Annotated in this window: 34 protein-coding genes (1 of these 34 cut by a window edge); 11 read left to right on the plus strand and 23 right to left on the minus strand. The window is 41.3% G+C overall.

Annotated features, from left to right (window positions below):
- Positions 1-1,777, plus strand: partial view of a maltose alpha-D-glucosyltransferase gene (treS, locus tag BP74_RS15875; protein ID WP_496375418.1) — the 3' portion only. The gene continues 1,562 nt to the left of window position 1, outside the view; the window shows 1,777 of its 3,339 coding nt (coding positions 1,563-3,339); the start codon falls outside the window, past its left edge; the stop codon is at positions 1,775-1,777.
- 425 nt (positions 1,778-2,202) lie between these two features.
- Here the strand turns inward: treS and BP74_RS15880 are convergent, their stop codons facing one another.
- The 3 genes from BP74_RS15880 to BP74_RS15890 form a co-directional block, all read right to left on the minus strand.
- On the minus strand, positions 2,203-3,009 hold the full coding sequence (locus tag BP74_RS15880) for a hypothetical protein (protein ID WP_496375420.1): 807 nt from the start codon (positions 3,007-3,009) through the stop codon (positions 2,203-2,205).
- A 153-nt stretch (positions 3,010-3,162) separates the two neighbouring features.
- Positions 3,163-4,545 carry an ammonium transporter gene (locus tag BP74_RS15885; RefSeq protein ID WP_496375422.1) on the minus strand — a complete coding sequence of 461 codons (1,383 nt, stop codon included), beginning with the start codon at positions 4,543-4,545 and terminating at the stop codon, positions 3,163-3,165.
- A 30-nt stretch (positions 4,546-4,575) separates the two neighbouring features.
- On the minus strand, positions 4,576-5,640 hold the full coding sequence (locus BP74_RS15890) for an outer membrane beta-barrel protein (protein ID WP_496375424.1): 1,065 nt from the start codon (positions 5,638-5,640) through the stop codon (positions 4,576-4,578).
- Positions 5,641-6,203: 563 nt separating this feature from the next.
- Between BP74_RS15890 and gltB the strand changes: the two genes are divergently transcribed.
- Positions 6,204-10,727, plus strand: a complete 4,524-nt coding sequence (gene gltB, locus BP74_RS15895; RefSeq protein WP_496375426.1) for a glutamate synthase large subunit — start codon at positions 6,204-6,206, stop codon at positions 10,725-10,727.
- 92 nt (positions 10,728-10,819) lie between these two features.
- Positions 10,820-12,301 carry a glutamate synthase subunit beta gene (locus tag BP74_RS15900; protein ID WP_496375428.1) on the plus strand — a complete coding sequence of 494 codons (1,482 nt, stop codon included), beginning with the start codon at positions 10,820-10,822 and terminating at the stop codon, positions 12,299-12,301.
- Between the two features lie 40 nt (positions 12,302-12,341).
- On the opposite strand, the gene BP74_RS15905 is transcribed toward BP74_RS15900, so the two are convergent.
- The 5 genes from BP74_RS15905 to BP74_RS15925 form a co-directional block, all read right to left on the minus strand.
- Positions 12,342-14,912 (minus strand): phosphoenolpyruvate carboxylase, encoded by a 2,571-nt coding sequence (locus BP74_RS15905; protein ID WP_496375430.1) that lies wholly within the window; start codon positions 14,910-14,912, stop codon positions 12,342-12,344.
- A 98-nt stretch (positions 14,913-15,010) separates the two neighbouring features.
- Complete coding sequence (gene leuB / locus BP74_RS15910; protein ID WP_496375432.1) at positions 15,011-16,126, minus strand: 3-isopropylmalate dehydrogenase; 1,116 nt, start codon at positions 16,124-16,126, stop codon at positions 15,011-15,013.
- Positions 16,127-16,136: 10 nt separating this feature from the next.
- Positions 16,137-16,721, minus strand: coding sequence for a 3-isopropylmalate dehydratase small subunit (gene leuD, locus BP74_RS15915; protein WP_496375434.1), 585 nt, complete (start codon positions 16,719-16,721; stop codon positions 16,137-16,139).
- A 24-nt stretch (positions 16,722-16,745) separates the two neighbouring features.
- A complete protein-coding gene (leuC, locus tag BP74_RS15920) occupies positions 16,746-18,155 on the minus strand; it encodes a 3-isopropylmalate dehydratase large subunit (RefSeq protein WP_496375436.1) in 1,410 nt (469 codons plus the stop codon).
- A 5-nt stretch (positions 18,156-18,160) separates the two neighbouring features.
- Positions 18,161-19,333: a 2-isopropylmalate synthase gene (locus tag BP74_RS15925; protein WP_496375438.1), complete on the minus strand. Its 1,173-nt coding sequence runs from the start codon at positions 19,331-19,333 to the stop codon at positions 18,161-18,163.
- Between the two features lie 175 nt (positions 19,334-19,508).
- Between BP74_RS15925 and BP74_RS15930 the strand changes: the two genes are divergently transcribed.
- Together BP74_RS15930 and BP74_RS15935 are read left to right on the plus strand one after the other, a co-directional pair.
- Positions 19,509-21,050 carry a tetratricopeptide repeat protein gene (locus BP74_RS15930; protein WP_496375440.1) on the plus strand — a complete coding sequence of 514 codons (1,542 nt, stop codon included), beginning with the start codon at positions 19,509-19,511 and terminating at the stop codon, positions 21,048-21,050.
- A 111-nt stretch (positions 21,051-21,161) separates the two neighbouring features.
- Entirely contained in the window at positions 21,162-21,629 is a 468-nt protein-coding gene (locus BP74_RS15935) for an SET domain-containing protein (protein WP_496375442.1), read from the plus strand.
- Positions 21,630-21,682: 53 nt separating this feature from the next.
- Here BP74_RS15935 and BP74_RS15940 read toward each other — a convergent pair whose 3' ends face one another.
- The 4 genes from BP74_RS15940 to mgtA all read right to left on the minus strand — a co-directional run bounded on the left by BP74_RS15940 (position 21,683) and on the right by mgtA (position 28,018).
- Positions 21,683-22,786: a glucose 1-dehydrogenase gene (locus tag BP74_RS15940; protein WP_496375444.1), complete on the minus strand. Its 1,104-nt coding sequence runs from the start codon at positions 22,784-22,786 to the stop codon at positions 21,683-21,685.
- Positions 22,783-24,624, minus strand: coding sequence for a glycoside hydrolase family 15 protein (locus BP74_RS15945; RefSeq protein ID WP_496375446.1), 1,842 nt, complete (start codon positions 24,622-24,624; stop codon positions 22,783-22,785). Before BP74_RS15945 ends, BP74_RS15940 begins: the two co-directional genes overlap by 4 nt.
- A 169-nt stretch (positions 24,625-24,793) precedes the next feature.
- On the minus strand, positions 24,794-25,288 hold the full coding sequence (locus tag BP74_RS15950; protein WP_496375448.1) for a hypothetical protein: 495 nt from the start codon (positions 25,286-25,288) through the stop codon (positions 24,794-24,796).
- 198 nt (positions 25,289-25,486) lie between these two features.
- Positions 25,487-28,018: a magnesium-translocating P-type ATPase gene (gene mgtA, locus BP74_RS15955; RefSeq protein WP_496375450.1), complete on the minus strand. Its 2,532-nt coding sequence runs from the start codon at positions 28,016-28,018 to the stop codon at positions 25,487-25,489.
- Between the two features lie 111 nt (positions 28,019-28,129).
- Here mgtA and BP74_RS15960 point away from each other — a divergent pair, with 111 nt between their 5' ends.
- Positions 28,130-28,543: a hypothetical protein gene (locus BP74_RS15960; RefSeq protein WP_496375452.1), complete on the plus strand. Its 414-nt coding sequence runs from the start codon at positions 28,130-28,132 to the stop codon at positions 28,541-28,543.
- Between the two features lie 75 nt (positions 28,544-28,618).
- On the opposite strand, the gene BP74_RS15965 is transcribed toward BP74_RS15960, so the two are convergent.
- Complete coding sequence (locus BP74_RS15965) at positions 28,619-29,614, minus strand: zinc metalloprotease (protein WP_496375454.1); 996 nt, start codon at positions 29,612-29,614, stop codon at positions 28,619-28,621.
- Positions 29,615-29,940: 326 nt separating this feature from the next.
- Between BP74_RS15965 and BP74_RS15970 the strand changes: the two genes are divergently transcribed.
- On the plus strand, positions 29,941-30,195 hold the full coding sequence (locus BP74_RS15970; protein ID WP_496375456.1) for a hypothetical protein: 255 nt from the start codon (positions 29,941-29,943) through the stop codon (positions 30,193-30,195).
- Positions 30,196-30,244: 49 nt separating this feature from the next.
- Here BP74_RS15970 and BP74_RS15975 read toward each other — a convergent pair whose 3' ends face one another.
- The 6 genes from BP74_RS15975 to BP74_RS16000 all read right to left on the minus strand — a co-directional run bounded on the left by BP74_RS15975 (position 30,245) and on the right by BP74_RS16000 (position 37,018).
- Complete coding sequence (locus BP74_RS15975) at positions 30,245-30,715, minus strand: response regulator (protein ID WP_496375458.1); 471 nt, start codon at positions 30,713-30,715, stop codon at positions 30,245-30,247.
- 95 nt (positions 30,716-30,810) lie between these two features.
- A complete protein-coding gene (locus BP74_RS15980; protein ID WP_496375460.1) occupies positions 30,811-31,020 on the minus strand; it encodes a hypothetical protein in 210 nt (69 codons plus the stop codon).
- A gap of 187 nt (positions 31,021-31,207) precedes the next feature.
- Entirely contained in the window at positions 31,208-31,471 is a 264-nt protein-coding gene (locus BP74_RS15985) for a hypothetical protein (RefSeq protein ID WP_496375462.1), read from the minus strand.
- A 194-nt stretch (positions 31,472-31,665) separates the two neighbouring features.
- Positions 31,666-32,910, minus strand: a complete 1,245-nt coding sequence (locus BP74_RS15990; protein ID WP_496375464.1) for a glutamate-5-semialdehyde dehydrogenase — start codon at positions 32,908-32,910, stop codon at positions 31,666-31,668.
- A gap of 10 nt (positions 32,911-32,920) precedes the next feature.
- Positions 32,921-33,955: a glutamate 5-kinase gene (gene proB / locus BP74_RS15995; protein WP_496375466.1), complete on the minus strand. Its 1,035-nt coding sequence runs from the start codon at positions 33,953-33,955 to the stop codon at positions 32,921-32,923.
- A 138-nt stretch (positions 33,956-34,093) separates the two neighbouring features.
- The gene (locus tag BP74_RS16000; protein ID WP_496375468.1) at positions 34,094-37,018 is read right to left on the minus strand and encodes an FAD-binding and (Fe-S)-binding domain-containing protein; all 2,925 of its coding nucleotides are present in this window, start codon (positions 37,016-37,018) and stop codon (positions 34,094-34,096) included.
- Positions 37,019-37,284: 266 nt separating this feature from the next.
- Between BP74_RS16000 and BP74_RS16005 the strand changes: the two genes are divergently transcribed.
- Entirely contained in the window at positions 37,285-37,725 is a 441-nt protein-coding gene (locus BP74_RS16005; protein ID WP_496375470.1) for an SRPBCC family protein, read from the plus strand.
- Positions 37,726-37,976: 251 nt separating this feature from the next.
- Here the strand turns inward: BP74_RS16005 and BP74_RS16010 are convergent, their stop codons facing one another.
- Positions 37,977-38,174, minus strand: coding sequence for a hypothetical protein (locus BP74_RS16010; protein ID WP_496375472.1), 198 nt, complete (start codon positions 38,172-38,174; stop codon positions 37,977-37,979).
- Between the two features lie 368 nt (positions 38,175-38,542).
- On the opposite strand from BP74_RS16010, the gene BP74_RS16015 reads away from it, so the two are divergent.
- Positions 38,543-38,755 carry a hypothetical protein gene (locus tag BP74_RS16015; protein WP_496375474.1) on the plus strand — a complete coding sequence of 71 codons (213 nt, stop codon included), beginning with the start codon at positions 38,543-38,545 and terminating at the stop codon, positions 38,753-38,755.
- Between the two features lie 167 nt (positions 38,756-38,922).
- On the plus strand, positions 38,923-39,549 hold the full coding sequence (locus BP74_RS16020; protein ID WP_496375476.1) for an HAD family hydrolase: 627 nt from the start codon (positions 38,923-38,925) through the stop codon (positions 39,547-39,549).
- 27 nt (positions 39,550-39,576) lie between these two features.
- Here the strand turns inward: BP74_RS16020 and BP74_RS16025 are convergent, their stop codons facing one another.
- The 3 genes from BP74_RS16025 to BP74_RS16035 form a co-directional block, all read right to left on the minus strand.
- Entirely contained in the window at positions 39,577-40,380 is an 804-nt protein-coding gene (locus BP74_RS16025; protein ID WP_496375478.1) for a hypothetical protein, read from the minus strand.
- Complete coding sequence (locus BP74_RS16030; RefSeq protein ID WP_496375480.1) at positions 40,377-41,369, minus strand: polymorphic toxin type 23 domain-containing protein; 993 nt, start codon at positions 41,367-41,369, stop codon at positions 40,377-40,379. The genes BP74_RS16025 and BP74_RS16030 overlap by 4 nt, the downstream gene beginning before the upstream one ends.
- A gap of 70 nt (positions 41,370-41,439) precedes the next feature.
- Complete coding sequence (locus tag BP74_RS16035; protein ID WP_496375482.1) at positions 41,440-42,870, minus strand: serine hydrolase domain-containing protein; 1,431 nt, start codon at positions 42,868-42,870, stop codon at positions 41,440-41,442.
- Between the two features lie 1,019 nt (positions 42,871-43,889).
- Between BP74_RS16035 and BP74_RS16040 the strand changes: the two genes are divergently transcribed.
- Positions 43,890-44,112: hypothetical protein (locus BP74_RS16040; RefSeq protein WP_496375484.1), on the plus strand; the 223-nt coding region annotated here is incomplete at its 3' end.

The raw sequence follows: 44,112 nt of genomic DNA on the forward strand, positions 1-44,112 counted from the left end.
TTTCAGTAAAAATCGTTTCCCCTCAGTCAAGGAAGATGCACCTTACTTTTTTACATTAGGCCCCCACTCTTTTCTTTGGTTTGAATTACAACCTGCTTTTGAAACTTCAAATAAAGGAGAACATTTGTACGAATATTCTTTGGGATCCTTCAGCGAGGTCGTGAGCAAATCCTTCTTAACAGAATTGGAAAAAAATGTATTGCCTGGTTATTTACAAAAAGCAAACTGGTTTGTAGGTAAAGAAAGGAGCATTCACGATATTTCAATTACCGAGCATAGCAGGATACAATTGGAAATTAGTGATACGTATTTGTTACTGATGGAAGTAAACTATGAAAATGGTTTGCCTGAAAATTATATCCTTCCCCTAACTTTTGTAAAAGAACCATTGGTCAAAACGATAAGGGAAAATTGTATGGAATCTGTCATTGCGTATATAAAAGCAGGTAATGAAAGCGGATTACTATGCGATGCTTTTTATACCCCCGAATTGCAACACTGGATATTTAAAAATTTAAAGGATAATAGTACTGCCAGGCTTGATAATTACATGATCCGGTTTAATGCGGAAGAAGATCTAAAAAACTTTGCCGGAGAAACCGAAATCAAATCAAGGGTTCATGCAGGTCATCAAAAGAACACATCTATTGCATTTGATAACAGGTTCTTTTTAAAATTGTACAGGAAGGTGGATAATGATATCAACCCTGATATAGAGCTATCCCAATTCCTTACTAAAAGAACAGGCTTCACCTATACGCCTTCTTACCTGGGCAAATTGGAATGGCTGACAGGAAAAAGATCATTTGTTGTAGGACAAATGCAGGAAATGGTAGAGAACCATGGTGACGGCCGAAGTTATATGACAGAACGATTGAATAATTATATTGAAAGGATACTGGCTAAAAATCATTTTAACAGGGAATTACCGGATCGATTGTCCACATTAACAGATCCGCTGGCCTATGATCAGTTGCCGCAGGATTTGCAAACTTTATTAGGTGGGCCGGCTTCAGAGCAAAGCCAGTTATTGGGAAAACGCATAGCTATGATGCATATAGCTTTGGCATCGGGGAATGACAAGGATTTTATCCCGGAAGAATTTTCACTTCATTACCAGCGATCATTGTTTTCTTCCATGCAATCCATTGTTAGAGAAACCTTTCAGAATATCAGGAAAGCATTGCCAGCAACATCAGGAAAAACCAGGAACCAACTCCTTGACATTGAAAAGAAAAAAGATGCATTGCTTGATATTTTAAAACTGATCTATAGTAAGAAAATAGATGCTACCAAAATTCGCATACATGGCAACTTGCACCTGCAGCAGATACTGTTTACAGGAAAAGATATTGCTATTCATGATTTTGGTGGGAATCCCCATCGAAACTATAGTGAAAGAAGATTAAAGCGATCTGCTTTCAGGGATATTGCCTCTATGATCAGGTCATTTTACTATGTTGCGCATAAGGCATTCCTCAATAGTAACCAGCTTCATAAAGATGAAATAGAATCTTTATTGCCTTACGCCACCATATGGTCACATTATATGAGCGGTTTCTTTTTAAAAGCTTACCTGGAGAAAAGTAATGGCTATGGATTTGTTCCTGGTACTTCATCCGATCTTGAAATTTTACTCAGGACCTATCTTTTAGAAGGTGCGATCAATGACCTCAATTTTGAGGTTAGTCACAGGCCTGAATATATAATGATACCCTTACAAATGATCGAAGCAATAATGTACCCTGAAGTAATAAAAAAAATCCCCGTGGCTTAACACGGGGACTAATATTTTCAGGCGGACAGTCTTGATAATATGTACGGTTGATCATTCATTGGACGCCTGGGTTTTCAAAGGTTTGGATCAGGATTAGGATTGGACTTAAACGGGCTTCAAAGGATATTCAGATCAATGGTTGTTCAAAAAGGATAAGGAAAGAAGTTGACTGATATTGGATTTTAGTTTTGGTTTTTCAGGACTTGGATAGTTCAGTTTTCTGGACATTGGATGGATTGATATGTATCAATCAACTTCTGACACAAAACTAGCTCAGTCCGCTTTATCAAACAATGGAACTTTTGCCTGAATTTTTCATTATGGTTTTTACTTAAAACATGCAGGAATGATAGTGTGATTACTTAAGCAAGAAACGTAGATCTACGAAAACCAGCGAAACCGATAAGTCAATATTCCATAATTAGTCAAAGTGTTCCATTCAGTTTTCCCCTCTTGGAACTATCGTAAACAAAACGAACCTTAGCACTTTTTACTTCCGTGGATGATAAAAATAATTGGTAACGGTGCTCTCCTGCAGTTACAATCAGCAATGCAGTGTTGGGGGGAATTGAACCCTGGTTTTCAGCGATCATTTCTACTTCCTGGAATTTATGTTGCATGTCGATCATTACGGTAGCAGTTATGGGACGAGCTGTTAATTTTTGATGGGAAAGTATCATATGTCCATTGACCAGTACAGTGATCGAATCTCCATCTATTTCATTATTATCATAAAAATCCAACTTTAGCATACCCGTATCCACTGCAACCTCGGGAATCTCTTTAAATGCAGATTCCTTGATCCTTGTCAGTACGATGGAACCATCCTCGCAACTGATATTTGTACCCAGGATTACGCCTGTCCAACCACCTGTAAGTGTTTCCATTTTCCCTTCCCTTCTGTATACCAGTTCGTATTTTTTAATGCAAACCCGGCACTCTGGCCTTATTTTAAAAGTGGTCACCTCTCCTTCCTGGATAACTATCTTTTTTTCTTCGGAGGAATAGGAACCTTTGAAATTCTTTTTTACATAATTATCGATATCCATGTAGTGGTAAGAATCGCCTGTTACTTCTGTTCCGGAATTGGTGATTTGCAGTTCAATATTATTTATTGGGAAACATCCGCCAGCCATCGTAAGGGTTCCTTTCCAAAAGCCATTGATATTTTGTGCTTTGATGCCCGCGAAAGAATAAACTAAAAGGAATATTATGAACAGGCTTCGTTTCACAAAAGGAATTTACTACTATTTCCTGCGGTGGATTCATAAAGTTATGTGAACGGGTTAATGAATGAAACCATAATACGTTGATAGAAAAAAATAGAAAAGCCAGGATCAACCTGGCTTTTCTTATCAATGAAAATGAATATGGGAAACTTAGATCTAGTTACCAATTTCTTCTTCCACCAAACCTTCTCTTGTAGCAACCAACAGGGTACCCTGTACATATTTTTCATTATGCTGGGTAGAATCAAGCCCTTCTTCTTCTTCTTTTCCACTTACCCTGATGGGCACGAAGAAGTTAATTAATTTAAATATTAGGAATGACACGGTAAAACTATAGGTCACTGCTATGGCCATGGCTTTTGCCTGTGTAAGGAAAAAGGAGAAATTACCATTTGCCCATCCATTGGCACCAGCTGCATTCACTGCAGTAGTGGCAAAAATACCTGTCATCAACATTCCCACCATTCCACCAATACCGTGGCAGGGGAATACATCAAGCGTATCATCAACGGCTGATTTGGATTTAAAATGTACGGCCAGGTTAGAGATAACGGCAGCCACAACACCTATAAAAATACTTTGCGGAATCGCTACGAAACCGGCAGCAGGCGTAATGGCAACCAGTCCTACAACAGCACCTACACAAAAGCCAACAACGGAAGGTTTTTTACCTCTCATAATGTCGAAGAACATCCATGACAAGCCTGCAGCAGCTGCGGCTGTATTGGTAGTGGAGAAGGCAGAAACCGCCAGTGCATTGGCGCCTAATGCGGATCCGGCATTAAAACCAAACCATCCAAACCACAGGAGGCCTGTTCCGATCAATACATAAGGTATATTGGCAGGCACATTTTCTTTTTGCTCAATATGAGATTGTCTCCTTTTTAATACAAGGGCTCCTGCAAGTGCAGCACATCCTGCTGAAATATGCACCACAGTTCCACCGGCAAAATCCAGTGCTCCCATCTTGAATAAAAATCCATCAGGATGCCAGCTCCAATGCGCCAAAGGTGCATACACCAATAAACTAAAAAGTACAGTAAATAAAACATAGGCCGTAAAACGCATTCTTTCTGCTATAGCTCCAACCACTAGCCCCGGGGTGATGATAGCAAACATCAACTGGAACATGGAAAATAAGGGCTTAGGTATTGTGGTGGCCAGGCTCCATGGAGCGCCGGAAGCTACATCTTTATAAAAAAGATGTGTCATAGGACTTCCGATAAAACCACCAATGGATTTTCCAAAACACAAACTGTAACCTACCACGATCCATAAAACGCCAACAACGCCTGCAGCAACAATACTCTTCATCATGGTAGAGAGTACATTTTTACGGTTTACCATGCCGCCATAGAAAAAGGCAAGCCCGGGCGTCATAAGAAAAACAAGCGCGGTGGCAACCAGTATCCACGCTGTATCTGCACTGTTATATTGCCCCTTATCAAAATTGGGCAGGGATGGCACGAACAAGGCCGCTAATGCTATACAGGCCAAAACAAGAAAAGGAGCAGAAGATTTTAAATTCAGTTTTTTCATTGATTTAATATTTATTGGTGAATGATTCATTTAGAATTGATATACAGCGCCAAATAAAATATTGGAAGCTGTTTTGGTAGGCTTGCTGTTTTTATCAGTGAACAGGAATTCACTTGCCTTATCAATGCGGAACTCAGGAATGAATATGAAGTTGTCTACCTTGAAGTTGGCTGATAAAGTACTGGCTATGACCGTTCCGCCTACCGGTGAAGAACTATATACTTTCAAACCATCTTTATCACTGAAATATTCCTCTCTTAGCGTAAGACCAAAATGAGAAGAAGCATCAAAATTCAGGTACAATGCAGAGCCCCACCAGTTCTTGTTATTATCATATTCCTTGTTTCCAAGGTAAACACTGGTGTTGTTGTAAGTTCCATTAAAAGCAAGGCTAAATTGATCAGAGAGCTTGCTGGTAAGTACTACATCATATTGTTTTGATTTGGTGGTATCTATATTCTCACTGCTTACATAGTTAAAGTAAGCTTTGAAAAGATCGGTTGGTGCAAAACTATATTGGGCTATAAAAGCTTTTTTATTGATGAAGCCATCCGGCACATATTTGTAATCCGTAGGATTGGCCAGGCCTATCATTAATCCATGTGGACCATAATTCGCTTCAGCTTTTACCCCTGTATGTGAAAATGGACCATTGGTAAACATATAGGACATACTATAGTTACGATTCAGGTAGGCATCCAGAACTTCATATCCAACATGTGTTGACCAGCTACCAGCAGTAAGTTTTAACCAGCTTGCAGGCGTATAACTTATATATAGCTGCTTAACAGCTGCAGATATACCATCATCCGTATACGAAAATTCCTTTGCTCTCTTTCCAAACCCCAGGTCAGTTACCAATTCAACCTTGGTTGTTTTGTAATCTAACTTTACGCTGGCCATACCTGGTTCAAAACTGTTGTGGGAATTGGTGAAAGAAGTAAGATTATTGGATTTGGATTTTCCAAAATCATACTTGTAATAAACATCGGCAGAACCTGAAATAGCAAGAGTAGGTTTGGTTAAAGAATCCTGTGCGAACGCCATATTTAGGGCTGAAACCGCAAGGCCTGAAGAGATAATTTTTCGTAACATTGTGATGGTATTTAAGTTAAAAAAGAAGGTATTGCCTGCCCTAAGCTTGTTCCAGAAGCTTAAATAGTTGCAAGCAATACCTTTTGTTTATTTCTTTCCTTTCTGCATTCTCCGTGGAAATCACAGAATCAGATTTTTCTGTAAACTTTTACAAACCGTAATTTTTTCTATAATCAGCCCGAATTATCCCTGCTTTCGTATCCTTTACTTTTCTAAAAATAGGAAACACCACCATTTATTTCAAATATTATTTATCATCATGTGTATTTTATGTTTACAATCCTGAGTATTGCTCAGTAATATTTGAGTGAAATCATTATTATTAAGGTAAATGAAAGGATTTTTTATTATTCCATAGGATAAATAATTACATATTTATAAAAATAATGTAATTCCAATGCAAGTATCCTAGCAATTCCCTTAATATATCTATATGGCTTAGAAACCGTAAATCCTGAAAATAATGGGAAGGAACGGAGACTTTACTCTGATCTGAATTAGTATATTCGTAAGGTTCGCTTGCTATCAATTATTCAACAGTTAACGCCTTAAAGTAATTAGATATGGTAAGCAACACAGGTCTTTATTCTCCCTCTTTTGAACATGATTCCTGCGGAATTGGTTTTGTTGCCAATATAAAAAGCTCCAAATCTCACCAGATCGTTTCAGATGCCCTGACAATCCTGGAAAATATGGAACACAGGGGTGCCTGTGGTTGCGAACATAACACAGGTGATGGCGCCGGCATAATGATACAGGTGCCTCATGAATTCTTTTTTGATGAGTGCAGCAAATTGGGCGTTCATTTACCAGCCTTCGGAAAATATGGTGTAGGTGTGCTGTTTTTTCCTAAGGACATCCGGCTGAAGGAGGAATGCAGGGATATCTTTAATCGCTGTGCAGAAAAATTATCGCTGGAAGTGCTTGCCTACAGGAAAGTTCCTGTTGATCCGGATACAATAGGTTTTACTGCCTTAAGTGTAGAACCAGAAATGGAACATGTGATCGTTACCTGTCCTGACCACATTACCAATCCAGAAGATTTCGAACGCAAGCTTTTTTTATTACGCAACTATGCCTCCCATACAATTAATAATACTGTAAAGCGAGATGCGGTTGGTTTTTATATTGCTTCTCTTTCGTATAAAACAATTGTATATAAAGGACAGCTTACCAGTAAACAGGTAAGGGAATATTTCCCTGATCTGAAAAACAAAAGAATGGTTTCAGCCTTCGGACTGGTTCACTCCCGCTTTGCTACCAACACCTTCCCTTCCTGGAAGCTGGCCCAACCTTTTCGTTTTATAGCCCACAACGGGGAGATCAACACCTTGCAGGGCAACCTGAACTGGCTCAAGACAAGCGAGAGAAACTTTACTTCTCCCTATTTTACCAAAGAGGAGATGGATATGCTGTTACCGATCATTACTGAAGGTCAGTCAGATTCAGCCTGCCTCGACAATATGATCGAACTGTTGACCCTATGCGGCCGTTCGCTGCCACATGTGATGATGATGCTGATTCCGGAGGCCTGGGATGATAATGAGCTCATGGACCCGGCCAAAAAAGCCTTCTATGAATTTCATGCTTCCTTTATGGAACCCTGGGATGGCCCTGCATCCATTTCCTTTACCAACGGAAAGATCATTGGCGCCACACTTGACAGAAACGGTCTCAGGCCTTCAAGGTATTGTGTTACCTCAGACGATAGGGTAATCATGGCATCAGAAACAGGTGTACTTCCTGTTGATCCTTCAATGATCATTGAAAAAGGAAGACTACAGCCAGGAAAAATGTTTGTGGTCGACCTTGAACAGGGAAGAATCATAAGTGATGACGAATTAAAACAAACCATTTGCTCCCAGAAACCATATGGAGACTGGTTGAATAAATATAAGATCAGGCTGGAAGAATTACCTGAACCCCGCGTACAGTTTACCGATCTGCACCATGAACAGGTTTTTAAATACCAGAAAGCTTTCGGTTATTCAGCAGAAGATCTTGACACGATCATCGGCCCTATGGCGCTTGATGGTAAAGAACCACTGGGATCGATGGGATCTGATGTACCATTGGCTATTTTAAGTGATCAGCCACAACACCTGAGCAGCTATTTCAAACAGTTGTTTGCACAGGTCACCAACCCTCCTATTGATCCCATACGGGAAAGAATGGTGATGTCCCTGGCAACCTTTGTTGGTAACAACGGTAATTTATTAAACGAAGATCCCCTGTCCTGCCATAGTGTAGCCTTAAAACAACCCGTACTTTCCAACCATGAAATGGAGACGCTACGGAGTATAGATACAGGTATCTTCCAGGCAAAGACATTGCAATCCTATTTCCGTGCCGATGGCCGGAACGGTTCACTGAAAAGAGGTTTGGATCGCCTGTGCCGTTACGCCACTGATGCCGTAGAAGACGGGTTTGAAGTACTGATCATTTCTGACCGGGCTATTGATTCTGAGCATGCACCCATTCCCTCACTCCTGGCTACAGCTGCCGTACACCACCACCTTATACGCAAAGGTCTTCGTGGACAGGTTGGTTTGGTAATAGAAGCAGGTGATGTATGGGAAGTGCACCATTTTGCCTGCCTGATCGGCTTTGGTGCCACTGCCATTAACCCATACCTGGCATTATCTACTATCAATGATCTTAATGAATCTAAAAAGCTGGGGCATGGTCACGATGTAAAGCAGCTGACAAAAAATTACATCAAGGCTGTCAATGATGGTTTATTGAAAGTGTTTTCCAAGATGGGCATCTCGACGCTTCAATCTTACCAGGGCGCCCAGATCTTTGAGATCATAGGATTGAACAGATCAGTAGTGGATCAATATTTCACAGGCGCCACTTCAAGAATTGAAGGGATGGGTATTGACGAAATAGCTAAAGAAGCTTTGGCCAAACACCATTTTGCATTCACTAAAAAAACACAACCCATAGAGCGCTTACCCATAGGTGGTATCTATGAATGGAAACGTAAAGGTGAGTTTCACCTGTTCAATCCACAAACCATTCATTTGTTGCAGTATGCCACCAAAATGAATGATTATACAACATTTAAAAAATATTCAAAGCTTGTAAATGACCAGTCCCAACGGGCCTGCACGTTAAGAAGCCTGTTCCAGTTTAAAAGAAACCGTCAGGCTATTTCCATTGATGAAGTTGAACCCGCAGAAAACATTTTCAAAAGGTTTGCTACAGGCGCCATGAGCTTTGGATCTATCTCTCATGAAGCCCATTCCACCCTTGCCATTGCCATGAATCGCATTGGAGCAAAAAGCAATACGGGTGAAGGTGGGGAAGATGAGATCCGGTATGAGCCATTGGCAAACGGAGATTCCATGAGATCAGCCATCAAACAGGTAGCATCTGCAAGGTTTGGCGTGACCAGCTACTACTTATCAATGGCAGATGAGTTGCAGATCAAAATGGCACAGGGTGCTAAACCCGGAGAGGGCGGACAATTACCTGGACATAAAGTGGATGAATGGATTGGGAAGGTCAGGCACTCAACGCCTGGTGTGGGTTTAATTTCTCCACCTCCCCACCATGATATATATTCCATCGAAGACCTTGCACAGTTGATTTTTGACCTGAAGAATGCTAACCGGGAGGCCAGGATCAGCGTGAAACTGGTTTCCAAAGCAGGTGTGGGAACTATTGCTGCAGGTGTAGCTAAAGCAAAGGCTGATGTAATATTGATAGCGGGTCATGATGGAGGAACCGGGGCATCTCCTATCAGTTCCATTAAACATGCAGGCCTGCCCTGGGAACTGGGATTAGCAGAAACACACCAGACACTGGTTAAAAATAAATTAAGAAGCCGTGTGGTCGTTCAATCTGATGGACAGTTAAGAACAGGAAAAGATATAGCCATTGCCACTTTGCTGGGAGCTGAAGAATGGGGAATAGCCACTGCTGCACTGATTGTTGAAGGTTGCATCATGATGCGAAAATGCCACCTGAATACTTGTCCTGTAGGCATTGCCACACAGGATGGAGAATTAAGGAAACGTTTTAGTGGTGATGCTGATCATGTAGTAAATTTTTTCAGGTTCATAACAGAAGAACTGCGCGAAATAATGGCTGAATTAGGATTCAGGACCATTAATGAAATGGTAGGCCAGGTGGATAGCCTCGAAGCCCGTCCTGATATCAAACACTGGAAGTACAGCAAGCTTGACCTTTCACCTGTCCTTTTTAAAGAACCACTTTCCTTATATACCGGTTTGTACAAGCAGGAAGAACAGGACCATGGTTTGGAAACCATCCTGGATTGGAAATTACTGGAAGCTGCAAAACCGGCATTGGAGAATAATCAAATTATATCGGCAGCGTTCAGGATACTCAATACTGACCGCACGGTGGGCACTTTATTATCCAACGAAATATCCAAAAAGTTCAGGTCAGCAGGATTACCCGATGATACTGTTCATTTTAAATTTACAGGTACTGCAGGACAAAGCTTTGGAGCTTTTGGCACAAACGGTCTTACACTTGAACTGGAAGGTGATGCCAATGATTATTTTGGCAAGGGGTTATCCGGAGCGAGACTGGTTGTGTATCCTCATCTCCAATCCACCTTTTCTCCCGAGGAGAACATCATCATCGGCAATGTGGCTTTTTACGGTGCTACTTCAGGGAATGCCTTTATCCGGGGCAAAGCAGGTGAACGTTTTTGCGTACGCAATTCTGGAGTCAATGCAGTGGTTGAAAGCATTGGTGATCATGGCTGTGAATACATGACCGGGGGAAGAGTGGTGATCCTGGGAGAAACAGGACGAAATTTTGCCGCTGGAATGAGTGGTGGTATTGCCTATGTATATAATGCTAAAGGCAATTTTGACCTGATGTGCAATAAAGAAATGGTTGACCTTGACCCGGTAGAAGATGCTGACATAGATGAAATAAAACAAATGATTACTGACCACTACAGGTATACGGGAAGTACGGTTGCCAAATTTATCCTGGATGATTTTGACAACCAGCTTAGGAACTTCATTAAAGTTTTTCCTAAGGATTACAAAAAAGTTCTGCAGGCTGACCTACGAAGAGAGCTTCAGAAAAACATCGCTTAAGGACGCTTGCTTTTGCTGCTATTTGAGAGCTAACGATTGCTGCTATATGAATATTGAATAGTGTAACATCTGTCAAACAAAAACATTATTTCATGGGCAAAACAACAGGGTTTTTAGAATTTACACGTGAACTTCCGGAGAAAAGACCAGTCCAGGAAAGGATTCATGATTACAATGAATTTGTTCAACGCTATAGTGAACAAAAGCTTCATGAGCAATCAGCACGGTGCATGAATTGCGGTGTTCCTTTTTGCCATAACGGTTGCCCTTTAGGGAATTTCATTCCCGAATTCAATGATGCGGTATATCGTGGAAACTGGGAAGAAGCTTATGAATTACTCACTTTTACCAATAATTTCCCTGAATTCACCGGGCGTATTTGCCCCGCCCCTTGTGAAAGTTCCTGCGTACTAGGCATTAACCAGCCAGCCATAACTATTGAAGAAATAGAAAAGCATATCATTGAAATAGCTTTTGATAAAGGCCTGGTTAAACCCAACAAACCAGCATTCCAGACTGGCAAAAAAGTGGCAGTCATTGGTTCCGGGCCCGCAGGCCTGGCAGCTGCAGCCCAACTGAATTATGCTGGCCATACTGTTACTGTTTTTGAAAGAGATGATGAACCAGGTGGCCTATTAAGATATGGGATCCCTGATTTCAAATTAGAGAAATGGGTAGTTGAAAGACGCATATCTATTTTGGAGCAGGAAGGAATTCTGTTTAAATGCAATGCCAATGTGGGAGTCAACATTCGCATCAATGATATTTTAAGAGAATACCAGGCCGTCGTTCTCGCCGGGGGATCAACTATCCCGAGAAATCTTGACATCCCAGGAAGAGATCTCAAAGGAGTGCACTTTGCCATGGATTTTCTCAAACAACAAAATAAGCGGGTAAGCCAGCATGCAGTTGAAGGAGAAGACATTCTGGCAAACGGCAAGAACGTAATTGTAATTGGAGGTGGCGACACGGGAAGTGATTGTATTGGAACGTCTAACAGGCAGGGCGCTGAAACGGTGACTCAATTTGAATTACTGCCTAAACCTGCATCGGAAAGAACGCCATTCATGCCCTGGCCCACTTATCCTATGATCTTAAAGGTGACATCTTCGCATGAAGAAGGTGCCGACAGGCATTGGGCTATTGCTACCAAAGAATTCATTGGTGATGACAAGGGTAACCTGAAAGGGTTGAAAGTGGTAAACCTGGAATGGAAATTAACTGCTGACGGTAAAACAGCAGGCTTTAGTGAGGTAGCAGGAACGGAAAGAGAGCTGCCCTGTGAATTGGCTTTATTAGCCATGGGATTTGTTCATCCGCAACACCAGGGCTTGATCCAGGAACTGAGTGTAGACCTGGATGAAAGAGGCAATGTGAAAGCTTCAGAAACATCCTACCAAACCAATATTTCCAAAATATTTTCTGCAGGAGATATGAGACGGGGTCAATCACTAGTAGTATGGGCCATCAGTGAAGGAAGGGAATGTGCCCGCAAAGTAGATGAGTTTCTTATGGGTTCTTCATCCCTTGAAACAAAAGACCAGAGTTTTCTCTCCCGGCAGGTTCAATACTGAAACATATTAAATGCCCTGTGATCCTCACAGGGCATTTTTCCTATACAGAATTTCTCCCTGCATTGATGATTCCAAATGAACTTCTGACCACCAGGCGTTCCAATATTTCTTTTTCCTCTGCACTTAACTGTTGCGCTTCCCGCATCCTTGTCAGCGCATATTGCTGTATGGTGGTCAGTGGCAATACGATCTTTTCCCGCATCTGAATAGATAGCTGCTCTACAGGATAATTACTCATTAACTCACTTTGACCGGATAGCTTTAAAAGATACCTGTTAGTACGTTCAAATTCCTCGTAAATAATATTCCAGATCTCTCCATACTGTGGGTGTTCAGAAAGATAGGCAGTAAGAGGAAAGAAATTCTTTTTCATGGCCATCTCACAGTTATCAATAAGTGTTTTAACATACGGAGATTGCTGGTAAATTTTCCTGACCTCGTCAAACTTTCCCTCTTTATCCATTTTTTCCAGGGCAGTACCAAGTCCATAGAAACCCGGGACATTTTGTTTCATTTGGCTCCATGCACCTACAAATGGAATAGCCCTAAGATCCTTAAGAGAAAGCCTGTAAGATTTTCCTCTTTTTGATGGGCGGCTGCTGATGTTTGTTTCACTGTAAAAATTCAATGGACTGACCTGTGACAGGTAATCCAGGAAATAGGGATGCTCTTTCAATTGCTTATAGCTTTCAAAACTATAATTGGCTACTTCTTCAATGACTTGCTCCTGCTGGGGCGTTAGATTTTTTTGAGATTCTGCAAAAACATCATTGGATATGCCGGCGTTCAGCAACTGCTCAATATTAAATTGTGCAGAATCAACAGTCCCGAAGTTGGAACTTACAGTCTGTCCCTGAATGGTCAGCTGAATTTCCCTGGAGGATATGCTGCTTCCCATAGACGCATAAAATTTGTGGGTCTTTCCACCACCCCGGGCCGGAGGTCCACCCCTGCCATCAAAGAATATGACATTGATCCCATATTCTTTAGATACCGCTGTAAGTTCCTCCTTGGCCTTATAAATGCTCCAGTTGGCCATCAGGTAACCCCCATCTTTAGTGCCATCAGAAAAACCAACCATGATGGTTTGCGTTTTGTTACGTTGTGACAAATGATCACAATAAGTTGGATTTTCGTACAACGACCGCATAACCTTTGGTGCATTCTTAAGGTCTTCTATGGTTTCAAACAAAGGGACAATATCTATAGGAATATCATTCTTTTTCCAGCCTGAAAGCAAAAACAAACCATACACCTCCAATACATTTAAAGCACTGTTACATTGGCTGATAATATAACGATCACAACCCTCAGGCCCATTGAATTGCTGAATTGTTTTAATGGCCTCTATGGAGAGTAATGTGTCTTTAACTATATCCTCAAATACATTTACATCTATTGCAGATTGAATAGTAGTAAGAACAGACATCTTACCATCAATATCCAGTTGAGGATAACCGGAAGGTAGCTGATCAGTTTTTTCTGCTATGGCCTCCAGCACCTGGTTATGAACAGAACTATCCTGTCTTATATCCAGGGAGGCAAAATGCAACCCGAACACCTGGACTTTATTGATAAAATTATCCAGGAGGTGCAAAAACAATCCATTGTGCTGGTGGACAATGATTTCCCTGATCTCATATAATGATTGCAATATTTCTGCACGGGTAAGGTCTGTCCTTTCCCCGGGAATGAAGATGTTGCGGTATAATTTAGATTCAAGATCTGCCAGAATTGTATCTACTCCCTTAAAGGTCAACCGGCGCTTTAGTCTCCTGACGTCGAGGTAATAACATTTTATAATACTCGAACGAAGCGCTTCGGCAACACGTAAAGTAATGTCGGTGGTAACGTTTGGATTACCATCCCTGTCTCCGCCCGGCCAGAAGCCCATTTTAATAACAGGATTTTCATTAAGATCCACATCTGCAAAATGATCTTTCAGGTAATAGATGATCCTTCCCACGGCATTATAGAAAACATTTTCCAGGTACCAAACCAGGCTTATGGCTTCATCGTAAGGAGTAGGCTTATGTTTCTTAAATAAAGGAGTTTTTCCCAACTGCTGCAGGTACATATTGATAAGACCTGCATTATTATCTTTTAAAGCTTTGGCCAGATCATTAATAATGGCCAGTACAGGACCGGGATAAAATTGAGTAGGATGCGCAGTGAGCACCACTGAAACAGCAAAGTCTTTCAGGGTCCTGAGCAATTCCTCCTGTTTACCCTGCTGAATTACTTCAGTCTCCAGGTGCTTAAGCGTACCAATTCCTACAACATCGTGGGTTTCTTTAAATGCAGCATCTTCAAGCGCATCAAATAAAACTACCTGCCTTTCGGCATATTGCACAAAGCGAAAAAGAAGGTCTGTTTTTTCCTGTTGCGTTTTTATTGTAGTAAAACGTTCAAAGAAATCTTCAACAATGAAGCTGGGACTTTGCTTTTTCTTAAACTGTTCTTCTGCATGGTTTAAGAAAAGAGATAATAGAATGCCTGTTTTTTCAATCCTGTGAAAGGGAAGTGATGTAAAAAGGCTATTGTATAACTGAAATTTAATACCAACATGATTCCTGAAATTCTCTAATGCCCTTACTGAAAGATGGTCCATACCAATAAATTTAAACAAAAAACAATAGCAAGCTTCCCGTTTAAATAGAATGGGTCCGTTACTGGCCTGGTTGATAAGCAGGCCTTGCAATTAAAACCCTATATAAGAGTGGATTTTCTCAGTTCAATATTTGACAGGTTGATATCAGAGGGAATTTTCTCTGTAACATAGTCGCAGACAAGATCACCAATGGTTGAGGTAAAATAATAATTTACCGGGTCAATGTCCTTAGTTACGAATTTGGAATTCAATGTCCAGTCCACGGCCGAGCGAACCAGGTTGGCTTCCTCGTACAGTTTAAAATGATCAAGCATCATTGCCGCTGATAATATGGAACCTACAGGATTGGCAATATCCTTTCCTGCTGCCTGGGGATAAGATCCGTGTATGGGTTCAAATAGTGCCGATGAAGTACCTATGGATGCTGATGGAAGTAATCCCAGCGAACCACTGATCACACTTGCTTCATCACTGATGATATCACCAAACATGTTTTCTGTCAGTATCACATCGAACTGACCTGGATTTACAATGATCTGCATCGCTGCATTGTCAACAAAAAGATAGTCAACAACCACATCGGGGTATTCTTTGGCAATCTCCTGGACAACCTTTCTCCATAACCTTGATGTTTCCAACACATTCGCTTTATCAACCAGGGTTAGTTTATTTCTTCTTTGTTCGGCAGACTGGAATGCCAGGTGCGCAATCCTTTCGATTTCATGACGGGAATAGCTACATAGGTCAGAAGCTTCTGTGTAATCGGCATTCACTTCTTTTTTACCAAAATAGATTCCCCCGGTAAGTTCCCTGTAAATAATAAAATCAACGCCTTCCAGTCGCTGGCTTTTTAAGGGCGACAAATGTTCCAGTGATGCGTAAGTGCTTATGGGGCGGATATTGGCAAATAACTGCAGGGTTTTTCTTAATTGCAGCAAACCTTGTTCAGGACGCACTTTTGCTGTAGGATCATTATCATACTTCGGATGACCAATTGCCCCGAATAATACTGCGTCACTTTCAAGGCAGGTCTTTATAGTGTCTTCCGGCAGGGCACTCCCCGTTTTATCTATGGCATCAGCGCCCATCAGTCCATAGTTATATATAAAATGATGACCAAATTGCTTTGCAATGCAATTCAAAACCTTAATGGATTGCTGTGTAACTTCTGGTCCTATTCCATCTCCAAGAATAACTGCGATCTTCTTTTCCATAACCTACCGTTTAAGAATGTTGTTGTTCGTATTTTTCTATGTCGTCTTTGATACTTAAAAGGAAATCAATATCATCGTATCCATTAAGCAGGCATGTTTTCTTATAATGGTTGATCTGGAAGATCTCCATTTGTCCTGTAGTATCGATCGTGATGGATTGCTCTTCCAGGTTGATGGTCAATAACGCATCGGGACCCTGTTTAAAAATCTCCTGCAGGAACGATTCACTAACCTGTATAGGTAATACCCCGTTATTTAATGCATTATTCTTAAAAATGTCAGCAAAAAAACTGCTTACTACAACCCTGAATCCATGATCCCTGATAGCCCAGGCTGCGTGCTCCCTGGAAGACCCACATCCGAAATTTTTACCAGCAACCAAAATTTCCCCTTTAAACTGCGGTTGATTAAGCGCAAATTCTTTTACCGGTTTTGTTTCATCACCGTTTTCATACCTCCAGTCGCGAAATAAGTTCTTTCCAAATCCTTCCCTGGTAGTTGCTTTTAAAAATCGTGCAGGAATGATCTGGTCTGTATCGATGTTTTCCATCGCCAGCGGCACAAAACTGCTATGTATGATCTTGATTGGTTCCATTATAATCTGTTTTTGCCAGGGAGATTATTGTATCTCCATCAATTCACGAATATCCGTTACTACACCTGTTATGGCTGCTGCAGCTGCTGTTAAAGGACTTGCCAATAAGGTGCGGGCACCTGCCCCCTGGCGACCTTCAAAATTGCGGTTGCTTGTAGATATGCAATATTCACCTGCAGGGATCTTATCCTCGTTCATACCAAGGCATGCGCTACAGCCTGCCTGGCGCACTTCAAAACCTGCTTCCTCGAAAATGCGGTTCAGTCCTTCTTCCTTTGCCTGAGCAGCTACTTGCTGCGATCCAGGAACAATCATCACCTTAACATTTGCGTTTTTCTTTCTTCCTTTAACCACGCTGGCCACAAGCCGCAGGTCCTCGATACGCGAGTTGGTACAACTGCCAATAAATACATTTTGAACAGGCATGCCTTTCAGGGTCTTGCCTGCTTCAAGTCCCATATATTCCAGGGCCTTTATAATATTTTTTCTTTCACCTTCTTCCGGAATAGATTCAATGGCCGGTATCAACGCATTGATGGCTATGCCAAGTCCCGGGTTGGTTCCATAGGTGATCATCGGTTCGATGTCTTCAGCATTGATACATATCTCATTGTCAAAACGGGCATCTTCATCAGTGAACAACTCTTTCCATTGAAGCAGTTGCTGTTCCCACTCATCTCCTTTAGGTGCAAAATGCCTTCCTTTAATATAAGAAAAAGTTGTTTCATCAGGAGCAATCATTCCTCCCCTGGCCCCCATTTCTATGCTCATATTACAAATGGTCATTCGTGATTCCATAGACAGGGACCGGATAGCCGATCCAGCAAATTCAACAAAATAACCCGTGGCCCCGCTGGCTGATATTTTAGAGATAATATACAGGATGATATCCTTTGAAACCACACCCTTATTCAGGGTACCTTCAATATTGATCCGCATAACCTTAGGCCGGTTTTGCAAAAGGCATTGAGAGGCAAAGACCATTTCCACTTCACTGGTTCCTATGCCAAATGCAATGGAACCAAAAGCACCATGTGTAGATGTATGGCTGTCTCCACAAACAATGGTCATACCTGGCTGCGTAATGCCTAATTCAGGACCTATAACATGGACAATGCCCTGGAAAGGATGTCCAAGGCCATATAACTCTACGCCAAAGTTTTTACAATTCTCAATTAGCTGGTCGACCTGCAAACGGGATAAACGATCCTTAATGGGAAGATGTTGATCTTTAGTCGGTACATTATGATCAGCAGTAGCCACAACCTTTGCAGGACGAAACAATTCCAATCCTCTTTTGGCAAGCCCTGTAAAAGCCTGCGGACTGGTTACTTCATGAATAAAATGCTTGTCAATATATAATACATCCGGGCCATCTTTCACAGTGCGAACTACATGACTATCCCAGATTTTTTCAAACAGTGTTTTTCCCATATTTATTATGCTACTCTTTGTACTTCAGGTTGATATTCCCTGGCCAAATGGGCAAGGTCTTCTTCTCTGACCTCTTTTTTAGAATCTGCCAGTTTCAAAAAGGCCGGATACAATATATCTATATCATCGCGGGTATATTGAAACCCAAGTTTCTGAAACCTATGTGCCAGGGCACTACGCCCACTCCTGGCCGTTAAAATGATCTTACTTTCTTCAGCACCTACTTCTTCAGGGTTAATGATCTCATATGTCTGTGCATCTTTCAGAAATCCATCCTGGTGAATGCCAGAGGAATGAGAAAATGCATTGGCACCTACAATAGCCTTATTAGGCTGAACCGGCATGCGCATCGTATCGGAGACCTTCCTGCTTAAAGGATTCAATTGCTTTGTATTGATATCAGTATACAGATCCAGGTCTTTATGCTGCTTCAGGATCATCACAACTTCTTCCAGCGACGTATTCCCTGCTCGTTCGCCCAAACCGTTGATCGTACATTCTATCTGCCTGGCACCGCTTATGACACCCGAAATAGAATTGGCTGTTGCCAGTCCAAGATCATTATGGCAATGACAGGATATGACAGCCCTGTCAATATTGCTCACATGATTGACCAGGTAGGCAATCTTATCACCATATTGCTGTGGAAGGCAATAGCCTGTGGTATCCGGGATATTTACTGTGGTAGCACCTGCGGCTATAACCGCCTCTATTACCCTGGCCAGGTATTCATTATCAGTTCTTCCTGCATCTTCAGCATAAAATTCTACATCATCAGTGAAATTGCGGGCCCATTTTACACATTGTACCGCCCTCTCCAGTATGGCTTCCCTTGTAGAATTGAACTTGCTTTTTATATGGTAATCAGAGGTCCCAATTCCTGTATGTATCCTTCCCCTGCGGGCATACCGGAGTGCCTGCGCGGCTACTTCAATATCTTTTTGAACCGCCCGGCTAAGACCACAGATCACAGCCTCCTTAATAGTTTTGGAAATCTGCGATACAGATTCAAAATCCCCCGGACTTGATATGGGAAATCCTGCCTCTATGATATCAACACCAAGGCTTTCCAGTTCCAGGGCAAGTTCTACTTTTTCACCAGTATTTAACTTACAGCCAGGCACCTGTTCTCCGTCACGAAGGGTGGTATCGAATATGTAAATTTTTTCTGAAGGCATACAAAAATGATGTATGTATTTTTGAATAAAAGAAACCTATTGTATTATAACCCCGAAAATAGACGGTCTACACCCTTTACAGGCTACCATCTTTTAAGGGTTTTCCGGCTTCAATACAGTCCGATTTTAAGCTGAAACACTTTACAGCATTGACTTTGATAAAATTCCTGATACGATGCCCAATCAACAAAACGACGCACTCTTTACGCTGATCCAATCCCTTACCAAAACGGAAAAACGCTATTTTTCATTATATATAGCTCAACAGCATTCCGAGAACATTAGTAAATACATGAAGCTTTTTACCGTCATGGAAAAAATGAATGCCTATGACGAAAAGCAGATACTGAAAAAAGAACCTTCCATCAAGCCATCGCAGCTTTCCAACCTGAAGGCGCATTTATACAAGGAATTATTAACGGCGTTGAGGCTTTGCCACAGCGGTAAATTTGGCGAGATACAGATCAGGGAGCAAATAGACTTTGCCCGCATCCTGTATAACCGGGGGCTGGTCACTCAAAGCTTAAAGATCCTTGAAAAGGCCAAACAGGTGGCTAAGGCAAACAGCCATTTTATATTGACCCTGGAAATACTGCAGTTTGAAAAGAATATTGAAGCCAGGCATATCACCCGGAGTATTAAGGGGCGTGCCGAAGACCTGGAAAAGGAAACGGAATATATTATTAAGCAGGTGGACGAAGTAGCCCAGCTTTCATCACTGGCTCTTCGTATGTATGGACTGTACCTTGAAAAAGGCCATATTAAAAATGAAAAGGAAAGCAAGGCTCTTGAAAAGTTTTTTAAATCCAGGCTCCAGGACATCCAATACGACCAGGTAAGTTTTTTTGGAAAAGCATACCTGCACCAGTCCTATTGCTGGTATTATTATATACAGCTTGATTTTCCCTCCTATTTTGCACATGCACAAAAATGGGTCAACCTGTTCATACATCACCCCAAGGTGAAGGAAGAAGATCCTTTGCTCTATGTCAAAGCCCTGCACAATTTATTGAATGCATTGTTTATTATAGGAAAGGAAGACAGGTTGAAACAGGAGATCGAAAGATTGGAGGAAGTGTACCAGGAAGCCGGGCAACATCAGAACCTGGAAATTCAGACATTTATATATCTCTATACAGCCAGGATCAATTATCATTTTCTTACTGGTACGTTCACAAAAGGTCTTAAGGTCATTCCGGAAATAGAGAAGGGACTCAAGGAATACCAGCGATATATAGATACCCATCGCATCATGATCTTTCATTTCAAAATTGCATGCCTCTATTTTGGGGCCGGCGACAATGAAAACTGTGTCTTATATCTCAATAAGATCATTAACCTGAAGGTGGGACATTTACGCACAGACATACAATGTTTTGCCAGGCTGTTGCATTTAATAGCTCATTACGAATTGGGCAATACCGATATACTTGAACACCTGATCAAATCGGTGTATCGTTTTCTTTCTAAAATGGACAGCCTGGATGAAGTGCAGCTGCAGATACTGCGTTTCCTGCGCCGGTCACTCACTTCACGGCCAAAAGACCTGATACAGAGCTTCACAGAATTAAAAGACAAACTCGAAAACATTTCTGAAAGCAAATATGCAAGGCGTTCTTATCAATACCTTGATATTGTTTCATGGCTTGAAAGCAAGATACGGCGTAAGCCCGTGGAGTATATTGTACAAAGCAGGCATCATACCCATTCAGCCTGATAATTTTGGAACATTACACTAATACTACTCCCGGCCAAACAAAAAATTTGTCTGGCTGGTCATCCTATTGCTCCTTATCTTCACGCCCTTTAAAAAAATACAATTTGTTCCATGGCATTACTTGAAAAACAGCTGGAAGTAAAAGAATCTACCATACCCAATTCAGGAAAAGGATTATTTACCACTGAATTCATTCCCAAAGGAACAAGGATCGTTGAATACAAGGGCCGGATCACTACATGGAAGGAGGTAAAAAATGATAGTGGCAACGGTTACATCTATACCATCAATAACAACCATGTGATCGATGCACAAAAAACATTGAAAGCATTGGCCCGCTATGCCAATGATGCCCGGGGCATTGTAAGAGTTAAAGGCATCACCAATAATTGCACGTATGTCAATGATGGCCTTAAAGCCTATATTGAATCTGTAAAAGATATTCCGGCCGGTGCAGAAATCTTTGTTGATTATGGTAAGGAATATTGGGATGTTGTAAGGGAAAACCTGAAGCGGGATAAACAAAAGCAGGATAAACAAAAGAATACCAAAACCCTGGTCAAAGCAAAAAGAGCCTGAACCATTATTGTAATGGCTTAATGAAAAGCTTTATCCTGAAAAATAAAAAGCGTTTACTTCCAGTCAACCACCACTTTTATTTCTTCTTCGGACGGATGCTTTAATGCCTTCAAAAAATCTGTGTATGGTATCCTGTCGGTTATGACAGCCTTTATGGCTGATGGCCATTTTTGAAGACTGGCCTGCAGATCTTCAATTGCCATCTGATAGTGTTGGATGCTGGCATTAACGCTTCCCAATACTACCTGGTTCTTCAACACCAATTGCTTCATAAGGTTACCCACCGGCAGGTTCAATGGCCTGTTGCCCCCCGGGATGCCGGTAGCTACATAGATACCATTTACTGCCAGGGCATCTATCAATTGCAATTGCAGGTTGGCTATACCCGTGGCTTCAAAAATAAAATCAGCCTCTCCATATGTAGCATCAATATCCACTACCTGCACCTTTCTTCCATCAATATATTGTCCACCGATTTGCCTGAGTAATACAGAACGCAGGGAGTCTTCATCCACTATATCCAATCCTATGACTTCGGCTCCCCTAAGGCGCAGCGCAAAAGCAGCCATTAACCCAATGGGGCCCAGGCCTGCCACCAATGCTTTCTTTCCCTGCAGCCAGTTTTTATTTTTACTGAATGATCCCAACCTGGCCTGCTGAATCTGTAAAGATTCATCTATTGCTTTGGAAGCTACAGACATGGGCTCTGTTAAAACACCTATCTCTTTCATGTCTGCAGGCACTTTCACCAGGTATTGTTCCTCGTCCACAACATATTCTGACTGGAAGCCATTGGCAGCCTTGATACCTCTTTCCGTATAGTTGCCTGTATAGCACATATCACTTCTTCCATTTCTGCAGGCTTCGCATGCACCGCAACCTCTTCTTACCATCAATACCCCATAATCCCCCTTTTTTACCTTTGTTACAGCGCTACCGGTTTCAGATACCTGGCCAAACATTTCATGACCAATCACCAATGATCTTTCCCCTTTTGGAGTTTCAGCTCTTCCGCCGGAAACTTCTTCCCTGTCTGTACTACAAATGCCGACTTCCCATACCTTTAATTTGACATCGTGAGGTGAATTTATTGTAGGCTCATTGATGTCTACCAATGAAACCTCGGTCGTTCCCGGTACTAGTGCTATGGCTTTCATAAATTGGAGTTTACATTTTTATTCCTGCTGTCATTTAATTGGCTATTCAGATTATAAGCCGCACTGATCAAACCAAGATGGGTGAATGCCTGCGGAAAATTTCCAAGGTGCTCTCCTTCAAAGCCCAGTTGTTCTGAATACAAACCAAGGTGATTGGCATATCCCAGCATCTTTTCAAAGTAAAACCTTGCTTTTTCTAATTGCCCGGACCTTGAAAGGCATTCCACATACCAGAAGGTACACATGGAAAAAGTACCTTCATGACTGATAAGGCCATCAGGGGCAGCCAATTCAGGCCTGTACCTGTAAACAAGCGAATCTGAAACCAGTTCCTCTTCTATTCTTTTTAATGTAGAAAGCCAGCGTGGGTCTTTAGGACTAATGAACCTTGCCAGTGGCATTAATAATGAAGAAGCGTCAACCGTGTTGGCACCCGGGTATTGCATAAAAGCGTTGAATTCATCACTCCAGAAATCACTGTAAATACTATTATAAATTTTGTCCCTTTCCTTCTTCCAATTTCCATTGATGGGAAACGAACGTTGTCTTGCAATTTTTATGGCCCTGTCAAGAGCTACCCAGCAATACAGGCGTGAATACAAAAAATTCTTTTTACCACCCCTCACTTCCCAAATACCTTCATCGGGTTGGTTCCAGTTTTCACTCAACCAGTCCATTTGTTCACTCAGATCTTTCCAGAAATCATAGGATATGGGTTCGCCATATTTATTATAGAGGTAAACGGAGTCCATCAATTCACCATAGATATCCAGTTGCAATTGGCCATAGGCATTATTACCAATGCGAACCGGGGAGGATTTCCTGTAACCTTCCATGTTGTCCAGAATCTTTTCTTCCAACTGGCGGTTTCCATCAATGCTGTACATGATGCCCAGGCGGTTTTTGCCTTTTATATCACGACACAATTTTTCAACCCAGTTCATAAATGCACCCGCTTCCTTTGTATAACCCAAACGCAACAGGGAATACACAGTAAACGATGCATCTCTTATCCATGTAAACCTGTAATCCCAATTACGCTTGAATCCTATACTTTCTGGCAAACTGAAGGTGGGCGCAGCCACGATAGATCCATACCGGAATGATGTCAGTAATTTTAATACAAGTGCAGAACGGTTCACTATTTCCATCCACCTTCCCCTGTAATTGGATTGGGCTATCCAATTCTTCCAGTAATTCATGGTGCGGAAAAGGCTCTCTGTAACAAAATCTTTAAAATCTCTTTTAACCTCATGCTGTTTGTCTATATGTTCCAGCAAGAAGTCAGCGGTTTCGTTGGGCCCCAATGTGAATTCAGCTATAACCAGGTCACCTTCTATTTGTAAGGGGACCGTACTTAACATTCGCAATTCAGTTTTATCTTCTCCTTTGCTGGTAAAAATCACCTCATTATCATTTCTAACCAGGATTGTATGGGGGCTTCTGGCATAATTAAACCTGGGCTCGCAATGAAGCTTGTACTTTACATGCCCGCGAACCGTTGTTACCCGCCTTATCAATTCCTTCCCGCTGTACAATTCTTCCACCGGCATAAAATCAGTGATTTCTCCTACGCCATCCTTTGATAAAAAGCGCGTGAGCAAAACATTTGTATCCGGTACATACAATTGTTTTGTCTTCATTTCATGGAAAGCAGGCGTGATCATGAAACGACCCCCTTTTTCTGCATCCAGTAGCGCAGCGAATATCGAGGGAGAATCAAAATCGGGAAAACACATAAAATCAATGGAACCGTTAAGACTTACCAGTGCAATAGTGTTCAGGTCCCCAACGATTCCATAATTTTCAATAGGTTGATATCCCATATATGTACACATACAATAGGCATTCCAGCCTGGGTCAACCACAAAGGTTCTTCGGGTAACTCTAATCAAATTATAATAGGAATCCAATAATTAAGGACAACGCACCCCAAACAAAGAACTTTTAAATGAACCGGTCATTTAAAAGCTCTTTGAATACTTGTTACACAATACTGCGCCTGTATTATCCGGCCTTATTATAATTTTCAACCTCATCCATTTGCCCTTCTTCCACCCGAACAATGATCCATTTTTTTAACCCTTCCAGGTTCACCACCCATAGATCCCTGTTATCCATTTTCACATTGACTGCTCTTGTAATATTGTAGTCAGGGTACCCGGTCATAACCTGGTTTTTGATCTCCTCCGGAAGATTAGTTTCATTGCCAAAACGGATATGATACACCATTCTTCCATTCTTTTTGAACAAGGCATTGTTTTTCATATCGCCGGTAATAAATGTAACCAGGTAATTTTTATTCATGCGGTACCATTGGGGGTCCATGGCATCTTTGAATTTCTTTTCAAATGCATCCGTTACGGCTTTATTGACATTTGATTTAGCATAAATAACTATGGGTTCCATCATTTTCATGGAATCTTGCTGGGCATAGCTTGTATGGTAAAAGCCCGATATAAATAACGCAAGGCTAATTGGCAGAAATAGTCTTTTTTTCATATGATTATATTTTGATTTCCAGGTAAAAGCTGGTATGAAGTTTCAGATAAAAAACAGGTTCTATCAATGACCACTGTCAAAAACAACAGTGATGCCTGTCAGGGCGTATTGTGCACACTATATTTTGCAAAAACCGGCTGTGATGAAGAGATCCCGAACTACATTGCTTGATATATACTGCAGCCTTTCCTCTTGTTGCTATGTGTCCCGGATCAGGTATTTTTTTGACAATTCCGCTACTGCTGTGTAAAGACCAACCACCATTAAAATAGCAAACAAAACAGGCAGGGGCAAAGGAGATAATTCAAACAGGGAGGCAAAGGGCAAATAAGGTAAGATAAGCGCCACAACAAAAGTGAATAGGGAAGCCCATAACAGGTAGCTCGATGGTTTGCTTTTAAAAAACGGCCGCCGGGTGCGGATGATCAAGAGGATGAGTATTTCTGTCATCAGGCTTTCCAGGAACCAGGCCGTTCGGAATTCACTTGTTGTTGCATGAAAATAATAGTACAACAATCCAAAGGTTGCAAAATCAAATACAGAACTCTGCAGGCCAAAAACAATCATGAACCTCCAGATATTGGACATGCTCCATTTTTTGGGACCCAACACCATCTCGTCATCTACCCTGTCTGAAGCTATAGCAATGGCCGGCAGATCAGAAAGAAAATTGTTCAACAGGATTTGCACCGGCAACAGAGGTAAAAAAGGCAGAAGCAGCGATGCTATAGCCATACTGAACATGTTTCCAAAATTGGCGCTGGTGGTAACAAAAATGTACTTCAATGTATTGGTAAATGTCTTTCGGCCTTCCTCTACGCCTTCCTTGATCACATCAATGTCCTGGTCAAGCAATACCAGGTCAGCAGCTTCTTTTGCCACGTCCACGGCATTTTGAATGGAGATGCCAACATCCGCAGCCTTTAATGCATTGGCATCATTAATACCATCTCCTAAATAGCCTACTGAACTGCCCAAACTTTGATATGCTTTTACGATCCTTTCTTTCTGCGCAGGCAATATTTCGGCAAAAACATCCACTTCCCTGGTCTTTCTTTGCAGGGCATCCGAGGTCAGGTTATTCAGATCTGAACCTGTTAAAACCTCAGCATATCTTAAATTGATCTGCATGGCAAGATAACGTGCTACATTAGAGTTATCCCCTGTTATGATCTTTAATGCAATACCTTTTTGTTTCAGTTTTTGAATAGATTCCACTATCCCTTTTTTGGGAGGATCAGAAAATACCAGGAAGCCTAAAAAGACCATCTCCCTTTCATCATCCTTATTGATAACAGGATCACCAGTGACATCTTTATAGCATAAAGCAATTACCCTGAAACCCTCATTACTGAACTGCTCATATTGTTTCCGTAAGCCCGAAAGTTCATTTTCTATGGGAAAGATATGGCCACCCTGGCTTTCAACCCGAGAACAAACATCCAGGATGTTATTTACCGAACCCTTAGTGATCATTGTATGTGCAGTACCGGAAGCCACCACAATACTTAAGCGTTTACGAATAAAATCATAAGGCACTTCATCACATTTAATAAACCCTGATGTATCTATAGCAGCCATTTGGCGGATGGCGTTATCAATGGGATTGGCAAAACCAGTTTCAAAATAGGCATTCAGGTATGCATAGGATAAAAGCTTTGCATTTTCCTTGCCCGAACTATCACAGTTACGGGTGAGTTTTACAATACCTTGTGTGATGGTGCCAGTTTTATCACAACATAAAATATCTATCGCTCCCAGGTTTTGAATGGCACTTAGCTTTTTAACGATCACTTTCCGGGAAGCCATTCTCCTGGCCCCTGCAGCCAGTGTAATGGTCATGATAGCAGGCAATAATTCCGGAGTGAGACCTACAGTTAAAGCAAGGGCAAATAATATGGACTCAATGAAAGGGCGATGAAAGACAATATTCAGAATAAGAATAATACCCGTGAACAGGATAGTCAGGCGCATTAATAAATAACCAAACTGTATAACGCCTTTTTCAAATGCCGTCACAGCACCGGCATGCTCTAAAGAACTGGAAATTATTCCAAGTTCTGCATCACCCGCTGTATTAACTGAAACAATGGTAGCTGTTCCATTTATAACACTGGTTCCCTTGAATACAGCATTGGATACTTTAGAAAGCATTTGCGCATCACAATTACCGGCAAATTTTTCTGATGGAAAAGATTCACCAGTAAGCGCCGATTCATTAACATGCAGATCATTCGCTTCTAAAATATAGGAATCAGCTGGAATTATGTCACCAGCATTCAATAGTACAATATCACCCCGTACCACTTCGTCAATAGGTATCTCCTTTTCTTTCGCCTCCCGGGTCACGCTGGCCTTACTATGTACCAGCTCCACCAGCTTTTGAACAGCACGGCCTGCATTCCGTTCCTGAACAAATCCAAGGATACCCGTGGTTATCAAAACTGCAAGAATGATGATACTATCGGAATATTCTTTCAAATAGATGGATAACAATACTGCAAAAACCAGTAATAAAACCAGTGGACTTTTAAATTGCGAAAGCAGCAGTCGGAGATCTGCAAGCCATGGCTTTGTCAGTTTTTGCCTGGTCTTTTGTGCTTCCAGTCTTTTATGGGCTTCTTTTTCGGAAAGTCCGCCTGCCGAAGTTTGGAGTTGTAACAAGAGTTCACCCGCGGTCAATTTCCAAAATTGTTGAATAGCTTCCAATTCCACGATTGTATAGTGCAATGTAAATAGCTGCCTGTTGGTTAACCACTAACCACTATCACTATTTTCACTGACCACCCTCATACTGTTTTTTCGCTTCCGAAACTAGCTTTGGCTACTTAACCATGTTTTATGATCAGTTCTATTGCAGGCTATTATATGGACGAACTGGATGAATGGAAGGAAGCCATAGATCTTCACCTGGAAGAAATTAATGAGCTGGAAGAATGGCTGAACCAGGTCATTCGTTCCAACACCATTACCCACCTGGCAGCAAAGGTGGAACACTATATGAATCAATTACTTTTATCTGAACAAAATCTGAAAGCACTTCGGGAGCGAATGGATGAAGCGGAAATACCTTTATTTATCGACCAGGCTCCAATCAACAATTCATTGCTTACAGAAACATCAAAACAGCATCAAAAAGATTTACGCAAGACCTTGTATTCGCTCGAAAAAGAATTATTAGATATCAGGTACAATTGTGACGAATTTCTTGCTGAAACCGTAACGGCACAAAATAAAAAAAACAACGACACCTGATAATTGCAAACTGTTCTTTAAACATGAGATAATGAAGAACTCCTTCCATTCATAAGGGGTTCTTCATTGAATGATCTATTTGCCGATCAATGCTCTTGGACCACCACTGGCAAAAACTGCTTCTGCCCTTTGTTTCTGGCCGGTACTGAATAAATACATACAGGCATCATCCGTATAATCCATGTAATTCATGAACATGTCCCCGGTTGGGGTATTGCTGCAGGAAACATGCGGGAAACCAGGACATCCATAATTTTCTGAAGCCTGGTTAGGCGTATCATCCACCAGGTCAGAACCACTGCAGGATCCACCATCATCTCCCCAGATATGTCTCAGGTTCATCCAGTGACCTACTTCGTGGGTGGATGTTCTTCCAAGGTCATAATTTCTTACATAAGTGCCTCCGGGATATTTAGCGCGGCTACCGAAGGCAGCATATAATATCACAACGCCATCAGTAGAAACCGGTCCCCCGGGAAATTGGGCATACCCTAAAAGCCGCTGACCGAGGTTACACACCCAGATATTCAAATAATGGGTGGGATCAATGGCATCGCTGCCGCCTCTCTGCGTACTTTTTACATTATCATTTGTATTGAAGCTTTTTACATTGGTTTGAACACGCAAGGTTTGCTGCAAGGTGAACTGTACGGCCATACCATTTGAAACAACTCCCTGGAAACTATTTCCCGGAAGTTTGTTTCTGTCAGCGTTCTGATCCTTATAATCTTCATTCAACACTTCAATTTGCGATGCTATTTGCGCATCGCTGATATTTTGACTGGATGTATTATACACAACATGCACTACCACCGGAATCACCACCTGGCTCCCAGGCTTTTTAAACAAGCCCGTAGACGCAATAGCTTTCCTGGTAAAAGCTTCTATAGCGTCCATCCGGCTGCGCATAGCAGGATCTGCAGCCAGCTGGGCCTGCAATACCTCGACAGCTCCGCAGTTTCTTTTGTTAATGGATAGCGTATCATCCGGTTTTCCTCCAGGTGTATCGGCCTTTTTACAACCCGCAAAAAACAGCAGCAGTATTACCGCTGCAGGTAGCATTTTTCTCATGTGATCAAGTTTTAATAATAAGGAAATGGGGATCGATACATAAGTTACAAATAGTTTTAAATAAAGACGCATATAAGTACAATTATCAAAAAACACAGGGAAATGGGCGGATATAGCTACATAACCCCGGAAGGTTGAATAGAATATTCCACAACAATTATGAAAAATGTATAAAAGCTGTCTTTAATGAAACTGGCATGCTATTAGAAAACTATACAGTATCTCTTTTTATTTATTTGGTTAAGGTAAACAGCTTTCAAGTTTTTGAAGAGCCCGGTAAGTGAAAAAGCTGTTTACCTTTCTTTATTTCCAATACACGCAGGAATATGAATGCAATTGGTTTCAATAAAATGGATCCTGAAGTCCAGATTGATTTGGTGATGATGAACGGCACTATGCTTTCGCAGGCAAAAAAGTACAATGTGAACCTTCACCTTTTCCAATTGAATAATTTTTATGTGGAACTCTTCAGCAAGGATGACTCAGGTGAAATAATTACGACAAGAGCATTTGAAGATACTGCACACCTTGACATATATCTACAGGATATTGATATCTCCTCTTTATTGATCGAGTGTTGAAACAAAAGCCTACTCAAAAATTTCTTACGGAACTTATTGTATGGTTAGATCAATATGAACCCGATTGTGCCGTAAAAGGAACAAAACGGTTATTCATGAAATAATATTTGCAATCAGACTGTTTCTCTTTCCATTCCATTGTAAGAATGGATTCTAATGCATTCTGCAAATGAAAAGAGTTGAATGGCTTTACCATATAAAGATCTGCCTGGTGCAGGTAACTCTTTTGAATATCAGTCATGTGTGTAGAACTACTATAGACTACAATGGTCAACTGTTTAAATCTTTCCTGCTTTCTGATATCACTCAGGCACTCAAAACCATTTTTGCCGGGCATATTCAGATCCAGGAATAAAATGTCAGGTGTATGTTGCGAAAGCAAATCCATAAGCTCTCCCCCATCCTTCACTATGGTTAGTGACTGGGAAGGATCCACTTTTTTAAGTACATAATGAAACAACAGGCCATGGTCCCTGTCATCATCTGCCAATACAACGTGATGTAAATTTGAGGCGCTCATAATCTATTACACATTTTCAGCTACAAGCTGGTCATATCAGTACGAAATTCTGAAATTTTTATTGTCTATCGTCCTCTAAAAACAGGATTTAAACATTACCTTAATTTTAATTCTGCTTTCAATTCTTTGATCCCTTGCCATATACGACTCAGAGCATGAATATCAGCATTCACCTTTAATGCCTGGGTATACTCTTCTTCCAGTTGCGCAATCCGTTCCTCGATCTCGTTATTGGCCATTTGTTTTACGTCTGTATCCACACCTATTCTTTTCTTTCCTATAAACAATTTAAATACCAAGCTCATGCAACTTTTTGAATTATTGATGATCAGGAGGTTATAGTATCATGATCTTTAGAAAGCTTGTGTGGAATTGTGGCAGTTGAGGAATGCCTTGGTTCCCCAGGAATGGGTAAATAATAAAACCGGTTGAAAATTTTTCGGCGCCAGGTAGTGCGACCTCGCATTGATATGATTAATTAGCGGTGGTATGTTACACAGTAATGCACTGATGCAGATAACTGACTGTCTCCCTTTGTATGATCACCTCAATGATCTCCCTGGGCTGATGAAGAATAGAAGCAGGTTTGGATACGACAAATTTTTGCTTATCCTCACCTTCCAAAGAAATTACCAGCCATACATTTCCTTCACTGTTTACCTGGTCACTTAAAGTATCGGTAGTTAAGAAATAATCTATCCTGAATGTTTCGGTATTGGACCGGAAAAAATATTGGTACAAGGTGTTTAGCTGCATAGGTTAGATTTGAAGTTCAAGATAGAAACGTTATTTCTAAGTACTGGAATATACATTTCCACAAAAAAGCTTTGAACAGTTCTGAACCCCTTGCCAGTAAAGAGCTACATCCCGAAACTGGAATTTATACACATAAAAAAGATCTTACTGTTTACTTATAAAAAAGAAGCATAACTATCAAAAAAGAAAACAGTTTAATTTCTTACCTGACCTGATCCTTTCACTACCCATTTTTCTGTGACAAGCTTCTCCAGGGCGAAAGGTCCACGCGCATGCAATTTCTGGGTCGAAACACCTATTTCTGCACCAAGACCAAATTCTTCCCCATCGGTGAACCGGGTAGATGCATTAGTATAAACTACCGCTGCATCAACAGCATCTATAAACTGCTGGCAGGTTTTTTTATTTTTAGAAACGATGGCCTCAGAATGTTTGGTTGAATAATCACTGATATGAGCAAGAGCCTCTTCTATATTGTGCACAATTTTTACTGCACATTTCAGGCTTAAATATTCGATGCCATAATCCAGTTTTTCCTGTACATGCAAATAAGGATATGCTTTACATAATTTGCCAGCCCCTGGCTCTGCATAGATCACTACCTTATGTTCTTCAAAAACGGGTAAAAGCTTTTGTATAAACGATCTGGCTATGGCCGCATCAATTAACAAGGTGTCCATTGCATTACAAACAGAAGGTCTTGATAATTTTGCATTTTCAACTATGGCAATTGCCTTTGCCAGGTCTGCTTCTTTATGCACATACACATGGCATACTCCAGCACCCGTTTCAATCACAGGCACAAGGCTATGTTTGCGCACATGATCAATCAATCCGGCAGAACCTCTTGGTATTAATACATCAATATATTTGGTAGCTCCAAATACTTGATCAAGTACTTCTCTTTCCGGGGACAATAAAGTAACCACTTGTGGAGGCAGGCCAAATTCCTTTAAAACTCTATGAATAAGTTGTACAGCGATTTTATTAGTATGCAAGGCTTCCCTGCTGCCTTTTAATACACAGGCATTCTTGCTCCGGAGACACAATGCGGCAATATCAAATGTTACATTAGGCCGCGATTCATAGACCACCCCCACTACTCCCAATGGTACTGTCCAATTTTGAAGTAATAAACCATTAGGCAGGGTCTTTTCTTCAGCCAATATTCCAGCCGGGCAGGGAAGTGATGCGATCTTTCTTATGGAGCCGGCAATGCTTTGAATCCTTCCTGGTGTTAACAGCAAACGATCTACACGGGGATCATCAGCGTCCTGGATGGAAACATCTTTTTTATTTTCCTTTATAATGACCGCTGATTCCTTTTCGATCAGGACTGCAATGGCAGTCAATATTTTTTTGATCAATCCATTACTGGTTTGCTGTAATATTTTCGAGGAACTGTGCGCTTTTTTTAAAAGATTTTCTATTTGATCCATAAAAGGATTTTTAAAACATAACAATATCATCAGCTCTCGCAGCCACTGTATTTCGCTGCGGCTTACCTGTATCAATATCAGCAGAACCTATTTTCATTTTGGCTACTCCTGCAATATGTCCATTGCTATTTACCAGTTGCACCACTTCACCTTTTGAAAATGGACGCTGTATCAAAACGATACCAATAGATAACAGGTTCTTCCTGCCCGTCAAAGCTGCAATGGCACCATCATCTATTTGAACAGATCCAATAGTAACAGACCCACTGCTCAACCATTTTTGCCTATCCCGAAGAGATGAAACTTTTGGTTGAAAACTGGTGCCTTTTTCACCTTCTAATGCTTTGGCAAAAGCATCATCACCTGAAATGCCGCATATGACTACCCTGATGCCTAAGGAAGTTGCCAGCCTGGTAAATGCCAGTTTGGAAGCCATACCGCCTGTGCCAAATGAGGACTTTTCATTTTTCAAAAATGAGAGTATGCCGCTATCAATTTCCCCGACTTTTGGTATGACGTTGCCCTGGTCATCACGATACCCGCCGGCTGTGGTACATAATACCAGGGCATCCGCATTAAAAGCAATGGCCATCAGTGTGGCCAGTTCATCATTATCAGAAAATTTTAATTCATGGCTGCTAACAAAATCATTTTCATTTACAATTGTAAGAATATCATTCTTCCACAACTCGGAAATGGTTTCTTTTAATTGTACAAATTGTTCCCTGTTGGAGAAATGATGACGCTCCAGTAATGCCTGTGCCACCCGGATACCATAGCTTGAAAAAAACTTGCCGTATTGTCCTATCAGTATTGGATTGCCGATGGCGGCGGCAGCCTTACGCTCCAGCAGCCTTCCCTTATAAGATCTCATATATCCTTTTCCACTGCTAACCGCACCGCTGGAAACAAGTATGATCCTGTAAATTGTAGTAAGTCCGGCTATTTCTATGGCTATTTTTTTTATAACAGCAGCATCAATATTGCCCGAAGCATCAGCAATGACAGAAGATCCAATCTTTATGACAATAACAGGCTTGTCCATCTTGGTAAGAATGAAATAAATAATAGCAAGCGTTATCGTTTACTGCCTTCATGTAAATTAAAAGGTTTCCTGGTGGCAGTTCCTTAACTAATATAATTAAAATTTAGTTGTGACTGATAATCAGGATCTCTCATTGCATTAATGGTCCAGCAATGCTTCATATAAGATCTCGACAGGGTGTTTCGCCTTCCTGCTGGTTCCATCTTTGATCTGGTGCCGGCAACTGGTGCCAGGAGCCGCAATGATAGTTTCAGGTGATTGTTCACGAACCGTGGGAAATAGAACTAATTCACCTATTTGCATGGAAATAGCATAATGTTCCTTTTCATAACCAAATGATCCCGCCATGCCGCAACAGCCCGAAGGAATTGTCTCCACCCTGAAGTTTTTAGGAAAAGATAAAACCTGGATGGATGATCTGAGTGCATTCCAGGCCTTTTGCTGGCAATGACCATGGAGCTTGATAGTTCGTTCATCCGAAGTAAATTGATCTTTATTGATATTGCCCCTGTCCATTTCCCTTGCAAGGAATTCATCCACCAGGAAAACATGTTGAGACAACCGTTTTGCGGTTTCCAGTTTGTCGGCATCAACAAGATCAAGGTATTCATCCCTGAAGGTCAGTATGGCAGAAGGCTCTATTCCTATCATGGGTGTTTTTTCCTGTACCAGGTTACCAAGCAGATCCACATTTTTATTGGCAATCTTTTTTGCCTCCCGTAGCAATCCCTTTGAAAGCCAGGTTCTCCCGCTCTCTTTATGATTAGTAAGCAATACTTTGTAACCCAACCTTTCCAGCAGCAGGATGGTTTTGATACCCAATTCTACATCAGTGTAATTGGTGAACTCATCGCAAAATAAATAGAGCGAGCTTTTATAATTTTTATCCTTGTTGGCAGCCGCATGTTTTTTATACCAGCTACGCAAGGTAGTGCTGTACAATGTGGGCATTGATCGCTGTACCGCAAAACCTGAAAGTTTTTTAACCAGCCTGCTTATCCCCGCACCTGTCATTGCATAATTGTACAAACCAGGAAAAAGAGAACCCATGTTTGCTGTTGCTGTAAACCTGGCAATAAGCTGTGAACGCAATGGAACACCATTGGCATCATAATACTGCTGTAAAAACTCAGCTTTCAACTTGGCCATATCCACATTGGAAGGGCATTCAGTTTTGCAGCCTTTACAACTGAGGCACAGGTCCATGACTTCTTTTATTTCCTCATGGTCAAATCGATTCAACTTGGTTGAATGAGTAAGAAACTCTCTGAGTATATTGGCTCTTGCCCTTGTTGTATCTTTCTCATTTCGGGTAGCCATAAACGATGGACACATGGTGCCTCCCGATAGATGTGTTTTGCGACAATCCCCCGAACCATTGCATTGCTCTGCATGTTGCAAAACATCCTGGTTGGCATACCTGAAAATGGTTTGAAAGGCGGGTGTTTTTTGGCCAGGGGTATAACGCAGCATCTGGTTCATTGGCGGTGTGTCAACGATTTTGTGGGGATTGAAAATATTGGATGGATCCCAGCTGCGTTTAATCTCTTTCAACAACTGGTAATTTTTTTCTCCCACCATAAAAGGTATGAACTCACCTCTCAATCTTCCATCACCATGTTCGCCACTAAGAGAACCCTGGTATTTTTTTACCAGCACGGCAATTTCTTCAGCTATCTTTCTAAACAACCGGTTACCTTCTTCAGTTTTAAGATTGATTATGGGTCGCAAATGTATCTCGCCAGAACCTGCGTGTGCATAGTGCACAGAATACAGATCATATTTCTTTAGTATCTCATTGAACTCTCTTATATAGGCCGGCAGATCGTGCACATCTACAGCCGTGTCTTCAATAACAGCCACGGCTTTTTCATCACCCGGAAGGTTACTTAGAAGTCCAAGGCCTGCTTTCCGCAATGTCCAGATCTTCTTTGTATCATCGCCAAACAATAAAGGAAAATGATAACCTAAACCCTGGTCACGCATTTCAGCTTCCACTTTTTGGGCTATGTCTATTACCTCAGCACGTGTAGTCCTGGCATACTCAATCACCAATATCGCCCCCGGATCACCTAAAACAAAAAAACGGTTTTGTAATTGTTCCATATTATCCTTAGTGCACTCCAGTATATAATGATCAATGAGTTCACTGGCACTGGGTACATATTTCAGAGCAATAAGGTTAGCTCTTAATGCCTCGTCAATGGAATGGAAATGGACACAAAGCAGGCCTGCTTCCCTGGGTGGTAATGGAACAACTTTCAGTTTAATCTCAGTTAAAAATGCCAGCGTACCTTCCGACCCCGCAAGCAGTGTACAAAAATTAAAATCTTCTCCACCGGCCGTAAAAGGTGCTTGTTCCAATAAAAGGTCGATAGCATAGCCGGTATTGCGGCGCTCAATGCTCCTTTTAGGAAAATCCTTCCTTATGGCTTCCTGGTTCTCATATTGGCTTAATAATTTCCTGGTTGTCCTGTATATGGTTGCCTCCAGGTTTTCGCCTTCACATTTTTGATGAAATGTCTCCAGGTCCATTGTTGTAAAAACAGCATCAGAACCATCGCTTAGTATCGCATGAACTTCCATCAAATGTTCCCTTGTACTTCCATATACAACTGAATTGGATCCACAGGAATTATTGCCTACCATACCCCCGATCATTGCCCTGTTGGCAGTGGAAGTTTCAGGACCAAAGAATAAGCCATGTGGTTTTAAAAAAAGATTCAACTCATCTCTTATTACTCCTGGCTGCACCCGTACCCAACCCTCCTTTATATTCAATTCCAGTATCCTTGTAAAATATTTTGATACATCTACAATAATGCCCTGCCCTACCACCTGGCCAGCCAGCGAAGTACCGGCAGTTCGGGGAATCAGGGAAGTATGTTCAGCATGGGCAAACTGAACCAGCTTTTTGATATCCTTCACTGTTGAAGGCATAGCTACTGCCAGTGGTATTTCACGGTAGGCAGAAGCATCCGTAGCATACAGTATCCGCATGCTTTCATCATCATACAACTCACCATCCAGTTCCGCTTCCAGTTTTTTGAGTTTTTCCGTCATTTCTCGAAAGTTAAAAGATTAAACTGTTTGAGAGAGGGATATGGTGAAAAATTATAGTCAGAATAATGTACAGGTACATCCATCCAAGAATAAATTCATGGAAATATGTTGAACAACATGCCTATAACATATGGCATATATATATGACGCAAAAGCTTCTTGATATATTTGCAATGAAATTGCTTTAACTCATGTAAATGCACTTAGTCTATTATATTACTCACATACATTCCAGCTATCATTATTCAATTCCAAACAGATAGTATATGCAAACTAATTCAGCTACCTCGTTGCCCATTGTTAAGGAAGTTGTGCTCGATGCTCCCGTTGAAAAAGTATGGAAGGCCTTGACGGATAAAAATGAAATGAAGAAATGGTATTTCGATATAGCGGAGTTTAAACCTGAGGTTGGCTACAAATTCAGCTTCCTTGGTGAAAAAGCCGGTAGAAAATTTGTTCACCTGTGTACCATACTGGAAGTAGAAAAGAATAAAAAGATTAGTCACACATGGACTTATGAAGGAGTGGAAGGAGAAACTATTGTACGCTATGAATTATTTCCGGAAGGCAATCAAACCAGGCTGCGATTAACCCATGAAGGTTTGGAAAACCTTCCTCAAAATGAAGACTATGCCCGGGCTAACTTCCAGGAAGGATGGAACCATATTATTGGAACCTCCATCAAAAACTATATAGATTCCAATTAATAAAGCATACTCAACAAATACATCAAATGTTATTAATGGCTGTTTTCTGCTTAATAAAGAAAACAATTACAACAAAAATGCTTTTTGGCATTCATATTGACTTAGATCAATAGGCTTTATAATCTATGACTATTTCTGATAGTCTTAGGTGGATGTAGACTTAAACAATATACCAGGGCTGAATTTCTATTCCGGCCCTTTCTTTTTTTAATTGGAATGCTTAATTAATGCTTATGGATGGGGTAACTGGTCTATCTTTCAACAGCACTATCCTTACGATCATCCTCTCTGTCATCATTTTCTCTTAAAGATGGTTCAAACCTGATGGTGCAGTGTTCACGATCACTGTTAAGCGTACAATCATATTCACCTTCTTTTACGACTGTTTTATTAAGTAATATCTGCAATAATTCGTCTGCAGTTCTTTTATATGGGGAATTATCAGCCATTATTCTTCATTATGAACTCTTTAGCCCAATCTTCGTGCCCTCTTGTTATTTCATGGACTATACTTGATTTTAAAAGGATTTATAAAAATGATAGGAAGATTTTACCCGGCTCATCCGTTCATTTAAGGATAAACCCAATGATTAGTTCTTAAATACTATTTTGCGGTAAAGCAATAAGATCTTCCGTATATATCCCATGATGAGGAAATCTATTGCCAAAATGGTATTTTCTTCAACACTTCATACAAATAATCTTTTTAATAGTTGAAAGATTAAACTTTATGCTTGACGCCAAGTCACTACTATCCGGCCAGCAGCATAGGCAAATTATTCTGCCAGGGCTCGCTGGCAGATACAAAATGTAAATAATGAACTATATCACTATAGCCTTTGCATCAATGGAACAGCTTTGGGAATTTAAGCAACTCACCAATACCCTGAATTGCAGGATCCATTCCCTTGAATGTACAATTACTGCAGAATTCAACGAATCACAGGTTAAATTATCAGAGTCTATGTTCAAAGCCAGGGCTTTAGAAAATGACAGACTTGCAAGCAGGGCTGCAGCCTATGCATCCTGATCAGTATACTGACAGCTATTTTTCCAATCCTTCAGTTTACAGCTTTTCTTCAAAAAAATAATAATAGGCTTCATACAGCCTATTCCTATTAAAAAGCCAGGGCAATTTGCAGTGATGGGAATTCCCCATGTTCATACTATTTTCGCGCACTTACCAATGAACGTTCAATGAATAACTCCCTTGACCAGGTCAATGAAGCAAAACTGGCAAAGCTGAATGGGCTGACAAAAGGAAAATACAAAGCCTTTTTATACGACTGTGATGGCACCCTGGCGGACAACATGGGGGCGCATAAAGCTGCATTTGTAAAGGTAGCAGCCAGCCATAATATTGATCTTGATGATTCCATTATAGATGAACTGGCCGGATGGCCTACGGTGCTGGTAGTAGAAGAGATCTGCAAAAGATATGCTGTAACACTGGATATCACCGATTTCGCGCAATCCAAATCCAAACTCTTTGTAGAAGAATTTATTGCGAAAACGCTCCCTATCCCATTTGTAGTAGAGCACCTGCGGCAACACGCCGGTGAAGTAAAAATTGGTGTTGTAACTGGCGGAAGCCGTTCTACTGTTACTAAAACACTGTCCATAATTGGCATCGATCATTTGATAGAAGTGCTGGTATGTGCAGGAGAAACGCCCAATGGCAAACCCTTTCCGGATCCATTTTTATTTGCCGCCCGGCAATTAGGTGTTGAACCTAAAGATTGTATGGTGTTTGAAGATGGGGATCCAGGTGTGCAGGCTGCCATCAGCGCCGGTATGGATTGGATCAGGGTTGATCAATTATAAAATATTCCTTTAATAACCTGGCAGCAATTAATTTATCCCTGTTAAGGCTCTCGAATAGCGTGTCCGTTTGTAGTCAAACCCTATGGTAGAATCTTTGGAGTTTCCAATGGGTTTATCAAATCTGAAGTAAATGGTGTAGCCATGGTCATGCCTCCGGTAATATAAATTTCTATCTGCAAGGGTGACCTGGGAGCCATCAGGGGACTGGTTACCTCCGGGCCTGTAAAAAATAAATTGGAAACCGGTTTGTCTTTCAAAATAAACAGGTGCTCCGAGTGCTTTGGCCACCAGGATGATGTCTTCCATTTCATGGTTGCGCTGTACAGCTATTTCCCTGATATAAATTTTGGATGGATAGTTACTATTTACAAAAGGCCGCAGGTCCCAGGTCATGATCTTTTTACTGTCAATGGTTTCAAATGAAATGCTTTCCCCGTTTTCATCTACGGTACCGAAATAAAATGTACTGAGATCATACGTATTGATCACCGTGTCTGCAAACTGGTATTTGGAATAATACTGTTGGTATTTATCCGGAATAGTTGAAAAATACATAGCCATCCTGCGCTTCAATGACAACAACAGGTATTCTACCTCTACCCTTTTTACACATACCGTTTCCTGGCCCAGGGAACCTGTTTTTTCCTGCAAGCCATTGGCAGCTTCATCATCCCTGTTCACTTGCCTTACATACAATACAAAGCTGGTATCCAGCGCTAAGCTCCTAATGCCTGGCAGGTGGCCATCCCTGAAGCTGGGCGAAACAAAATATTCTCCCCTGCTACAGGCACAAAGGCAAAAAGCTAAAAGGAAAATTGTAATGATTTTCATCTTAGTCCAATATTATTGTAGTTATGCAGGTAGGAACCACCTGCAGAAAAATAATCTTTATAGGGAACAAGATGATAGGAATTGTAGATCGAAAAATGAATCAGGTGCTGCATATCCCAGGGCGTATAATTGTAACGGTTGAAATAGATGCCAAAACCTTTCTCAGGGTTAGAAATATTTAATGACCAAAGGCTTTTGTTGTAATAATTCTGTTCTTTGTTATTATAATTGACAAAGGCAAGGTCCAGCTTATTGGATACTTCGAAAGCATCCTTTGTATAGCCGGTGAACTTACTGAAGCTTAGTTCCACCAGGTTCAGGAAACCACTGTTCTTGCCATGAAAGCTTACCAACGCACCGCCACTATAGTACCTGTCCTTACCATCACCAAGGTAACTCCAGTCGAATGGTGCGCCTCCGTCATTATAATAGGAAAGCTGCAACCTGTTTAAATGGATATTCAGGAAGCCTACACGTTGACTGGTCTTTTGTTTGTCCAATGTAAAAATAAAATTGGTGCCAGCTGTTAGGGAATAATTATAAGGATTTTGAAGCGCGGGGTAAGTAAAATTGGAAAAATAATACAGGGGAATGTTTCTTCCATTGATGGCTGGCAAACTATCCTTATTTAAATAATTATTAAAACCCGTGGTCACTGAAAATGCACTGATAATATCAAAACTGTATTGGGGCTCGCGGTGATCCTTACGCCCATTGTTTCCGAGTCCTCCGTTATACAACTGGACTTCGGTATTAATGGAAAAATAAAGTCCACGGGCAAAAACATTAGACCCCAATCCCAGGTCAGAACACAATCGAAAAAATGGTGACTGGCCCCTTGAAAATGGAAATTCTACAATGCCTTTTAATGAAAATCCATACTGAAATCCCAACTCATTGGCTGAATAGATCCTTTTGGTCTGTGCAAAAATATTGAAACCGGGTAATAGGGTTAAGATGATCAATAATAAAAAGGAATACACCTTCATCGGGAAGCAGTTATTGGTACCTATAAGTTAGGAAAAATTCTGTATAGTTTAACCCTGCCAGTGGTGTTGTTTAATGGCGAATGGCCTTTATCACTTCCTTCAGCATTTGGTTTTCATCTATAGTGTGCAATCCCAACCTGACCACAACCATTTTTTCAGAGGGTATGATATAAATATCCTGGCCTCCATAGCCATCAGCAAAGTACATATCCGCAGGAACATCGGGATACATGCGTTTGGATGGATCCTTTTTATCATATCCATTCAACCAGAACTGGTAACCATAATGTTGCAGTTTGTCAGCGGCAGATGGTTGAACACTTTGACTTACCCAATCTTTGGGCAGGATCTGCTCACCATTCCAAACTCCATTGTTATAATATAACAAACCAAACCTTGCAAAGTCCCTTGCTGTGGCATAGCTGTAGGAAGAACCGATAAATGTGCCAGAGGCATCAGGTTCCAACAATAGGGAATACATATGGATCTTATGGAACAAAGAATCGTAGGGAAAGGCTACATAGTTTTTTTCGCCCACTGTGTGCCTGATAATGCGACTTAATATATTGCTGTTGCCACTGGAATAATTAAACACGGTTCCCGGTTCATACTTCAAGGGAAGTCGCGCTGTAAAGCCTGCCATGTCTCCATGTTTGAATAACATATTGGTCACTTCGGAAGGCTTTGTATAGTTCTCTTCGAAATCCAGTCCACTTGTTTGTTGCAGCAAGTCTTTTAACCTGATTCTTTGCTTCCGGGTATGTTGCCATTCGGGCACCGGGGCCGGGGCATTCACATCCAGCTTTCCCTCTTGTACCAAAACACCTGTTAATGCGCCCATCAGGCTCTTGGAAATGGACCAGCCCAACATCACTGTATGCTGGTCAAATCCTTTGGCGTACTGCTCCGCTATTAGCTTCCCATCATATACTACTAGAAAGGCCCTTGTATATGCAGGCTTCCCATCCTTTTGGGCATGTATGGCATGATCCATTGCTTCATTCAATAGTTCTTTATTTATCCCTGGTGGTATGGAATCATTGGCTCCATCTCCATACGGCCAGGGAAGGCTGTCTGTTTGTTCTGGAGTTGATGCCGCCAGTTGATAAACCTGTCTTCTCAGTTCTTCTTCTGTGATGTCATTGACCAGGGTACAGCCCAACCCGGGGCGGTAAATGGCTTTGCGTTTTGCCAGTCCCCATATCGAACCGGTAACAGAAGAATCCTTTCTATCCACACTGTACCTGCCAATAGTAAATGGAAATTCACCCAGGTCTTCTTTTAATATGGTTGCAGGGTCACGGTGTTGTACATACACTGCCGAAGCCATGTTCTTGGCACCATACCCGCTGATAATAGGGAATGCCTGCCAGGCATACATAACACCTGCAATCAATATTATTAAAAACAGTAAAGCAATGATCCGTGCAATGAACTTACGTGCAGGCATGTGAAAGATTGTGGTTACAACTGCAAAATACAATAACTGGTCTTGCTTCACATTTATGGGTATAAACAATTGATAACAAGGTAACATAAGATGATACACCTGAACACGGGAGTAGAAATACGCGACATACTCAGGTAATCATTCATACAATATTGAGTTGTTTACCTCTTGTGCAGCAACAGGCCATCGCTTAGTTTTGTATCAGAAGTTGATTGGTAGTTAAGTATTATCAATCATATCCAATTCCTGAAGAAAAACCAGAATCCAAACAATCCAACAGGAAAACCAAAAACCAAATCCAATATCAGTCAACTTCTTTTTTTTATCCTTTGAAAACCAAAAGAATCCATTAGTCCAGGTTAAACCAATTCAATCCTATCCAAAACCAACGGCATCCAATGATCCTTAACCATAGGAATCTGCCAAATTCGACTTTGATTATATTGATGCCCCTTTTTGAAGGGGCATCTTTTATTATTTTTATTAAAGCCGGTATGCCTTCGTTGGCTCTCGCCAACTTGATAGATAAGGGAAACAGGTACCATTTCATCATTCGACACCCTTTGTTCTATCGACCGACATTCCTTTTATAATCTTCTTACCTATCTTCTTCCTACCAACCCCCTAACTGGAGTATAGCTGCCCCCTTTCTACTCCCTACCTGCGGTATAGATACTGCGTGGTGATCACGCAGTATCTATACCGTAGCTATACTGCAGGTGGGGCGCTGGTATACTGTAGATAGGGAGAAGGAGGGGAATATAGAACAGATGAACAAGGAATGTTGAATGATGAAGTGGGGTTAGGGCGGAGAGGCATTGGTTGATGCGGTCCTGGCTTGGGTTGAAGGAGGAAGAATGCTCAATGAGCAATGCTCAATTTTCAATGTTCAATGAGGGAAAAAGAAGTAAGGATCAATGGGTTAGAGAGGAAAACGGTCAAAAGCTGCCAATACGGCCAAAAGCGGTCATTACCGGTCAAATCGGTCAAAAACGGCCAAAACGGACATAGGGGTTTTGAACTGAGAGGGATTTTCAAAAACTTGCAGCTATTAAAATCTAATACCAGTTATGGCCAGGCAAGTAGGATACATTACAGCAACAGGCACCGTGGATGGTGACACCAACTTTTATAAGGATGTGGAATGGGGATTTTTGGTAAGAATGCTTCCGGGCGTAAGCAGTAAGCGCTTCTGGAGTGATCCTGCCTTTGAAGGAAGTAGGAGAAGCGCAGAGAGGTTTGGTACAGGCAACATTATCTCTTCGATCATCTACCGCTTTGTACCGGTTAAAA

The sequence above is a fragment of the Flavisolibacter ginsengiterrae DSM 18136 genome, assembly GCF_059568575.1.

Excerpts from the sequence above, each read along its gene's own strand:
- BP74_RS16000 (WP_496375468.1), bottom strand. The coding sequence starts at position 37,018 with ATGACGGAAAAACTCAAAAAACTGGAAGCGGAACTGGATGGTGAGTTG.
- BP74_RS16030 (WP_496375480.1), bottom strand. The coding sequence starts at position 41,369 with ATGAAGGTGTATTCCTTTTTATTATTGATCATCTTAACCCTATTACCC.
- BP74_RS15945 (WP_496375446.1), bottom strand. The coding sequence starts at position 24,624 with ATGTGTACATATATGGGATATCAACCTATTGAAAATTATGGAATCGTT.
- BP74_RS15885 (WP_496375422.1), bottom strand. The coding sequence starts at position 4,545 with ATGAAAAAACTGAATTTAAAATCTTCTGCTCCTTTTCTTGTTTTGGCC.
- gltB (WP_496375426.1), top strand. The coding sequence starts at position 6,204 with ATGGTAAGCAACACAGGTCTTTATTCTCCCTCTTTTGAACATGATTCC.
- BP74_RS15890 (WP_496375424.1), bottom strand. The coding sequence starts at position 5,640 with ATGTTACGAAAAATTATCTCTTCAGGCCTTGCGGTTTCAGCCCTAAAT.
- BP74_RS15940 (WP_496375444.1), bottom strand. The coding sequence starts at position 22,786 with ATGAAAGCCATAGCACTAGTACCGGGAACGACCGAGGTTTCATTGGTA.
- BP74_RS16015 (WP_496375474.1), top strand. The coding sequence starts at position 38,543 with ATGAACTATATCACTATAGCCTTTGCATCAATGGAACAGCTTTGGGAA.
- leuD (WP_496375434.1), bottom strand. The coding sequence starts at position 16,721 with ATGGAACCAATCAAGATCATACATAGCAGTTTTGTGCCGCTGGCGATG.
- proB (WP_496375466.1), bottom strand. The coding sequence starts at position 33,955 with ATGGACAAGCCTGTTATTGTCATAAAGATTGGATCTTCTGTCATTGCT.
- leuB (WP_496375432.1), bottom strand. The coding sequence starts at position 16,126 with ATGGAAAAGAAGATCGCAGTTATTCTTGGAGATGGAATAGGACCAGAA.
- BP74_RS15950 (WP_496375448.1), bottom strand. The coding sequence starts at position 25,288 with ATGAAAAAAAGACTATTTCTGCCAATTAGCCTTGCGTTATTTATATCG.
- BP74_RS15905 (WP_496375430.1), bottom strand. The coding sequence starts at position 14,912 with ATGGACCATCTTTCAGTAAGGGCATTAGAGAATTTCAGGAATCATGTT.
- BP74_RS15990 (WP_496375464.1), bottom strand. The coding sequence starts at position 32,910 with ATGGATCAAATAGAAAATCTTTTAAAAAAAGCGCACAGTTCCTCGAAA.
- BP74_RS15900 (WP_496375428.1), top strand. The coding sequence starts at position 10,820 with ATGGGCAAAACAACAGGGTTTTTAGAATTTACACGTGAACTTCCGGAG.
- leuC (WP_496375436.1), bottom strand. The coding sequence starts at position 18,155 with ATGGGAAAAACACTGTTTGAAAAAATCTGGGATAGTCATGTAGTTCGC.
- BP74_RS15975 (WP_496375458.1), bottom strand. The coding sequence starts at position 30,715 with ATGAGCGCCTCAAATTTACATCACGTTGTATTGGCAGATGATGACAGG.
- BP74_RS15980 (WP_496375460.1), bottom strand. The coding sequence starts at position 31,020 with ATGAGCTTGGTATTTAAATTGTTTATAGGAAAGAAAAGAATAGGTGTG.
- BP74_RS15960 (WP_496375452.1), top strand. The coding sequence starts at position 28,130 with ATGATCAGTTCTATTGCAGGCTATTATATGGACGAACTGGATGAATGG.
- BP74_RS16025 (WP_496375478.1), bottom strand. The coding sequence starts at position 40,380 with ATGAAAATCATTACAATTTTCCTTTTAGCTTTTTGCCTTTGTGCCTGT.
- BP74_RS15935 (WP_496375442.1), top strand. The coding sequence starts at position 21,162 with ATGGCATTACTTGAAAAACAGCTGGAAGTAAAAGAATCTACCATACCC.
- BP74_RS15985 (WP_496375462.1), bottom strand. The coding sequence starts at position 31,471 with ATGCAGCTAAACACCTTGTACCAATATTTTTTCCGGTCCAATACCGAA.
- BP74_RS15965 (WP_496375454.1), bottom strand. The coding sequence starts at position 29,614 with ATGAGAAAAATGCTACCTGCAGCGGTAATACTGCTGCTGTTTTTTGCG.
- BP74_RS15925 (WP_496375438.1), bottom strand. The coding sequence starts at position 19,333 with ATGCCTTCAGAAAAAATTTACATATTCGATACCACCCTTCGTGACGGA.
- BP74_RS16010 (WP_496375472.1), bottom strand. The coding sequence starts at position 38,174 with ATGGCTGATAATTCCCCATATAAAAGAACTGCAGACGAATTATTGCAG.
- BP74_RS15930 (WP_496375440.1), top strand. The coding sequence starts at position 19,509 with ATGCCCAATCAACAAAACGACGCACTCTTTACGCTGATCCAATCCCTT.
- BP74_RS16005 (WP_496375470.1), top strand. The coding sequence starts at position 37,285 with ATGCAAACTAATTCAGCTACCTCGTTGCCCATTGTTAAGGAAGTTGTG.
- BP74_RS16020 (WP_496375476.1), top strand. The coding sequence starts at position 38,923 with ATGAATAACTCCCTTGACCAGGTCAATGAAGCAAAACTGGCAAAGCTG.
- BP74_RS15970 (WP_496375456.1), top strand. The coding sequence starts at position 29,941 with ATGAATGCAATTGGTTTCAATAAAATGGATCCTGAAGTCCAGATTGAT.